Raw genomic sequence first — 56,425 nt, forward strand, 5'->3', positions numbered from 1 at the left:
TCCTTGGAATATATAATTTCTAAGAATATTTTCTTAAATAACCATTTGTAAAAATTAGTTATTCAACAACCTATATTAAAGAAAAATATTGTTATTCTTTAGTAGATTAGTGGCAATTTATATAAGAAAAGCTAACAATATGTATAAATAAGTATTAAATGTAATAGATTAATGTTATAATTAGTTAAGGAATAATGTCAAGTTAAGGAGATGAGGAATATGAATAGGACTTATGTTGGAAAATATTTAGATGAATGTTTAAATAATGCTTCAAAAGAATTAAATGTTGCAGAGGAAGACCTAAACTATAAAATAATTAATGACAATCATTCATTTATCAATAAAAAAGTTGAAATAGAAGTTATGGATGTTGATTTATATTCCTCAAGTTCTAATAATAATCTAAATTATACGGAAGATTTCACGAAAGATGTTGCTAAGAAAAGAGTTGTAACTAATGAGGATAATGTAATTAACAATGATGAAAATGGAGTTAAAGTAGAAAATGGTAATGTAGTAGTAATAGAAGGTTTAAGCAAAGTAGATAAAGAACAGATAACAATTAAACCTTGTGAAAAAATCAAACTTTTTATTAATGGAGAACTATGTAGTGAAAAAGGACCATATGAAATAACTCAATCTGATAAGATAGATTATATAGGGGAGAAAATAGAACAAGTAAAGAAAATATCAGTGAACATTTCAGTGGATAAAATGAAGGGATATATAAAGGTAGAATATAAACCAGCATACGTATATAAACTTAGGGATAAGCCAATAGCTAAAGATTTGATTCTTAAGGCGATGAAGGTAGAGAAAAATTATCCTGAAAAATATACATTAACAGAAATAAAGGAAATATTAAGGCAAAATAAGATAACTGAAGGAATAATATATAAAAATCTTATAGAAGCATGTGCATTAGGAAATGGAGAAGAGACGTTAATAGCTGAAGGTATTAGTGCTATTGATGACACTCCAAATGAAATTAAAGTGTTATTTGATATTGGAGAAAAGAGGATAGTAAATGAAAACTCAAATGAAAAGATAGATTATAGGAATGTATATTCTATATCCAGTATAACTGAAGGACAAGTTTTGGCAGAAATAATTCCAGGTAAGAGTGGGCAAGATGGTAAAAATATATGTGGTGAAGTATTAAAGAAAAAAACTGTGAAAAGCAGACCTATAAAAATAGGCGATGGATGTAAAGTTGAAGGAAATAGTATAATTGCCACTAAAACTGGCAGGCCATCATCTAAAAATGGAATTTTGAGTGTAAATAGTTTATATAATATTCAAGATGTAGATATAAAATCCGGGAATATATTTTTTGTTGGAGACGTTTATATTAAAGGTAATGTTAAAGAGGGAATGAAAGTTAAATCGGGAAATTCTTTAACTATCGAAAAAAATGTTGACATATCTACCATAGTGGCAGGAGGAGAAATTAATATCAAAGGAAGCGTGATTAAATCAACTGTTCTTACTGGACAAGTAGATATGGAAAAGAAAATATATTTGGAAAAGTTGAATGAATATAAAGATATCATATCAAAACTTATAAGTGGGGTTGAAAAGTTAAATGAGTCTAGCAATAACTCTAAAAAAATTTCTGAATTGGTTAAAATTCTTATAGAAAACAGGTATAAATCTATACCTAAATTGTCTTTAAATATAATAACTCATAGTATTTGTGAAGATAGTGATAATAATGATTTAGTAAGTTTTATAAGAAGTAAAATGATGGGATTAAACTTATCAAAAATAGAATCAATAGAGGATTTAAGAAATCTTGAAGAGTTAATAACCAATGAAATAGAACTGTTAGAAGATAATATGATAATTCCAGCAGACATATATATAGGCTATTGTCAGGATTCTTTAATAAAATCTACAGGAAATATTATTATAAAAGATAAAGGACAATATGTTTCGAATTTAACAGCACTAAATGATATTATTTTTTTACGTGATGATTCAGTAGCCAGAGGGGGCGTTATATCAGCAAGAGGAAATATTAAACTTGGAATAGTTGGGAGTCCTTCGGGGGTAACAACCAAATTGGAAGTGTTGCAAGGAGGAATTATAACTGCAAAAATTGCATATAGCAATACAGTTTTTTGCTTTGGAGAAAGATTAAAAACATTAGATGTCTCAAGTAAAGATATTAAGGCATATGTCAATAAAGAAGGAGAAATAATAATTGAGAAGTTTGTACTGTAAAGAATTATAGATTTTCTCATGTGTGTTGATAGGATTTCAAATTTTTACTTTGATTATTTAGGTGAACATTTATTCAATTAAAACATACTATAATATAAAATGAATTTTGTTCTCTAAAGTTTGGAGGAAAAATATGAGATATGAAAAAATTGAATTAACGTATTCGTATAATTCACTAGAACCATACATTGATGAAGAAACTGTAAAAATACACTATACTAAACATCTTCAAGGATATGTTGATAAACTAAATAATGTGCTTAAGGGATATGAGAAATTTACAGAGGGAAAAACCTTAGAGCAAATACTTTCAAATCCAAATAAAATACCTAAAAAAATTTATCGAGATGTTATAAATCAAGGTGGAGGTGTATTAAATCACAATTTATATTTTTCAATTCTTTTCCCTTATCCTAAAAAGGAACCTGAAGGGAAACTACTTAACGAAATAGTTAGTACTTTTGGTTCACTAGAAATGTTAAAGAAGCTTGTTAGCGAAACTGCAATAAATAAATTTGGATCAGGCTATGGCTGGCTAGTTAAAGATAAACGTGGTAAGCTGAAAGTTGCAAATAGTTCAAATCAGGATACACCTCTAAGTTTTGGATTTACTCCAATACTAACAATAGATGTTTGGGAGCACTCGTATTATCTGAAATATAAAAATTTACGTGGAGATTACGTTAAAAACATATGGAATTTAATTGACTGGGCGCGAGTTGAGGAATTGTATAAGAATGATAATTTGGTTTGATTTTAATTTCCGTCAATAAAGAGAGCTTTACTTTAGTTAAAGTTCTCTTTTATATATGTACTAAAATAAAATCAAGATGGTATATAGTAAATTATTATACACAATTCATAAAATAAGAATTATAATAAAGGAAAATTTAAAATTAATTTTGGGGTAAGGAGAATACATATGGCGGAATTAAAAAAAATATTAGGACCAAGATTAAAGAGTATATTAGAAGAAAATATAAACATTAAAGAGAAACTCATAAATGAAAAATATTTAACAAATACTTTAGTTAGGAATAGTTGTCTAGAATATATGAATGAAGAAAGGGTAGAGATTAGCGCATGCAAGTTCGAAAATGTTGTGTTTAGGGAGTGTTGTTTAAGAAATGTAGACTTAGTAGATATAATATTTGAAAATTGTGATTTATCAAATATTGATTTTTCAAATGGAAGTATACATAGAGTAGAATTTAATAATTGCAAGCTTTTAGGATCTGATTTTAGTGATAGTAGTATACAAGAGGTTCTTTTTAAAGATACAGTTAGCAGATACTCAAACTTTGGATATTCAAAGGTCAAGAATGTAAAATTTCAGGAATGTGATATGCAAAGTAGTATGTTTTTGGAATGTAGCTTTACGTATGTTGCATTTAATGGATGTGATTTAGCTAACTCTGAGTTTACTAATACTCCTCTTAAAAAAGTAGATTTTAGAGAAAATAATATATCGGACATATCGTTAACTGGAAAAGAGCTAAAAGATGCTATTGTATCTCCTATGCAGGCAGTTGAGCTAGCAAGATTTCTTGGTGTAATAGTTAAATAAGTATTATTTCCGTTAAAGTAAAATTGTCTATAGGTGATTTATTTTTCGACTTTAAAGATTAGATTTTTTAAAAGTTAGGGTATTAGTTTCGAAATGTTTTGGAAATATTGATAAACGTATAGAGAGTGATATAATGATTGTAATGTAAAATTAATTTAGGAGGAACAATAAGTGGAAAAGATAGCATTAATTACTGATAGTGCATCGGATATAAGCATCGAGTTATTAGAAGCAAACCAAATAAGGCTTTTGCCATTTAAAATTATATATGCAGATAAGGAATATGAGGATAGAATTGATATAACTCCCCAATTTATGTATGAAAGATTAAAAACAGAAATTCCTAAAACATCGTTACCGAGTATTGAAAAAATAACAAGCGTTCTGAAAGATGTTGTTAGTGAGGGTTTTACGCATGCAATAATAATAACTATTTCATCTGCATTTTCAGGAACATATAATGCAGTAAGACTAATTTGTGAGGAGTTCAAGGAGCTGAAAACTTTTGTTTTTGATTCTAGAACATTAACAATGGCAGAAGGTGCAATGGTTTTGGAAACTTCAAGGTTAATTAGAGAAGGTAAAACATTTAATGAAATAATTGAAATTCTACCTACATACAGAGAGAAGATAGATTTATTTTTTACAATAGATACTTTAGAATATCTTCAAAAAGGAGGAAGGATTGGCAAAGTGGCAGGAACAATAGGGGAGTTTTTGAATCTTAAGCCAATAATAACTGTAGCAGAAGATGGAACATATAGAACTGCAGCTAAAGTTAGAGGTTCAAAGCAAGCTGTATCTAAATTAACCAGTATATTTAAAATGTATTTAGAAAAAGGTAAATATAAAGCCTGGATTTTAGATGGAAATGGTTTTGATAAGGTACAAAACCTATACTGTTTGATAAAAGATTTACCCAATGTAGTTGAGTGTACAATAGCTGGAACAATTGGTCCAGCGCTTGGGGTAAATACAGGACCAGGACTTGTAGGACTCGCAATTGAGAGAATAGATGAATAAGAGGTATTATAAATAAACTTCTAGTAAGTTAAGTGAAATTAAATTTCTAACTTGCTAGAAGTTTAATTTTTTGCATATAAATATTTTTTAATATATAGGAAAAACTAATTTTTATAAAAATAAAGAAAAACAGGAGGAATTAAAATGAATTTTCCAACATCTTTTCCAAAACAAGAACAAAAAGAACAACCAGGACTGGAGTATGAAATGAATCCAGCTCCAATATATGATGATCCAAGTTATAATAAAAAAGGAGATATATTAAAGGACAAGATTGCAGTAATTACTGGAGGCGATAGTGGAATCGGAAAGGCTGTTGCTATAGCATATGCAAATCAAGGTGCTGACATAGTGATTGCTTATTATAATGAAAATAAAGATGCAGAAGAAACAAAAAAAATAATAGATAATATAGGCAGAAGATGTACCTTAATTAAAGGTGATATAAGTGATCCTAATTTTTGTAATAATGTTTTAGAAAAAACTATTAAAGAATATGGAAAAATAGATATATTAGTTAATAATGCAGCAGTTCAATATGAAAGTGCAGATTTCAAGCAAATAAGTGACGAGCAATTTGATAAGACATTTAAGACAAACGTATATGGAACATTTTATATGACAAGGGCAGCATTAAATCATTTGAAAGCAGGTGGATGCATAATAAATACTGCTTCAATAACTGCATATAAGGGAAATGAAACATTAATTGATTATTCAATGACTAAAGGTGCTATAGTTACATTAACAAGATCTTTATCTACTGCATTAGCAAAAGGAAAAACTAATATAAGAGTAAATGCTGTTGCACCTGGGCCAATCTGGACACCATTAATCCCAGCAAGCTTTGATGAAAAAAAGGTTGAGAAATTTGGATCGGATACACCATTGGGAAGAGCAGGACAGCCAGTAGAGTGTGCTGGAGCATACGTATTTTTAGCTTCACAATGTGCTTCATATATCACAGGGCAAGTAATCCATGTTAATGGTGGAGAAATAGTAAATGCGTAGATAAACAAATATTTGTATAATGTTTTTGAAGAACAATTTTACATAAATTATATTAAGAGATTTATATGGGAAGCTTACTTTTAAAGCTACGAAACTAGTAGTAAAATTTATTATATGATTTACATAGATTAAAATTATACTTTATAACATCATAAAATGTTGATTAGAAAATCTAGAGTCAGGAATAAAATCTTGGCTCTTTTGATTTAAGCGATATTTCTATAGAAAGTAAAATATATTAATGAGAAATGCTAAAAGAATAATACTAGCATTTATGTTTGCGGAAACCTTAGATTAAAATATACTATTTATCAACATAAGACAGTAGCTAGAGTTATGGCATCAAATAGATAGGTATATATGTGATTGCGGTTTAAAAGGCAAATTAAAATAAAAAATCTTGACTACACATAGATGAATATCTATACTATATACATAGATTAGTAAAATGGCTAATATTGAAAAAGGAGTTAAATGTGTGTAAGAAATATGATAAGAATGGAAGAATTTTAAAGGCACTTTCAGATCCTAATAGGCTAAAAATAATAGACTTATTATCTTGTGGAGAAAAATGTGCGTGTGAGATATTAGAGAGCTTTGAATTTACACAACCTACTTTATCGCATCATATGAAGGTATTAATAGATTGTGGGTTGGTTAAAGCAAGAAAAGATGGAATTTGGAACTTGTACAAGTTAAACACAAGTAATTGTAACAGATTAGTGCTGTTTTTACTTAATCTAATTACAGAAAATGAGGATTGCGTACAAATTGATAAGAAAAATGAAGATTCTAATTAAAAGTTAATATGAAAGTACGATTTTGTTAATCTTTATAATATACTAAATATAATGTACTTATTAAAAATAATAAAAATTTATAAAAACGGAGATGAAATGAGACAGATTGATTTAACTAAAGGAAAAACATTGAATGTTCTAACAACATTATCAGTACCAATAATGGGAAGTTCATTGCTACAATTTACATATAATCTGGTTGATATGCTGTGGGTTGGCGGACTTGGAAGTAATGCTGTAGCGAGTGTTGGATCAGCGAGTTTTTTCGTAGGCCTTGGATATTCTATAAACTCATTAGTAGTTATAGGAACAGGAATAAAAGTCGCACATTCTATAGGTAAAAAAGAAGAGAATGAGGTAAAAGAGTATATTAATGCGGGCCTTTTAATTAATGCAGTGATGTCGTTTATTTTTGGGTCTATACTTATTATATTAGGAAGAGCACTTGTGAATTTTTTAAATATAAATAATATTGCAGTTGAAAAAGATGCATATGAATTTTTAGTTTTCAGTGGACCTACAATAATTTTTGCATTTTTTAATCTTTTATATGCAAGGATATTGGGGAGCTTTGGAAATAATAAATTAGCATTTAACATAAATGTTGTAGGAGTAGTTGCAAATATAATATTAGACCCAATTTTTATTTATGCTGTAAAACTAGGAGTTGAAGGAGCAGCAATTGCAACAATGATTGCTAATATTATAATGTTTTTGTTATATTTATTTAGATCATCGGGAACACTTAGGTATAATTTTAGTGTAAAAATTGATTATAATAAGATAAAGGAAATAATAATTTTAGGATTTCCTATGGCTATACAAAGAATTCTATTTACTGTAATAAACATATTCCTTGCAAAAATAATAGCCATATTTGGATCAGATGCAATAGCTGCTCAAAAAATAGGACTTCAAATTGAATCTATTACATATATGGTTATTGGTGGTCTTCATGGTGCGATAGCTGCATTTACAGGTCAAAATTTTGGGGCTAAAAAATATAAAAGAATCAAAGAAGGGTATAACACTGCACTTAGGATAGGAATTGTATATTCTCTTCTTATGGCATTTATATTCATGTTTTTTAGTACACCATTTGTTAAATTATTTGTTAAAGATCAGCAAACAATTGCAATAGCTAATATGTACTTACAAGTAGTAGCATTTTCTCAATTATTTAGTACTACAGAAACTGTATCTAATGGATTATTTACAGGTATAGGAAAACCTAAAATATCTTCAATTATAAGCGTTGTATTTACAGCACTACGAATACCAATGGCCTTAGCTTTAATAAAACCATTTGGTTTAAATGGCATTTGGATAAGTATTTCTATATCGAGTATTCTAAAAGGAAGTGTAGCTTATATATTATATATAATTGAGGTGAAAAGAAAATATAAATAGGAATTAATAAAATATATAGATAAAATTTATATGGGGAGGCAGTCAATGTTAAATGAACTTAAAGAATTATTTACACCTTTTGAATTATTAAAAGGTAATTATGGTATAGAAAGAGAAAGTTTAAGAGTAAATAATAAAGGGGAGTTATCAGTTAAAAGGCATCCAGCAGTGTTTGGTGAGAAAGTGGAAAACAAATATATAACTACGGATTTTGCTGAAAGTCAAATAGAAGTTATAACACCACCATTTAAAAATATAGAAGAAACATATAATTTTTCTAGAGTGCTATATGATATTGCTGCAATGGAAATTGAGGATGAATATTTATGGCCACAGTCTATGCCGGGAATAGTACCTACCGATGATAAAATTAGAATTGCAGAATATGGTGATAATGAAAAAGGTAGAGAAGCTAGACGTTACAGAGAAAATTTAATAAAAAAATATGGAGGTAAAAAACAGCTTATATGCGGTATCCATTATAATTTTTCCTTTGATGATGATTTCTTGAGAAAGTTATACTGTTTATATGAAAGACAGAACACTCATAAGATTTTTAGCGGAATATTTAATGAAAATCAGAAATTGGGATACAAGGAGTTTAAAAATAACTTATACTTAAAGGTTACAAGAAATTACTTGAGGTATAGGTGGATTATTATATATCTTTTAGGAGCAAGTGGAGTTGTTGACAAAAGCTATATGGGACCTTGTATGAATTCATCTAAAGAAATTGCACATGATAGTTTTTCAAATGAAGGGGCTTTGTCTTATAGAAATAGTGAATGTGGGTATAAGAATAAAATAGATCTATATCCTAATTATAATTCTGTTGATGAGCATATTGAAAGTTTAAGGAGCTTTGTAAGCGATAAGCTTATAGGAAGTCATAAAGAATTATATAGCTGTGTAAGGCTTAAACCAAAAGATCCAAGTGATTTCTTTAATTCACTTAGTAAAGATGGAATCCAATATCTAGAATATAGAAGTATTGATATTAATCCTTTTGAAAAAGGAGGAATAAGCTTAGATGATCTTTATTTTCTTCAAATATTTAATTTGTTTTTACTAATTAATGAAGAAACTGACTATGATAGATGGCAGGAAGAGGGAACAGAAAACCAAAATATAATTTCAAAACTAGGACAAAAAGATGTTTTATTAAAGAAAGATGGAGAGCTTATTTCCAAGGAGCATTGGGGAGTAGAAATATTAAATAATATAAGAGATATTAATGATAAATTGAATCTTGGCAAAGAAAGAATTATTGACTTGATGATCGAAAAAATTAAGAATAATCAACTAACATATGCTTACAAAATTGAAAAAAAAGTAAAAGAAGAAGGATATATCAATGCTCATTTAGATATAGCACAGAAATATAAAGAAGATTCTTATAAAAACAGATTTAAATTGGAAGGATATGAAGAATTAGAGCTATCTACTCAAATATTAATGAAAGAAGCCATTAAAAGAGGAGTAGAAGTTGAAGTTTTGGATAAATCCGAAAATTTCATATCACTTAGAAAGAATAATAAAGTAGAATATATTAAGCAGGCAACTAAAACATCAAAAGATAGCTATATAACTGCTTTAATTATGGAAAATAAGAGCGTGACTAAAAGAGTTCTTTCTGATAGTGGTATTAAAGTTCCAAAAGGAATTGAGGTAAATTCAATAAATGAGTCTTTTAATATAATAAAAGAATTTACTAAAAAGCCAGTTGTTATTAAACCAAAATCAACAAATTTTGGGATAGGTATAAGTATATTTAAAGAAGGCGCTGATGAAGAGAGTATTAAAAAGGCTTTTGAACTCGCATTTAAATATGATAATACAGTTCTCATAGAAGAATTTGTTAAGGGAAAAGAATATCGTTTTTTAGTTATAGACGGTAAAGTTGCAGGAATACTTCATAGAGTTCCTGCTAATGTTAAAGGGGATGGAGTCAGTTCTATTAAGGAACTAGTGGAAATAAAGAATCAGGATCCGTTAAGAGGTCATCACTATGTAACACCACTTGAAAAGATAATTTTAGATGAAAGTGCAGAATTATTTTTAAAGCAACAAAATAAAGATTTTAATTATATCCCTGAAGAAGACGAAATTGTTTATCTAAGAGAGAATTCAAACATAAGTACTGGAGGAGATAGTATAGATTATACTGATAGTATTCCTGAAAAGTTTAAAATAATAGCTGTAAATGCAGCGGATGCTGTAAACGCAAGAATTTGTGGAGTTGACATGATGCTTGAAAATTTTAACGACGAAAATTCTAATTACTCAATAATCGAACTAAATTTTAATCCTGCAATTCATATTCATTGCTATCCTTATAAAGGTACGGAAAGAGAAATTGGTGTAGAAATATTAAGGGTATTAAACTTCGTTTAAAATATATAACTATAAAAATAAGGGAAGCTCTCAAAAGAGCTCCCTTTAATATAATTAGCTATAATTATAGAGATTCAACAGCTAAAGCTGATAATACTGCATTAGTTATAGTTAATCCAGCTGTTACAGAAATTAAGCTAGTTGGCTCAAGTTGTACTGTATAAGTTGTGTTATCATAAGCTGGATTGCAATCACAAAATTGAAAACTAAATGATTCAGATTCTAAGACACTAACTGTTTCTGCAAAAGTAAATGTTCCACCTATTGGTTGAGGAGATCCATCACCAACTGTTTTTATTAGTGTGAAATTTAAATTTACTAAAATATCTACAGGTAAAGAAATTATGCTAGTAAATGTTAAAAGCACTTTAGGATTACACATATTAGTAGTATCTAGAGAAACACTAGCTACAGGTATAGGTCTAGATAATGGTGTTGAAATTATAGGCAATGGTCCAACTCCACCAGAACCAACATTTAGTAAAGCTCTACCAGGCTCTGGAGCACGATTGTAGCATCTGCAACTAGGACGATTGTCAGAATAGCTAGGACGAGTGTCAGAATAATTGCAGCTAGGACGAGTATCGTAGCAATCATAATCATGTTCATTTTCACAAATAATATTCATAAATTACCTCCATACTATCATAAGTTTATCAAGTTTTTCTCCGTATAATTTAGTTGTAAGAGATTCTTTTTATATTATATTGTATGAGAAATGTATAAAAATGTGATGTATTAGAAAATCTAATATTTTATAAATTTTTATGAGTATAATAATTAAATGCAAAGGTATTTATATTTTAGGAATATACAAATTTAACTAATAATTTAAAAGATGAGGTGCGACTCAATGATAAAGAATGATTATATGAAAGAGATAGAGAATACTTTAACATTAACAAATGAAGAAGTAAGAAAGGATATAGTAAATGGTGATATAGGAGAAGCTAAAGAAAAAATAAACAAAAAACTTAAGGCTATCGTAGGAATCGATATAGGAACTATAGACATATTTTCTTTCAGCAGCATAGAAAGTTTTATAGGTAAAGAAACGCATTATAATGCAGAAAAATTTATAGCATTTGGAAGTCTTATGAAACTTCAAGGACTAATTGGTGATAAGGAAAATAATGAAAGTGCCAAAATTCAATATTATGAAAAATCATTAGAAGGTTTTTATAAGGCTTATACTGAAGATGATGAGATAAATGAGAAATATCTTTATGAAGCAGCAGAAGTAGCGGATGAATTAATTAATTATGAACTTTCCTTGGATTTAGACAAGAAAATTTTTAGAATATATGAATTGACCAATAGGTTTGATAGAGCAGAGGATACCTTATTTTATATTCTTAGAAAGACTGATAATGATGGTAGCATTATTTTAGAAGGAATTAAATTTTACAATAGACTTAAAGAAAAAGATTATGATGAATTAGCGGAAGGTAATCTTCCTATAGAGGAAGTTGAAGATGGAATCTTGGAGCTTGAAAGAAGACTTGGTTTGTAAACTTTTGTTAAATATAAATAGATAAATTCAGTAAGTATAAATTACTTGTTGTTTGTATTATAGGAACATTGCTAAAAATAAATAATATAATGATAAAAAGCAATTATAATCTAGAGGAAGCTATGGAATTTAAAGGATGGAATAATTTTGAGAATCTAGCGAGAGCATGTGGATATAGTAGTTTCGGTAAGAATGACAATGGAGATAACATAGAGGATGAGTTTGAAAATTCAGAATGTAGAGATATTCCAAACGGATTTCAAGATGTAGATCCACAGCTATTTATTCTAATAGGAGAGATATTGGGAAATATATTATCAGGAAGGCTTCCGTTCAATGTTCAAAATGCATTAGGAAATTGGCTGCAATTAGTTGGCCAAGTAATAGAGACATATAATGCTCAGCAGCAATACTTCCAAGGAGGACCAGGAAGATACTTTGATCCTAAAAATTATAATGTAAGTAATCCGTTTTGTAGCAGTTCGCAAAATACTAATTCAAGCAAAAACAAACCCAATAAACAAACAAACGATATTAAGAAAAAAAAATCAGAAGAGGACATGGATAGTAAGATAAACAATTTGGAATTATCCTTAAATGATTTAAGAGAAGAAATAAAAGAGATTAAAAAATTACTAGAAAAATAATCCAGTTAATTTATTTTTCTAGTAATTTTTCTTTAACTTTTTTTAAATTTGTTACCTGTTTTGTTATAGTAGATACAAATATTACCCCTAATGCTAATGTTCCAGCACTAGCTAATGTATTTAACCCTAATTCTACTGCACGGCTTATATTGCCACTTATTGTTTCGTACATTGTATAGTACATTCCAGAACCAGGAACTAGTGGAATAAGTGCACAAATTACCAAAGTTGTTACAGGTGTTTTTAAAAGCCTTGCACAAATTTCTGAATATATGCTAAATAGTATTGAGGATATAAACAATGATAAGATATCACCTATATAATTTTCTTTTAAATAAAGATAAGAAAACCAACTTATAGCACCACCTATAGATGCAAATATTAAATTCTTTCCTTTTATATTAAAAATTATTCCAAAGCCTAAGGATGCTAAAAATGAGACTGCAATTTGTGTTAGCATAAAACCTCCTAAATATTATAATAAAAATGAAATATATTCTATTAGCTTATTATTTGGATTAGAATTAACCTAAGTTATTTATAAATAGGCTTAAAACTGCACCAGTGCCAACAGCTATAGAAACCGCAACTAAAAATGCTTCAGAGGCTTTTGTTATACCAGATAAAAAGTCACCAGCTATAGTATCTCTAATTGCATTAGTAATTGTGAGTCCAGGAACAAGAAGCATAATAGAACCTATAATAGTTTTATCTAAATTATTAGATAAATTTAATTTTATGAATGCTATAGCTAAAAATGCACACAATCCTCCACTTAAGGAATTAGTGAAAAATTCGTTTATATTTAATTTTTGGCATATAACAACAATGATTTTTATTACTGCGCCAATTATGCTTGCAGAAATAAAGTCTTTAAGATTTCCACCAAACATAATACTAAAGCATCCTGCGCTAAGAGCAGACCACAATAAAGTGGTTAAGTTAGAGTACCTATGGCTATTCGATATGTTTGTAAGTTCTTTATTAAATTCATTTATATCAATAGTTTCTGTTTGTATTTTTCTAGAAAGATCATTGACTAAATCTACTTTATGTAAATCAACACCCCTAGAAATAATTCTTTGAACAAGGGTAGCAACCTCATCATAATAAGTGACTGTTACAATTATCCCTGTCGGTATTACAAAACTATCAACTGTATGAGCACCAAAGGCAGTACATATTCTACTAATGGTTTCTTCGACTCTATAAGTTTCGGCACCACTTTCTAGCATTATTTTTCCAGCCAATGTAGATACTTTGAGTAATTTATTTAAGTCCATAATTTTTTCTCCAATATATTTTTTATAACAAATGAATTATAGCACATAATAAATAATTCTTATAGGAGTAAGTTATATAATATTTAATAATGAAAGATTATATGTTATCAGAGGATAAAATCATTGGAAGTTAAGCATATTAATATAGTAGACTGAATCTATAAGATAATATAAAATATAACAAATTCTACTAAAGGCAATATAAAAATATAAAAAATAGTTGATAAATTTAGTAAGAAAACATATAATTTGAATATAAGTGAAACTCTTGTACATATTTTATATTATGTTAAAGTGGTTTCTCGTGCCCGTTAGGGAACAAAAATATATTGGGGTGATTTATTAAGATGAATTTTGAAAATATACAAAGAGAAGATAAAGAAATTTATGATTTAATTGAGAAAGAGCTAGTTAGACAACAAAAAGGAATAGAATTAATAGCTTCAGAAAATATTGTAAGTCCGGCTGTTATGGAAGCTATGGGCTCTTATTTAACTAATAAATATGCTGAGGGATATCCGAATAAAAGATATTATGGAGGATGTCACGTTGTAGATGAAATAGAACAAATTGCAATTGATAGAGCTAAGGAATTATTTGGAGCAGAGCATGCTAATGTTCAACCTCATTCAGGTTCACAAGCTAATATGGCTGTATATTTTGCAGTATTAGAACCAGGAGATACTGTGTTGGGTATGGATTTAAGCCATGGTGGGCATTTAACTCATGGTTCTCCAGTTAACTTTTCAGGAAAATTGTTTAACTTTGTGTCTTATGGAGTTGATAAGGAAACTGAGATGATTGACTATGAAAATGTAAGAAAGCTTGCTATTGAACATAAACCAAAGCTTATAGTTGCTGGTGCAAGCGCATATGCAAGAATTTTAGACTTTCCAAAGTTTAGAGAAATAGCTGATGAAGTTGGTGCATTACTAATGGTAGATATGGCTCATATCGCAGGACTTGTTGCTGCAGGTGTTCATCCATCACCAGTGCCATATTCTGATTTTGTAACAACAACAACTCATAAGACTTTAAGAGGTCCAAGAGGTGGGTTAATACTTTGTAAAGAGAAATATGCTCAAGTATTAAATAAAAACATATTTCCAGGAATACAAGGAGGTCCTTTAGAGCATATTATAGCTGCTAAGGCTGTTTGTTTTAAAGAAGCATTAGATCCAAGTTTTAAAACATATGGAGAAAATGTAGTTGAAAACTGTAAAGAACTTGCAGAACAATTAATAGCTAGAGGTTTTAAAATTGTATCAGGTGGAACAGATAACCATGTATTCTTAGTTGATTTAAATAACAAAGACATAACAGGAAAAGAAGCGGAGGCTTTATTAGATTCCGTTGGAATAACTGTTAATAAAAACACAGTACCTAATGAAACAAGAAGTCCATTTGTAACTTCAGGAATCAGAATTGGTACAGCAGCGATAACAACTAGAGGTTTTGTAAAGGATGATATGGCTGAAATTGCAGCGGTTATATCAGAGGCAATAGAGAATAGAGATGGAGATTTATCAGCTCTTAAAACTAGAATAGAAACTTTATGCGATAAACATCCACTATACAATTAAGTAATAAGGACATAGTGAGGCTTCATTTATATGAAGCCTCTTGTTATATTTATCTAGAATTCTAAAGAGTAAATAGAAATTATTATTTTTATTGTCTCTATTATTTATACTTAAATAAGTAATTAAATACTTAAGATAATAATAAAATAAAGTGAGGTTTAGAATTTACATAAGAGATTTTGAAAATATAATATGATTTATGTGGAAGATGAGGAGATAGATGAAAAAAGCACTTTTAATTATTGATGCTCAAGAAGATTTTATTGGTGAACAGCGTAATAAAGAGAGATTTAATTTTGAAGATGTAGATAATCTTATTAATAATATAAATAAGAAAATTATATTTTATCAGAGAAATAAAGATATAGTAATTTATATTGCTAGTGTACTTCCTAATAATTTTTTTTATAAGAAGTTTTTTGGATACGGTCTTGTAGGAACTAAAGGGGCCAAATTGGATAAGAGGATTAAGATAGTATCGCAAAATTATTTTGAAAAACAATTTGCAAGTGCTTTTAGAAATAGTAATTTAGTGAAATTCATGAAAAAGAATGAAGTGAGTAAAATAGAGTTGGTTGGAGTTGATAATAATGAATGTATTTTTAAGACTGCAAGAAGTGCTGTTAAGATTGGACTTAATGTTATCATACCCAGCAATAGCATAGGAATTATTAATAATGAAAAATATCGTAGAATAACGAACAAATTAAAGTCAATCGGAGTAGCTTATATATGAAAAAAACTAATAAAATTAAGATTAAGTTTTTATAAATATTTTATTTAAAAATTTCTCATGAACATTTAAAGTATTTCAGAATAATATATATTATGAAGAAAGAAGGTTTTATGGGAGGAAAAATTAATGAATCCTTATCAATTAATCATGAATGTTCAACAAAGAATGCAACAAGATCCTGACTTTGCTAATAAATTTAATAAAGCTGTATCTGAATTAAACAAGGTGCCAGGACTTCAGCAAAGAGTTATTCAAATAGCTCAAATTAGTGATGAAAGTCAAAGGGAACAAGCTATGGAAAGATTACCTAAAGATGCAAAGCATGCGGTAAAAAGAATCTTAGGATTATTAGATGAGTATAATGTTTATAAATGATTTAAATTAGAATTATATATTTTCAAGTACTTATTGAATAAAAGAAGTTTCTTATAGTTGTAAGGATTTAACTATATGAAACTTCTTCTATTTTAGATTAAAAAGCATAATAGATTTTTAGGGGAAATTTATTATTAATATGTTAATTTGGCTCGGAAATTAAAATCCTCTTTTTTCAGCTTCAATACCACTTTCATTTCTTCCAGGTTTTTTTATTGTTGTATTGTAACTACTTTTCGCATATTGATTTTGAGTTTTGTTACCATTTCTTAAAAAATTACTTTCTGAATAATCTTTATTATTATTATTGTCCACAAAATCATCTCCTTTAATTTATTATATATATAGTATGTCTACATTAAGAAAAATTAATTGTGGTAAATTTAGTATAGATATTATAAAAAATAATATTTTATTTTATAATCCTTTTGCAAGAAAATATTACAAAATAGAAATTAATACAAATAAAACACCCCAAAAAAACAAATGCATGGAGAATGTTATAAATGAGCAAATTAGAAGTCTCTGCCTTGTATTTAAAGATGGCTCTATACTTACTCTTATAAGAAAATAAAAACCTGCTAAAGTAAAAAGTGCAGAGCATATACTATTGTAAGAGAGTATAAAGATAAGTAAAATTAAGCCTAAAAATATAAAATTCCAGCCAGGCATGTATTTTACTTGGACATATTTTTCTCCTGAATCTAAGTATGTACCATTAATAGCAATATCGCAGTTATTATCTATACTTACCAGAATAGCGGTTTTATTTCCTAGTTTAAATGTAGTCTCGCGTGTAACTCCAAAAGTTTTAGAGCTTTGAAGTTTTACAGGAATGTTATTTACTAGTAGAGTCTTTCTTAAAAAATTTTTAGAATATTCTATAGTATAATTTATATTATCTACATTGGCAATCCATCTTTGAGTTCCCATAAAAACCTCCTTTATTAATGAACATTAAAGTTATTATTATATAAATTTATAATAAAATTAAGTTAGTATATTTAAATATATACATAAATATGTGTGAATAGAATTGAGTTTTTATTTTAAAACAAATAATTAGTTAAATAATTAACTAATTATTTAATAAAGGTTATGGTAGTATTAGTAGACTTGCTAGATATGATTTATATTTATATGATAATAGTACAGTGAAAAATGGTCATTAAGCATATATAATAGTAGGGGTAATTATAAATTCAAGTTAATTAGTAAAAAATAATGGTGGGTGTAAAGAATTAGTGATTTTAAAAATGACTAAGCTGAGAATAGTTGATTCAAAATAATAGGATTATCAAGAAAAACGTTGTATAATGGTAAAGTAATTAAAAATCATACTGATAATCATATACTAGAATAATTAAATAAACGATAAGACGTCTTAAAATTTGTAAAATAAATATGATTAATTTGAGAAATATATATTTTACTAAAATAAAATTAAGTATAGAAAATAAACAATTATAAGAAATAAATTTTTATTATTGAATTTTTTATCGACAAGGAGAAAAAATGAGTAAAACATTAGTATTAGCAGAAAAACCATCAGTGGGGAGAGATTTGGCAAAAGTTCTTAAGTGTAACCAAAATAAAGGTTCATATATAGAAGGTAGTAAATATATAGTGACTTGGGCAATGGGGCATTTAGTTGGGCTTATGGATCCTGAAGGATATGATAATAAATATAAAGAGTGGAAAATGGAAACACTCCCAATGCTTCCTAAACATATGAAACTTACGGTGTTAAAAAAAACAGGGAGACAATATAATGAAGTAAAAAAACAATTATTGAGAAATGATGTTAGCGATATTGTAATTGCTACAGATGCTGGAAGAGAAGGGGAATTAGTTGCTAGGTGGATTTTGGAGAAATCAGGGGTGAAAAAGCCGCTTAAAAGATTATGGATCTCATCTCAAACAGAAAAAGCAATCTTAGATGGATTTAGAAATTTAAAACCAGGTGCAGCTTATGAAAATCTTTATAAAGCAGCAGTATGTAGAGCAGAAGCTGATTGGCTTGTAGGACTTAATGTGACAAGAGCTTTGACATGTAAATATAATGCACAATTATCAGCAGGAAGAGTTCAATCTCCAACATTATCTATGATTGTGTTAAGAGAAGATGAAATAAGAAATTTTAAACCAAAAACTTATTATACTTTGGAAGGAAAAACTAGGGGATTTAACTTAGCATGGGTAAATAAGGACAATAATTCGAGAATATTTGATGAAGAATTTGCTAATAAGGTAGCTTCAAAACTAAAAAATTCAGAGGGGAAAATAGTAAATATAAATGAAGCCAATAAGAAAAAGTTTTCTCCAGCTCTTTATGATTTAACAGAACTTCAAAGAGATGCAAATAAAATATGGGGATATTCTGCAAAACAGACATTAAACATAATGCAGAGGCTTTATGAAAATTATAAAATATTAACTTATCCAAGAACAGATTCAAGATATATTACTACTGATATTGTGGCTACTATTCCTGATAGATTAAAAGCAATTTCTATTGGAGAATATAGAATTGTAGCAGAAGAACTACTTAAGGGAAAAATAATTGGCAATAAGAGTTTCGTAGATAATTCAAAAGTAAGTGATCACCATGCTATTATTCCAACAGAACAAAAGCCTAATTTAGCACTTTTATCATCTGAAGAAAGAAAAATTTATGATTTAGTGGTTAAAAGATTTTTAAGCGTTATGCTTCCACCCTTTGAATATATTCAAACTACAATAGAGGCAGAGGTTCAGGGGGAAAAGCTTGTAGCTAAAGGAAAAGTTATTAAAGCTAAAGGATGGAAAAAGCTTTATGATAGATTAGAAGAAGATAGTGATGAAGAAGAAATAAAAGAGCAAGTTCTTCCTACAGTGTCTATTGGGGACAGTATTAGAGTAAAGAGTGCTAATATAAAGAAAGGTGAAACAAAACCACCAGCTAGGTTTACAGAAGCTACCCTTTTATCAGCGATGGAAAGTCCTCATAAATATATTAATGTTTCCAAGGAAGCTGCTAAAACTTTAGGTGAAACAGGTGGGCTTGGTACAGTTGCTACAAGAGCAGATATTATTGAAAAATTATTTAATTCATTTGTTATAGAAAAAAAGGGCAAGGAAATAATTCCTACGTCAAAAGGAAAGCAATTAATGGAACTTGTGCCAAAGGATTTAAAATCACCACTTTTAACGGCTAAATGGGAAAGCCAATTAGATGAAATATCAAAAGGAAAAAGAGATGATCATTCATTTATAAAAGAAATGAAAAACTATTCAGTTGCTTTAGTGGAAGATGTTAAAGATACAAATAATAGGTTTGTTCATGATAATAAAACTGGAAAGAAGTGTCCTAATTGTGGCAAGTATCTATTAGAGGTTAAAGGTAAAAATGGAGTAATGAATGTCTGCCAAGATAGAGAATGTGGATATAGGGAAAGTGTAGCTAGAGTGACAAATGCTAGATGTCCAGAGTGCAAGAAGAAATTGGAACTAAGAGGAAATGGTGAGGGAGCAATATACGTATGCCCTGGCAGTAACTGCAATTTTAGAGAAAAAGCCTCTCAATTTAAGAAGAGATTTGAGAAAAATGGAAAGATTGATAAAAGAGAAGTGAATAATTATATGAAGAAAATGAAGAAAGAAGCAGAAGAATTTAACGATAATCCTTTTGCTGCATTATTAGGTGATATAAAATTTGATAAATAGTAAAAAACTTCTAGTAGCTTAAAGTTACTAGAAGTTTTTTATTAAATATATTTATACCCTTTATTTCGGTAGTTATGCATAAGTTAAAAATATTGTCATATTGTTAAGAAAAATAGAATTACTTGTTATATTATTTCTTCTTATGGTAACACTAATTTTGAAAGGAGGCAGTAACTATGAAAAATAATGCAAAAAGAATTATATCTTTTACTTTGATATTTATTTTTACTTTATTACTTTTACCAATTAACTTAGCCAAAGCTGTAGATACGGATGAAAAAGTAAAATCAGATGGAACTAATATTGAAGCAAGATCAGCTTTATTAATGGAACCAATGAGCGGTAAAATACTTTATGAAAAGAATGCAGATGAAAAATTTGCACCAGCATCTGTAACAAAAATTATGACTATGTTGATAACAATGGAGGGCGTAGATAGCGGAAAAATTAAATTAGATGATAAAGTAACTTGTAGTGAAAATGCTAAGAAAATGGGCGGAAGTACAATGCTTTTAGACACTGGAGAAATAAGAACTGTTGAAGAACTTTTGAAAGGTGTAGCGATAGCTTCTGGAAATGATGCAGCCGTTGCACTTGCAGAATATCTTGGAGGTACAGAGCAAGAATTTGTTAATATGATGAACAAAAGAGCGCAAGAACTTGGAATGGTTAATACGACATTCAAGAATTGCAATGGATTGCCAGCAGATGGACATATGTCTACTGCAAAAGATATAGCAATAATGTCAAAAGAGTTATTGAAACATCCAAAGGTTTTAAAATACACAGGAACTTATATGGATAATATATCAGAAGGAAGAAAATCTCCAATAGAACTAGTAAACCACAATAAATTAGTTAGATTTTTTGAAGGTTGTGATGGATTAAAAACTGGATTTACGGATGAAGCTAAATACTGCATTAGCGCTACAGCAACAAGAAATGGAGTAAGAATGCTATCTGTAATAATGGGAGCCCCAACTTATAAAATAAGAAATCGTGATGCGGGTGTTTTACTTAATTATGGATTTTCAAAGTATGAAGGGAAAAAGCTTGTATCTAAAGATGAAGAAATAGATAAAGTATATATGGATGAACAAACAGATAAGTTCTTTATGGCAATGGCTAAAGATGACTTAAATGTTATAATTCCTAAGGGTGACAATAAGGATTTAGAGAAAAAAATTGTTATAGATGAGCTAAGAAAAGAATACAAAGCAGGAGATATAGTTGGAAAATGTGAAGTTTATTTGGGTAGCGAAAAAGTAGGAGAGGTAGATATATATTGCGATAGAGATGTCAAGAAAGGCAATATAATTGACAATATAAAATATAATATTAAAAACTTATTCGAAAAAGGTGTATAGCCCGATAAAAAACATTATGAATTTTATATTTTTCTTGTAAAACTATAAATAAGAAATAATTCAAGCATAGCTAAACAATAAATTTAATTAAATTTATTTAGCTATGCTTGTTTTATATTTTTAATTAGCTCTTATATATTGTTCTTAAGTGAAACATTTAACTTAAGAAAATTTCAAATGTAAATTTGTTATTCAAAATATATATATTGCAAAAATAATTCTTCATTATAATTCTAAAAATATTGCAAGAATTTTAGCCGTAATTGTGAATTGCAATATATATATTAATGATTCTTGTTTTAGATGTTATAACTTGTTATTATATATTATAGTACTTATTATTTAGATTTAAAGTTATAATTTAAGTATAATTCATAATGGAGGTAAAAAAGATATATATGGAACTTCCAAAGATTAAAATTAATGATTTTGAAGGCCCGTTTGATCTTCTATTGCATTTAATAAGAAAGAATCAAATGAGTATATATAATGTAAAAATATATGAAATAACTAATCAGTATCTGAATTATATTAATGAAATGAAAAAGATGGATTTAGAAATAACTTCTGAGTTTATTGTAGTAGCGGCTACCTTAATAGAAATTAAATCTAAGAATTTGTTGCCGAAGCTTAAAAAACAAGAAGATGATGAAGAAGATGATGAGAAAAAGCTTTTAGAAAAACTTATTCTTTATAAGAAAATAAAAGGGGTTTCAGTATTTTTAAAAGACAGATATACTAGTGCTGGCGAGATATATGGAAAGAAACCAGAGGTAATAGAAGAAAAAAGAGATGATACTGATAAAAAAGATTTATTAAAAAATATAAGTCTTATAGAATTGTTTAATATATATAATAATTTACTTGAGATATATAATAATAAGCAAAATAGAAATAACATAATTCAGAAAAAAATATATGTGGATAAATATAAAATAGAAGATAAGTTAGAATATATTATGGACAAGTTAAAAACAGAGAAGGTAAGCAGCTTTCACAAGATTATCGAAAATTGTGAATGCAAATTAGAGTGTGTTGTGACATTTTTGGCATTGCTAGAGATGATTAAACAGAGGATGATCAAAGTATATCAAAGCGAAAATTTTAGCAATATATTGATTGAAAGGAGAACAGATGATGAGTAATGATAAAGGGATTCAAATTCCATTTATAGATGACAAGAAAAAAAATTCTTTAAAATCAGCAATAGAATCTTTACTATTTGCTAGTGGTGAACCATTAAGTTTGCAGGATTTGGTTAACCATCTTGAAGAAAAAAATAAACTTATTGAAATTATCATACATGAAATGATGGAAGAATATGAAAATGATAATAGAGGAATAAAAATAATATGTATTAAAGGAAGTTACCAGTTAGTTACGAAAGCTGAAAACTCTGATTATATACAGAAGCTTTTGAAGAAAAACAAAAGACAATCTTTATCACAAGCATCTATAGAGAGTTTAGCCATAATTGCTTATAAGCAGCCTATAACAAGAATTGATATTGATGAAATTAGAGGAGTTAAATCAGAGAGTGCTCTCCAAAGGCTTTTAGAAAAAGATCTTATAAAAGAGGTTGGCAGACTAGAAGTGCCTGGTAGACCAATCTTATATGGAACAACAGATGAATTTTTAAGACAATTTGAATTGAAAGATTTAAAAGAACTTCCTTCTCTAGATTTATTTGGGCAAGAAGATGCTCAGGAAGATCATGGACAGGAATAAAATTTAAGGATATATCATCGGAATTTATAAATATATTAATACTTGAAATTTTGAAAAACAATAAGATCTATTTTTAGATATTTTATATTTATTTTATTAAATTTAAGAGAGAAATAGTGTATTATTAAATAACTATTTCTCTCTTGAATTAAAAATTAGGAGCAATTTAAATATTATCGCTATCACTGCAATAACATTCTTCGGAATTATTATCAACAGTAGTAGTATTGACAGTAGCAGATTTTTTATTCTTTCCACATATATCTTTTACTAAACTTTTTGCAATATCTAAGATTTGAGGAACTGTATCCACAATTCTATCATATGTAGTATCTTGATCTACAGGTAGCATTCTAACACCATCTTGTTTAACAACTAGGAATGCTACAGGTTTAACAGAAACCCCTGCTCCGGAGCCGCCTCCAAAAGGAAATGTTGTGCTTGTGATATTTTGCTTTAAATTTAGACATTCACTTCCACCAGAAGCAAATCCAAAGCTTAATCTTGAAACAGGAACGATATAAGCTCCATCTTTTGTTTCTATGGCTTTCCCTATTACTGTGTTTACATCAATCATATCCTTAAGATTTTCCATGGTACTTTTCATTAAGTTTTCTACATGTTGTTCACTTGACATAATAAATCCCCTTTATTAAGGGGTCACCTCCCTTGTTTATCGTTATTTTTTAATAAATTAATTATTATATATATAATGTTTGCAAGTGATAAGAAAATTATACTTGAAGTTTCAATTTTTAGTAAAAAATTATCATCAAATACAGGAGTTATTTTAAAATTAAATTTCTTTATATTAAAAAGGTAATTAAGGAGAATGTAAGTTAATGATGTTGTATTATATATGACTCCATAGAAAATTGCAGTTCTCGCAGCATCGTTTAGTGAGTATTCCATAGATAAATTTATTTTTAACAGTGGCTTATATTTTAAATTATTTAAAGTAGAAATCAGATGCTTGAAATTTATTTTACTATTAATTTTTGAAAAAAATTTATGCTTACTTTTAATTAAAGGTGAATTTTTGAGTTTTTTTATACGTGTTATTCTTTTCTTATTTTTAGAGATAAGATTAAATCCATATAATTTTATATAATAATCTACGGTAGAATAGTAAATACTAAATTTAATGGGAATAGGAATAAAAAATATTAATAAGACCACTAAAAAGACATAAAATAATTTCATAAAATTCCTCCAAACTACATCTACTCCATAATTATTGACTAATAATAAAAAAATAAACCTAGAAAATTATCAAAATTAGGTTTAAAAATTAATTTTAAAGGTAAACTAGAACCAAATAGTAAGTTTAGAAGGTGATTAATTATGCGAAAAGGTACTAGTAAATGCACTTCATTGATAGCACTAATTCTTATATGTACTCAAATAATATGTATAGATGCAAATGCCAAAGGTAAAGGTAATAATTTAAGGGTAAATGCTAGATCTGCGATTGCATTGGATAAGGAAAGTCATGCAGTTTTATTTGAACAAAATGCTTATGAAATAGTTCCAATGGCAAGTACAACAAAGATACTTACTTCTTTAATAGCTATTGAACAAGGTAATCTAGATAAAAAAGTAGTAATAAGTAAAAAAGCAGCTAGTATAAGAGGGTCTACAGTTGGATATAAAGAAAACGAAGAAATTACTTTGAGGGAGTTAGTTTTTGGATTAATGTTTAAGTCGGGAAATGATGCAGCAATAGCTATTGCCGAGGAATTAGGGGGATCAATAGAAGGATTTGCGGAAATAATGAATCATTATGCTAGGGGCATAGGAATATTAGATTCACATTTTGAGTCTCCTCATGGATTGGATAGTAGTAAACACTATTCTTCAGCATATGATTTAGCGATACTTACTGCTAAGGGCATGGATTATGATCTATTTAGAGAAGTAGTAGGAAGTAAACAAATCTCAAAAGAAAAGTATAATTTTACAAGAGATTATAATAACATAAATAAAATATTGTGGAGAATTCCAGGAGCTAATGGTGTTAAAACAGGATATACAGGCCAAGCTGGTAAGTGTTTAGTTTCATCAATTAATAATAATGGCAAAGATGTGATAATTGTAGTTTTAAATTGTCCAGATAGATGGAATGTGACAGAAAAAATATATAATTATGTATTAGAGAAAGTAGCATTTGGGAATCATACAGTTAAAGAATTGGTTTAGTAAGCAATAGTAGATAGTTTTTTATTACTATCTACTTTTTTTATTAAATAAAATATTTAGAAAATCAAAAATAAATCATTAGAGTATAAGGTATAGATTAGAATATTGGAAAATAAATAATTTTAAACAATTATATTTGTGTCAAATTAGATATTTTAAAATAATTTATATTAGAAGCAATTTTATCTAAAGGAGAAAAAATGGTAAAAGAAGCTATTGATTGTATAGATGCAGGAACGGAGTATTGTCCATGTAAACTTGCAGAGTATGGGCAGTGTTTGACATGTTCCCAATGCCAAGGAGAAGTTTTTTGTGATTGTTTGAATTGGAAGGGGGTTTGTATATATCAAGAACTCCATAATAATGGAAATAAGGCAAAAGAAGGGCGTAAAACTTTTGAATGTAATGTGACAGAGGTACTAAATTATAATGATGAATTAGTGATAATTAAATTTAAAGCTCCTCATAAATTAGTTATAGATTTGGTGAAGCCTGGAAGTTATATATTTATAAGAACTGATGGAAATACTTATTTCGATGTTCCGATATCTATAATGAATTCAGATATAGAAAGTGACATTATCATGGTTGCTGTTGAAATTAGAGGGGTTAAAACTGCTAAATTATTAGATATTAAAACAGGCGGGAACATAGTAATACGTGGACCTTACTGGAATGGTGTTTTTGGAATTAAAAATATATTGACCCAAAAGAATAATAAAGCATTAGTACTTGCAAGAGGTATTGGATTAGCTCCTATGATACCTGTAGTAAAAAAGTTAATTTCACAAAATAATGATATACAAATAATAATCGATAAAGATCCATTTGAGGAAAATTTTTCTGAAGAAATTTTATCTGAATATAAAATAGAGGTATCAGAGTGTTCACTACTGGATAAGGGCAAGCTCTCAGATCATGCAAAAGTATTGATTAAGGATTCGCTTAAAAATGGAACTAATTATATTCATGTAGCAGGAGCCGATATCTTGACTTATGGTGTTATTAATTATTTAAGCGACATTAATAGAAATGATGTCTCACTTTCATGTTGTAATAATTTTAAGATGTGCTGCGGTGAAGGAATTTGTGGAGCATGTACATCAAGATTTTCAGGTCACAGAGTAAAAAGATTCTGCAAAGAACAGGCTGACCCGAGAAGTATTTTTGAAGGGAGAAGATTTATATGAAGGTTATTATTGTTGGCGGAGGTTGGTCTGGATGCGCGGCAGCAATTTCGAGTAAAAAAGCTGGAGCAGATGTTACTATAATCGAAAAGACAGATTTGTTACTTGGACTTGGTAATGTAGGTGGAATAATGCGTAATAATGGTAGATATACTGCTGCAGAAGAATTAATAGCTCTTGGCGGAGGAGATCTGATTAAGATCACAGATGAAATTTCAACTCATAAAAATATAGATTTTCCAGGACATAAACATGCTACACTTTATAATGTTAATTTAATAGAGGGAGTTGTTAGCAAATATTTGAAATCATTAGATATAAATCTAATGATGGAGAGCAGAGTTAATGACATAAATTTTGATGGACAAAAAATAAAAGGTGCTTATCTTAGCGATGGAACTTATATAGAAGGTGACGTATTTATAGAGACAACAGGAACTACCGGGCCTATGGGAAATTGCTTGCGTTATGGAAATGGCTGCTCAATGTGTGTTTTAAGATGTCCTGCTTTTGGGCCTAGAATTAGTATTAGTGAAAGATGTGGAGTTTCCGATATTCAAGGAGAAAGAGGAGATGATATCTTAGGGGCGTTCTCTGGTTCTTGTAAATTGGCTAAAGAAAGTTTGTCAGATGAAATAAGAAATGAGTTAGATTCTAAAGGTGTTGTAGTTTTAAAAGTTCCTAAGGAAGATATAAATTATGATAAATTAAGTACAAAAGTATGCCAACAATATGCGCTCAAAGAATTTGCTGAGAATATCATACTATTGGATACGGGACATGCAAAGCTAATGACAACTTACTATCCGTTATACAAACTAAGGAAAATAAAAGGATTAGAAAATGCTAAATATGTTGATCCATACGCAGGAAGTAAAGGAAACTCAATTAGGTATTTATCAGTTGCACCAAGAACTAATGACTTAAAGGTAATTGGCGTAGATAATTTGTTCTGTGCAGGTGAGAAAAGTGGATTATTTGTTGGTCATACGGAAGCAATGTGTACTGGTGCTTTAGCTGGACACAATGCGGTAAGATTGGCTATGGGAATGCCGCTTTTGATACTTCCTTCATCTATAGCAATCGGAGATATGATAACTTACGCGAATGAAAAGGCGAGTACTAGAGAAGGAAGAAAAGATAGATATACTTTCGCAGGTTCAGTATATTTTAATAGGATGAAAGAATTAGGTCTGTATACAATAGATGTAGATGAAATTACAAAAAGAATACAAAAAGTAAATTTAGATAATGTTTTTAGCCAAAAATTATTATAATAATTATTACAATTAAGAGGAAGTTATAAAGATTTAAAAGACATGGTATTTAAAATCATGTCTTTTATTTTTATAAAGAAACGTACATTAAGCATTAATTTAAATAAGTTAGGAAAATTTATTCTATAAGTTGACGTTAATTAAACTTTAGTTAATTAGAAAGATAGATGAAATAAGTTTGGCTTTTTAACACCAATCATATGATTGTACATAACATATAGTATATAAAAACTGAGGAGGAATTAGATATGAGCAACAATAATAATTGCGATATTGCTTATGGTCGTCATTATAGAGGAAACCAACTTGGTGATAATTATTATAGGTATAGGGATCATAATCATGAATTTCTATCAAGCACAAATTATGAAGAAGATGAGAATTGTGAAGAACACAATCATCGTATTGCTGGTACTACTGGCCCAGCAATAAGGGTTGGACTATCTCATGTTCATAGAATCGAAGAAGTCACAGACACATTTAATGATCATAATCATAGAGTTTGCATTACAACTGGTCCAGCGATTTATATTTCACGAAATAAGCATATTCATATAGTTCAAGGGCAAACATCATTCAATGATGGGCATGATCACGATTATTTTTTTACTACTCTAATTGACGATCCATCTAATGTACCAGATAGAAATTAACGATAAATTAAGATATTTTATTTGCATATATTATGGCATAAACAAATATGAGTCGTCATAGCTATTAACCACACTCTAGTATAAATAGAGTGTGGTTAATTAGTTTTTTTATTCTTTAAGAATTTATAATGTATTTAAATATTTAAATATTTAAATATAGCATAAAAGTACATCAAAATTGCAAATAATAAATAAAAATACTATTCATTCTATTTGAATATGTTAAGTATTTAAAATTAAGGAGTAACAAAAATGGCAGAAAATAATAAACAAAAGAAATTAACATTAATTACACTAATTCTGATGATCTTTACATCAGTTTTCGGATTTGCTAATATGCCAAGATCTTTTTATCTTATGGGTTATGGTGCAATTCCTTGGTTTATATTAGGAGGGATAACATATTTTATACCATTTGCATTCATGATGGCAGAATATGGATCTGCATTTAAAGATGAAAAAGGTGGTATATACTCATGGATGGAGAAGTCTGTGGGCCCTAAGTTTGCCTTTGTAGGAGTTTTCATGTGGTATTCTTCTTATGTAGTATGGATGATAAATATATGTTCTACTATTTGGATTCCATTATCAAATACAATATTTGGAATAGATACTACATCAAATTGGGCAATACTTGGATTGAATTCAACTCAGGTTTTAGGGGTACTTGGTGTTATATGGGTATCTGCAACATATCTTATATCAAAAAGAGGGATAAGCAAAATAACTAAGATTACATCAGTTGGAGGAATAGCGGTAGCACTTCTAAACATAGTTTTGATAATAGGGGCAATTATAATATCTATATTAAATAAGGGACAATTTAGAGAGGAAATTACATCTACAATTTCTTTTGTTAATTCACCAAATCCAGCTTATCAGAATGTTAGTTCAGTTTTATCATTCCTAGTCTTTGCTTTATTTGCATATGGTGGTATCGAAGCTGTGAGTGGACTTGTTGATCAAACTGAAAATCCAGAGAAGACATTTCCTAAGGGGATTTTAATGGCAGCAGCTATAATTTCTGTTGGTTATTCTCTTGGAATTTTCTTGATTGGAATATTTACAAACTGGGCAGGCACTCTTTCAGGTGAAAACATCAATATGGCAAACGTTGCATATGTTGTTATGAATAATTTAGGATATACTTTGGGCAGCTCAATGGGGTTAAGTAATTTGGTATCTATACAAGTTGGAAATTGGGTAGCTAGGTTTGTTGGATTATCAATGTTTTTGGCATTAACAGGAGCGTTTTTTACACTATCATATTCTCCGCTTAAACAGTTAATAGAAGGAACGCCAGCAAAGCTTTGGCCAGGAAAGATGGCTGTTATTGATGAAAACGAGATGCCAATAAATGCAATGTTTATTCAAACTATTATAGTAGCAGTTATGGTGCTATTTGTTTCTATGGGAGGAAGCAGTGCAAAATTATTTTTCACAATGTTAGTATTAATGACTAATGTCGCAATGACTATACCATATTTATTTTTATCAAGTGCGTATATATCATTTAGAAAAAAAGATAATATAGAGAAGCCTTTTATAATATTGAAAAGTAAATCATTTGCTATATTTATAGGAGTTATAGTTACGGCAGTGGTTGGATTCGCAAATTTCTTTACAATTATCGAGCCGGCAATCCATGGGGATTACAAATCGACATTTGCTATGATTGCGGGACCTGTAGTTTTTGCTGTAGCAGCATTATTAATCTATGCTAATGGAGAGAAGAAAAAAGATATTTAGAAAATTGTTTGTACATAGTAAAAATAACTAGGGGTTAAAATCTCTAGTTATTTTTATTATTAATATTTTCGGTTACATTATGTATATTAAGGAAAAATTAAGAAATGTTAAACAATTATTAATTGAAAAAGCAAGAAATGAGTTTTATAATTCAAGTGTACTATATGAGCTAGTACACTTAATACAATTAGGAGGGAAGTTTATGAAAAAATCAACGATAATTATTATGTTTGGAATTGTCATTATAGTTACTGCTTTTCTTGGGATGGATAATAATAAAATGTATCAGAAACAGAAGCATTTCGAAACTGTGAATGAGGTTCTAGATCAATTAAATGATAAACCGTTAAAAGCAATTGATGATACCGGAAAGTTAACTGAAACAAATGAATTTAAGGAATGTTTTTCAGAACGAAAAAGGTTAACTAATTTCGAGTTTAATTTTTCGAAGGTAAACATAGAAAAAGTATGTGATCTTAATGAAAAGGATAAAAGTGAGATGCTAAGTGAATATGATGGATTCCGAAATAATTTTTCTAAAAGACGTCCGATAACAAGAGAAGAACCAGTAAGCTTAATTGTTGATGCATATAATTACAGCTCTCTAAAAGAAAAAGATGATAGATCACAAAAGCTAAAAGTTAACTTAGTCCTCGTAGATGAGGGGGAAGGTTTAGTAATTGATTATATTATGTATCATTCTTATGTAGAAGGTAATGACAATGCTTAGAATCGATCCTAGGAGTAGTACTCCTATCTATGAACAAATAGAACTTGGGATAAAGGAACTTATTCTAAAAGGAGCTTTAAAGATGGGAGAGAAATTACCATCAGTTAGAGAGTTGGCATCAATACTTATGATAAACCCCAATACAATAAGCAAAGCCTATGGTGAACTTGAAAGAGAAGGTATAATTGAAACTTTAAGGGGAAAAGGAACTTTTATAACATCTAATTATGAAGGTAAGGGGGATCATAAAAAAATGGAGCACATTTCAAATGAATTAAAAAAAATTATACTTGAGGCAAGTTATGGGGGCGTTAGTAAGGAAGAATTTATAAGGTTGGCACTTCAAATATTTTCCGAGTTAGGGGTGGATGATAATGATAGAAGTAAATAATCTATCCTTTGAGATTGATGGAAAACAAATTTTGAAAAATATAGATATTAGAATAGATAAAAATAAAATATTTGGAATTATAGGACCAAATGGTGTGGGAAAAACTACACTTTTAAGATGCTTAACAGGAATTTATAAAGGGACATCAGGAAATGTATTTTATGATGGACAAGATGTTTATGATAATATAGACGTTAAAAATAAAATTGGCTATGTAGCGGATGAGAATATCATGCAAACAAATTTTAAAGTTAGCGAAATACTTAAGTATTATAAATATTCATATAAAAATTTTGATGAAAAGAAATTTAATGAATTAAATAAAATTTTTAAAATTCAAACTAATAAGTATATATTCCAATTGTCCAAAGGGATGAAAATGAGACTTTCCATAATGCTAGCTTTTTCTATTCATGCTGAATATTTAATATTGGATGAGCCAACATCAGGACTAGATACAATACTAAAGAATAAATTATTAAAGATATTTGCAGATGAAGTTTTTGAAAATGGTATAACTATAATAATAAGTTCTCATCATTTAAATGAACTTGAGAGAATTTGTGATGATGTGGCTATTTTAGATAAAGGCGTAGTTACATATGAAAATTCTGTGGAAAATATGAAGAATAAGATAAAAAAGATACAAGTGGCTTTTGATGAGCCTGTTTACGAAGAAGATTTAAAACTTAAGGGAATATTTAAAATTAGTAGAGTTGGCAGAGTCTTTACCATAATAACTGATGAATATGACGGGGAATTTATAAAAAGCTTAGAAAAATTTAAACCGTTATTTATTGAAGAAGTAGATTTAAGCTTAGAAGATATCTTTATCTATAAAGTTGATAAGGAGGATAATGATGAAAAAATATTTAAATAAAGGATTGCTATATGCATGGTTCAATTCTGCTAAGGCAGCCATCTCTATAGGATTATTAGTATGGGGAGCTGTAGCATATGAAATTATAAAGAGCAATTTAAGTAATGTTAGAAATCAACTTGCAAACAATTTTGATAACTACTACTATACAAATTCTTGGAACGAATATTTCATGCTAGCAATTATATTTGTGGCTATATATTTTATAGCAAAGGGAATTAATAAGAGAAATACTGAAATGTTCTTATGTAGTGGACCATATACAAAAAAGCAGATTAGATATAATGAATTTATATGTCTTTTAATTACATTAATACTTTTTGTAATGACTTATGTTTATATTGCAACAGTATCATATTTCGGTAATGTTGAATTTATATCCGTTGTTGAAGGATATTGGAATATAGTTATTATAGAAACTTCAAAAATAATTTTACTTGGAATTATTGGTATAATGTTTATGTTAATAATAGATTTAATGTTTTCTAATTCAGTAATAGGATTTATTAGCATGATTTCAATAATACCTATATCTATTTCGATAATAATAGCTAAATTTATTTCTATATTTGAATATTTTGGAGTTAATAAGGATTATAGTTTGTTAGATAAAATAAGAGGTGTAGATTATAAAAATAAATTAGGAAGAGGCTTTTTTGAGATTGTATTTGATAGAATTAGCGTTAAAGATATAATAATCAGAAATTTATGGAGTGAGACGGTAATTATTTTATTTGTTATTATAATTATGATTATTGTTTACAGTGTAGTTCAAAATAAGTATAAACTAGAGAACGCTAATAAGATATTTTCATCACAAAATAATGAAAAGATTTTAGAAATATTAGTATCAACAGCAGCTGGATCATTTGCATCATTGTTTTTAACTGAAAGTTTTATTCATAGTTTGCAGCGAAAGAATGGAAATTCTATGGTATTAATAGGATCAGACTTAATCAAGGGTCTTGGATTAGATATAATATGCATGCTTTTAATTGGATTTATAGCCTATAAAGTAATAAAAAGAATATTAAAAAATATAGTTTAGGTGCTAAAAATAATTTTTGATAAACAAAATATTTATAAATTTTAATTTAGTGAGAACCATATGCAGTAATGATACTTGTAGATGGTTCTCATATTTTATTTAAATCATAAAGAACAAAAAATATATGTATCGAATAGAATATATTAACAAAAGAATAGGAGATGATCAACATGTCTAAACATTCTAATGATTGTTGCTGCTGTAAATGTAATTCTTGTTGCTCTTGTAAACCTAGTTGCTGTAACGTTTGCGGATGCGGCGGCGGCTGCGGAGGATACGGTGGATACGGTGGTGGATTTGGAGGCTACGGCGGCGGCTTTGGAGGCGGCTTGGGTTGCGGAGGCGGCTTTGGTGGCTGCGGAAGCTGGCTTTGGATTTTATTAATTTTATTCCTTGGTGGCGGAGCAGGTTGCGGAGGATTTCTCTGGTAATTTGATTAATCATAAGGAGTACAATTTAAAAGTAGCCTTATAATTAGATAATAGAAACGCTGGTGACAGCGTTTCTATTACTTTACTATTCAAATAAAAATAATTAGAAAGTTGTATTATATAAGTGAAAAAGATATAATCTAAAATGTAAAAGTATAAATGTATTTATATGCTAAATGGAGTGATTTAAATTATGGAAGAAAGATTGCAGAAATATCTCGCAAATTGTGGAGTAGCTTCAAGAAGAAAATGTGAGGAATTAATAATTTCAGGAAAAGTTAAAGTAAATGGGGTTATAGTTAATGAAGTAGGAATAAAAGTAGATCCATTAAAAGATATGATAGAATATGATGGAAAGGAAATAAAAAAGAAAGAAGATAAAGTTTATATAATGCTCAATAAGCCTGAGGGATATATTAGCTCGGTTAAAGACGAAAAAGGCAGAGATACTATTTTGGATATAGTTAAGGTGAATGAGAGAATATATCCAATTGGCAGATTGGATTATGATAGCTCAGGATTATTGTTATTAACAAATGATGGGGAAATTTACAATAAAATAATCCATCCAAGGGTAGAAATAATAAAAAGGTATGTGGCGGTAGTTAAGGGAGAGATAACTGATAAAGATAAGATGAAGTTTGAAATAGGTATAGATATTGGAGGGTATATTACTGCTCCAGCTGAGCTTAAAGTTATTAGTTATGATAAAGGCGTTTCGACTATTGAGATTGGTATTCATGAGGGAAAGAACAGACAAATAAGAAAAATGTGTGCTGCTATACACCATGATGTATTATCTTTAAAAAGAATATCTATAGGGGAAATAAAACTAGGATATTTAAAAAGAGGGGAATATAGAAAGTTAAACAAAGAAGAACTAGATTATATTAATAGTTTATAGAAAATAACTAATCATAATGACAGATAAAGGAAATTTGATTGTACATCATTAATAAATTAAAGTAAGATATTGATTTTAAAATATAATACGTAATGAAAGTAGCTTGATAAAATATTGCAAAATTTTAATATGCTCTGTGAAAAACAAGTTATTTGTTGAATATTTAGAAATAAGATGATAGAATTAAGATAATATTATTCAATGTTGTAACAGGAAGGCAAAAGATGGATGAAGTAAATAATGAAAACAGTAAAGATTTAATGAGATTAATTCAGGGAAAATTTATAAGGCTAAGTAAAGGTCAGAAATTAATAGCTGAGTACATATTAAAAAATTATGATAAAGCAGCATTTATGACGGCAGCCAAACTAGGAATATCTGTTGGAGTTTCTGAATCAACAGTTGTAAGATTTGCGATTGAGCTTGGCTTTTCAGGATATCCTAAATTGCAAAAAGCATTACAAGAACTTATAAAGAATAAGCTAACAACTGTACAGAGATTAGAGCTTAGAAATGATTATTTTTCTGATGGAGATGCATTAAAAGGTGTACTAAAAGCTGATATGGAAAATATACGTGCAACTCTTGAAAAAATTAATCAAAACACGTTTGAAGACGTAGTAAAGGGGATTTTTGAGGCAAATAGAATATACATAATTGGTCTTAGAAGTTCTACTGCTCTTGCGGAGTTTTTAGGGTTTTATCTAAATATAATACTGCAAAATGTTAAAATTGTAAGTTATGGAATTTCAGATGTATTTGAACAAATGATAAATGTAGGAGATGGAGATTTAGTTATAGGAATTGGTTTTCCTCGATATGCTGCTAAAACTATTGATGCATTAGAATTTTCACAAGATAGAGGAGCCAAAGTGGTTGCTCTCACGGATAGTTTACTATCACCTCTTGCGTCTAAAGCTGATCACACATTAATTGCACAAAGTAATATGGCATCATTTGTAGATTCTTTAGTTGCACCTATGTCGGTAATAAATGCACTAATTATTGCAGTAGGAATGCGAGAGAAGGAAAACATATCTGATATTTTTGGTAATTTAGAACAAATATGGCAGACGTATAATGTTTATTCTTATAATAATAGAAATGTTGCAGATGATTAAAATTCTAGTAAATAGAGCTGTTCTCAGATGATTATGAGGGCAGCTTGTTTTTATTAGATAAAGATAAATTTATTTTGATAAGAATGATAAGTTTAGAGGTGAAATATTGAATAAAAATATAGAGATGCCTAAAAATGTTGCATTAATCATTGATAGGTTATTAGAAAATGGATATGAGGCTTATATGGTTGGAGGATGTGTTAGAGATTGTATTCTAGGAAAAGAACCTAAAGACTGGGATATAACAACTAATGCTAAGCCACTAGAAGTAGTGGAGTTATTTGATAAAGTTATATTAACTGGATTAAAGCATGGAACAGTTACAGTAATGTTAAATAAAGAGAGTTATGAAATTACAACCTATAGATCAGATGGTGAATATGAAGATAATAGACATCCCAAAGAGGTTAAGTTTGTGAGTTCTTTAAAGGAAGATTTGGCGAGAAGAGATTTTACCATTAATTCAATGGCATATAATAATATAAGTGGATTAGTAGATTATTTTAATGGGATAGAGGATTTGGATGAAAAGGTAATAAGAACTGTAGGTGAACCTAGAAAAAGATTTGGCGAGGATGCATTAAGAATGCTTAGGGCAATTAGGTTTTCTGCCCAACTAGATTTTACTATTGATAGGTTAACACTAAATTCAATAAAAGAACTTAAAGATAATATAAGAAATATATCAAAAGAGAGAATAAGAGAAGAATTTAATAAGATATTACTTAATGATCCAAGAAAAATAGAAATGTTGAGGGAATGTGGAATTTTAGAATACATAGTTCCAGGAATAAGCAAAATCTATAATTTTAATAAAAACAATTCTTGCCATTCACATGATTTATATAATCATGCAATTATAGCAACTGAAACTGTAGAATCCCAGATATATTTGAAATTGAGTATGCTATTTCATGATTTTGGAAAGGCTTGCACAATAAGAACTGATGAAAATGACAATTTGCATTGCAGTTCTTATTCAAAGGAATCCTCAAGAATAGCCAATGAAATATTAAAATATTTGAAATATGATAATAATACAATTAATAAAGTTACACTTCTTATACAGTATCATGACTATAGGATGGATAATAAAGTATCTATAAAAAAACTATTAAGAGAAATAGGTATAGATCTTTTTAAAGATCTAATTAAGATTAAGCGAGCGGATATACTTGCTCAGGAGTCCAAAAACTCTAAAAAACATTTAATAAATTTAGATGAGGTCGAAAATATTCTTAATAAAATAATTGATAAAGATGAATGTTTTACTTTAAAAAATTTGAAAATCAATGGTGGAGATCTATTGTCTTTAGGATTTAATAAAGGAAAAGAAATTGGTGAAATCTTAAATCATTTGTTGGATATTGTAATTGAAGATCCTAAATCAAATGAGAAACAGGAACTAATTAAATTAGTTATGAAACGATGGAGATAAAATTTATTAATATAGAATATGTTAATAATCAAAAGATATAAATTCAAATTAAGCGCTGCTCATTTTGAATTTATATCTTTTATTTTAAGTTTTTTAATTTGTATATATAAATATTTAAGTTTTTATTTAGTTAAATCTATACAATAAATTTAATTAATGAGAGAATAATTGTGTGATTGTATTTTGTAGAAAAATTGGATATAATTATAGTGAAAATTGAGAAAATTTTTACATTTAAGAAAAAATTAAGGGTGGGGATAAGATTATGAGAGAGTTAATGTTTTCAAACGTACAAGAAGCGTCAAATTTTATAAATAATAATTCTAATATAGGATTTGTTATATTTTCAAATGTAGAAAATGTTACAGAATTAGCAACATTAGTATCTTCAAATGTTATACTTTGTTCTACGTCTGGAGAGTATGGAAGAAATGGTTATGAAGATGGAGTTATTTCTGGATTTCAATATGATATTTGTGATGGTGAAGTTGTAGAGATATTTTATCCACCAATAAAAAGTGTGAATAATTTAAAAGGGGCTTATGAAAAAATTAAAACTAACAAGAATGCTTTTTCACTTTTATTATGCGATGGTCTAACTGGAATGGAAGAAAGTATTATAGGTACCCTCTATTTTGTAGATGATAATTTTAAAGTCATAGGTGGAAGTGCTGGAGATAATCTTAAGTTTAAAGAAACATTCATATTTATAGGTAAAAAGCGTGTTCATAGTGTAATGATTTTCTTTAATATAAAAAGAAGAACTACTATAATAAAAGAAAATATATATATACCAATGGGACAAAGACTATTAGTAACTGAAGCCGACCCTATAAGTAGGACGATAAAGACATTCAATAAAGTTCCAGCTAGCATTGAATATGCAAGAGTTTTAAATGTAAAAGAAAGTGATCTTCCTAATTATTTTATGAATAATCCTTTAGGAAAAATGTATGAAGATGAAATTTTTATATCTTCTCCTATGAAAGTAAACCCAGACAAATCAATCACATTTTATTGCCAGGTTATGTCGAATACCTTTGTTGAGGTTCTAAAACCAGTTGATCCAATAAGCCAAGTAAGAAATACAGTTGAGAAGATTGGATTTAAACCTAGCTTTATGTTGTCAATAAACTGTATATTAAGAAGTTTGAAGTTTCAAGAAGATAATATTTGGAAAGCAATAGATAAAGAACTACTTTCATTCTGCCCTAATACTGCTGGATTTGTAAGCTATGGAGAGCAATTTTATAAAAAACACGTAAATCAAACTATGGTAATATTAGCAGTTGAATAAAGGGGGATATTAATATGTTTAAATTTAAAAGCAAGGAAATAAGCACTATACAAAATCAAAATGAAGTTAACAGTAATGAGAAAGAAGAATGCTTCCTATATGTGAATGAAGTTATGGAGTTAACATCTATAATAGAAAATAATATAAAAACAGTTATTAATGAAGAAGGAAATATGACGTACGGGCTGGATAAACTTCTTGAAGGTACTGAATATACGACTAAGCAAACAGAAAATGTTAATGAATATTTACAGGTTTTATCTAAGAATAGTGATAAGACAGAAAATCTTGTACAGGATGTTTTTCTTAGTCTTGATAATTCTCAAAAAGAAATAGATAATGCAAGAAATGATTTTAATGAATTAATAAATCAGGTCGGCACAGTTTCTAAGGTTTTTGATGAATTTATCAATTTAATTTCAGAGATACAAAATCAGTATAACAGTATTCAAGGCTTTGCTAATATTATAAATGGAATTGCTCAGCAAACAAATTTATTATCATTGAATGCAGCTATTGAGGCAGCTAGAGTTGGTGAAGCTGGAAAAGGATTTACTGTTGTATCTAATGAAATAAAAAAACTTTCTGTTGATACTCAGAAAAATGCTAAAGATATTATGAATTCTTTAGATGATTTGACAAAATCAATGGAGCAATTATCTAGTAAATCTAACGAAGGAACTGAAGTTATAAATAAAACAACTAACATTATAGAAGGGTCTTCGTCTATACTAGATAAAATAATAGATGCTGAATCAGAAGTATATAAACATGTACAAGGAGTTCAGGACTCTCAAAAGAATAATTTACATGGAATAAAGGAGATATCAGTAAATTTAACTAATTTAGTTGAGAAATCAAGAACTGAAAATCAGCAATTACAAAACCTAGTATATAGCATACAGAAAAAGGGTGATTGTTACCTAGACATACTTAATTATATAAATCAAATTAAAATCCTTAAAAAGGAATAAATGCTGTATAAAATATTTTTACATAGTGAGTAAACTAACAAGCATAAAGCAATAAAAGATGAGTTTAGTAGAGCTCATCTTTTATTATTTTAAATACAGATAAATGATTTTATAAGGGTTAAAATATTCTAAGATTAGTGATATAATTGTTCTGTTAGAAAATTGTGGTACAATCTCATTGTCAGTGGTAAAGATTAGATAATGCTTAAGACTTTAATATTAAGGAGAAAACATAATGGAGAATGTTATTAATTATATGGAAATATGGGTTAAGGAGTATATGGAAATCTTGTTAGCCAAAACAGATGGATGTAAATGCGATAAATGTAAAAGGGACATCTTCACACTTTCTCTTAACAATTTAAAACCGTACTATGTGGCAACACCTTTAGGAAAGATAATGGCCAAAATAGAAAGTACTAAACAACAAGTTGAAACTGATATAATAGTACAAGTTACAACTGCGATAAATAAGGTTAGTAATAACCCTAATCATGATAGATAAACATCTCAGGAAAATATTACTACTGATATTAAGAAAACTATAAAATATCGTTTAGAAGAATACCTTTATTTTATGGTTTGGGTGGTTCTACCAGTTTCCACTAGAGCCACCACCACCAGAAGAGCCACCACCGAAGCCACCAAAGCCTCCTCCTGATGATCCACCTCTGGGACCACGGCCTCTAAAGATGCTACTCCAGAAAATAATCTGAAGTAGTGAAAAAGAAATTCTACCTTTATTAAAGATAATATCTAGCAATAGCAGACCTAGCACTATACTTCCAAACACCTTAGTTCCGGTATTAGATTTAATAGTATTTGTATTTTTTTCCGAGATATTTAATGATTTATCCAGAGTGATATTATACTCTTTTGCTATATAATCGCAAAAAGTACTATAAGAATTAAGTAGACCTTCACCATATTTTCCTTCTATAAAACTAGGCTTAGCAACTGATTCCATGATTCTGCTACTTAAAACGTCTGGAATAGCACCTTCAAGTCCACGGCCAACTTCAACTCTCCATGCCCTATCATTTAACGCCAAAAGAACCAATAAGCCGTTATCTTTACCTTTTTCTCCGATGCCCCATGATCTAAAAAGAGTATTAGCATAGTCTTCAATAGGTATATTATTAGTTGAGTTTATAATAACTACAACAGCTTGTGCGCCAGTTTTGTCTTCTAATTCCTTTCCTATAGAGAGTATGCCATTCACCTCAGTCTCGCTAGCTATATGTACATAATCATTTAAATATTTGTAAGATGTAGGAGAAGGAACTTTAATTTCAGCACTTGCTGAAATGAGGAAAATTGAAGAAACAACTAAAAGAAGAAAGCTTAATAATGAATTTAAAGATTTATGTATTAATTTTTCTATCATTTTGTAAAATCTACTGAAGGAACCTCTTTTGAGCCTTCGCTAGCTTTATAGAGTGGTTTCTCTTGGAAACCAAATAATGAAGATACTATATTACTTGGAAAACTTCTTCTTTTAGTATTATAATTTGTTACAGCAGTATTATAATCCTGCCGCGCTATTGCAATTCTATTTTCTGTTCCTTCTAACTGGACTGATAGATCTCTGAAATTCTGATTAGATTTTAATTCTGGATAATTTTCAACTATAGCCAATAGTCTTGAAAGGGAACCGGAAAGTTGATTATCAGCATCAGCTTGATCCTGTATATTTGTTGCACCAGATAATCTGCTTCTTGCATTAGCGATATCAGTAAATATGGATTTTTCTTGTGTAGCATAACCTTTAACTGTATTAACTAAATTAGGAATTAAATCCGATCTTCTTTGCAATTGAGTGTCAATATTTGAAGATGCAGAATTGGCAGTCTGTTCTAAAGAAACTAGATTATTATAACTACTTATAGGAATACCTACGACTATCAAGATTATTACCACAATTATTGCTATTTTTGTACTTTTTCGCATTAAAAAGCCTCCCTTCTAAATTAATTATATTATGTGCAGAAATATAAATTTTATATAGTAAACTAACCATATAACAAAATTTAAAATAATAATTCAAAAATTACAAGTAGCTTTAGATTAGTGATTTGGAATTAAATAAGGAGAATATTTATGATGTTAAAATTTAAGTATCATAACGATAAACGAATTTTAATTAACGAATCATCATGAAGTTTAAGGATATGATGAAATGATTATGATAATATGTTAAAATATAATAAATTTATACTTAGGAGATTAAAAATGGTCTATGTTTTAGAGAATGATATATTACAAAGTGATAAAATGGAAAGTATTACAACAAATAATAATAAATTATTTGTTGTTGTCATCAAATTTGATGAAATTAAATCAGTTTCGGATATCCTCAATATAAACGAAAAATTATTATATGATTGTATGAATGGAAGAACATCTAAATTTGAAAGTTATGAAGGTCTAGATTACATATCTTTAAAGATTCCTATAATTAATAATTTATTAAAACAATCAAAAAAAGTAAGTATGTTTCTTCAGAAAAACGTACTTGTATTTATAAGTGATGGAAATGACATTCTAGAACAGGTGGTTTCTAAGAGTAAAACGGGTGAGATTAAAGGATTGAATCTTAGCAAGATTTTATATGCATTTTTTGATAAACTTACATTTGAAGACACTTATCATATTGAAGAACTTGAATATGAAATTGCAGCACTTGAAGAAGGCTTAATGACTTCAAAGAATGATAACTACTTAAAGAAGATTATTATGTTGAGAAAAAAATTATTAAAATTGAAGAGGTATTATGAAAGATTATTAAATATTGCAGAATCTATAGAAGAAAATGATAATGGATTAATTGATAAAAAAATAATAAGGTACTTTAGAATGTTCACTAATCGTATTAATAGACTATATCAGAATGTGAATAATCTTAGAGATTATGTTACTCAAGTAAGGGAAGCATATCAAGCTCAAGTTGACATAAATCAAAATCAATTAATGAGGTTATTCACGGTGGTCACGACTATATTTTTGCCACTTACTCTTATAGTAGGGTGGTATGGAATGAATTTTAATATGCCGGAATACGGTTGGAGTTATGGATATCCCTTTGTGATTTCAATAAGTGTCAGCGTAGTTGTGTTATGTGGCGTGTGGTTTAAGAAAAATAAGTGGTTATAAAAATAATACCTCATAATTTATTACTTATAAGATTATGAGGTATTGTATTAAAATAGAATTAGATTATTTTTTGAATTTTACAAAATAAAGAATGATGCGGCAACTATTAAATAGACAGCAAGAAGTTGAACTCCTTCCAACCAATTGGATTCTCCATCGTTAGAAACTCTATTAGCTATTAATACAGCAACTATAAGGCCAATCAGTTCAAATTCATTGAAAACAATACTCATAGGAGTGAATAATAAACTTAAGAATATTAATACTGGTGCTACAAATAATATAATTTGCAAGCTTGAGCCAATAGCTATTTCCAAAGCAACGTCCATTTTATTCTTCATTGCCATTACAACAGAAGTACTATGTTCGGCAGCATTTCCTATAATAGGGATTAAAATAATACCAACGAAAAATTCACTAAGTCCTAAGCTTGAAGTTATAGATTCTATTCCACTTACCAAGAATTCACTTTCCATAGCCACTAGAACTGTAGCAATAACTAATATAGAGATTGCTTTCTTTAATGTCCATTTAGCACTACCTTCTTCTTGGTTAGAAACTGTATAAATATCTTTGTGAGTGAAGAATGAAAAAATAAGACTTAAAATATAAATAGAAAGCATTACTATTGCAACTATTATACTTAACCCTTCATATCTAGTATTCAAAAGAGTTGGATCCACAGTATGGGTAAATAAAGCAGGTACACATAAGCCAACAACAGCAAATAGTAACATACTTGAAGATACTTCAACAACTCTTTTGTTAAAAGTCTGAGTTTTATGTTTTAGCCCCCCAGCAAGCATACTAGCACCAAGTACTAACAATATATTGCCGATTACAGACCCAGCTATAGAAGATTTTACAACATCAAAAAGGCCTTCTTTAAGAGCAAAAAATGATATTATTAGTTCTGTTGCATTTCCGAAAGTGCCATTTAAAAAACCGCCAATCTTAGGGCCTGAGTAGAATGAAATTTCTTCAGTTGCTTCACCCATAAGCCCTGCTAGTGGTACTATAGATAATGCTGCAAGTATGAACATTATTGATGGAGATACATGCATAACAAATTCTGCTATAAAGCTTATTGGAATAAAAATAAGCATATATTTTAGTAATTTCATGAAATATTGCCTCCTTGATAATTATTATAAATTTGTAATTCTAATTAATTTTAATTGAAAATTCAAATAGTAATTGAATAATAATTAGTGTTTAATAAATACATCATAATATTATAAACTATAATTTGACATTATGCTATATTTTTCTAAGTAGGAAAATAATTAAAGGTAGTTTACCTTTATTTTAGGAATAGGAAACTATTTTATTATTTGCATTTTATGTGGTATATTAATATAAGAAATTAGTGTATATAAATGCAAAGTAATGTTGTATAGAGAAATATATACTATTAATGCAAATAAATTATAAAATTATTTAAATTAAGGAGGAACCGAAATGTCAGTAAAAATGTTGCATACTTGTATTAGAGTTAAAAATTTAGAGGAATCTTTAAAGTTTTATAGAGATGCACTAGGTCTTATAGAGACTAGAAGAAAAGATTTCCCAGAACATAAATTCACCCTTGTTTATTTGTCAAATGAGATGGGGGGATATGAAATTGAACTTACCTATAATTATGGTGTTGAAAAATACGATTTAGGAAATGGATTCAGCCATACTGCAATAGGTGTTGAAAACTTAGAAGAAATGAGAGAAAAACATATAGAACTAGGATACGAAGTTACGCCTTTGAAAGGATTACCAGGAGAAAAACCAGGATATTATTTTGTGACTGATCCAGATGGATATAAAGTAGAAGTTATACGAAGATAATACTTTTATGCTTGAAAAATAAGTGAATTATATAAATATATATTAGATTAAGAGAGATTGCGAAAATATAAAAGTAGTCTCTCTTTATATTTTAATAACGTGGAATTCGAGATGTAAAGATATACATTTATATGGTATAATTTACTGATAGATTTAAGATAGAGAAGGTTGGATTTTATGGATAAAAAGAAAAATATTTATATATTAATTGGCGCAGGAATAGTAGTAATCCCATTTATTATTAGTTTAGCTGCTTTCTTTTTTTACAATAAGACACACAAACCGGAAAATAAATTACTGGAGTACTTTAGCTTATTAAATTCAAAAGAATATGAAAAAATGTATGATTTGGCAGATGGTGAAATTATACAAAAGATGTCCAAAGATGATTTTATTACAAGAAACAAAAATATTTATGAAGGTATTGGTGCTAGTAATATTGAAATCCATGTAAAAAATGTAAAAAAAGATGGTGATAAAGCTACCGTAGATTATGAAACCAGCATGGATACTATATGTGGAAAATTAGAATTTTCAAATAGTGCAACTATGAGTAGGAAGATTGGAAAGGATTATGCTTTAATGTGGAATTCTCAAGCAATATTCCCGGACTTAGCTGATAGCGACAAAATAAGAGTTAAAATAATAAAATCTAAAAGAGGAGACGTATTAGATAGAAATGGAGTTAAACTGGCAACAGATTCTTTTTCATCTAACGTTGGAATTGTTCCAGGAAACTTAGGTGAAAACAAAGATAAATCAATTGATGAAATTTCAAAAGTATTAGGGATAACTGTTGATTATATAAACAGTCAACTAAATGCATCATATGTTAAACCAGATATGTTTATCCCAGTGAAGACAATACCATATGGAGATGAAAGAATTCCGAGCCTTCTTAAAATTCCAGGAGTTAAAATTAATGATAAAGATGCAAGAGTTTATTCTCTAGGAGAGCAGGCAGCACATCTAACTGGATATGTGCAAGCTATAAATGCTGATGAATTGGATAAACATAAAGATGAGGAGTATACTGAAAATTCTATAATTGGTAAATCAGGGCTTGAAAAAACATACGAAGATACATTAAGAGGAATTGATGGTGCTGAAATATATATTCAAAGTATTCAGGGCGAAAAGAAAAAATCAATTATAACAAAAGATGTTAAAAACGGTGCGGATTTAAAATTAACAATTGATAGCAATCTACAAAGCTTATTATATAGTCAGCTTGGTAGTGATAAAGGAACTTCAGTTGCTATGAATCCTAATACAGGAGAGGTTTTAGCTTTGGTTAGTACACCAGCATTTAATCCAAATGATTTTGTTTTGGGCATGTCAGGTGATGAGTGGAATAGTTTGAATAATGATCCTAAAAAACCTATGTATAATAGATTTCAGGCAACATTAGTGCCTGGATCTTCCTTTAAGCCAATTACTGCGGTTATTGGTTTAGATACAAAAAAGATAGATCCCAATGCAAATAAAAATATAACTGGCCTTAGCTGGAAGAAGGATAGCAGTTGGGGAAATTACTCAGTTACAAGAGTAAGCGATTATAAAGGACCGTCAAATCTATCGAATGCACTTGTTTATTCTGATAATATCTACTTTGCTCAGGCAGCGTTAGATATTGGAAAGGATATACTTAGAGATAAGTTAAATAGCTTTGGATTTGTTGATAAAATTCCATTTGAATATCCATTATATAATTCACAATATTCAAGTGATAAGGATTTTAAATCTGAGGTACAACTAGCAGACAGTGGGTATGGTCAAGGTGAAGTTTTGGTAAATCCTGTGCATCTAGCAGCGCTTTACACTATGTTTCAAAATGAAGGAAATATATTAACACCATATCTTGTGAAAAAGGATAATTCAGATAACAAAGTATGGAAAGCTAATGTTGTGTCAAAAGACTCAGCTAATACGGTACTTCAAGATTTGATACAAGTAGTAGAAAATTCAGGTGGGACAGGTCATGGAGCTTATACTAGTGGGTTAACTATAGCTGGAAAGACAGGAACAGCGGAGATAAAAGCATCTCAGGATGATAATAATGGTACAGAATTAGGATGGTTCGTTGGGATGACCACTAATAAATCTCCCAATAATCTATTGGTAGTAATGATGATTGAAGATGTTAAAGATAGAGGTAGTAGCCACTATGTAGTTCCTAAAGTAAAAAAGGCTCTGGAAACTGTAAATTAGTAAGATTAACAATTGCAATTCATATATGAAATGGCTGTAGATTTATACAGCCATTTTTTGGTAAAATATACTATAAATATTTATGTTAATTAGCATTCAGATGAAATTATGGATTAAGAAGTCAAAATAAAATTAGGTTAAAACTCACGTTCAAAAATACTTACTTTTTCATGATCATGAAAGTCATCTATTGAATTTATACCAAGTTTATTTAATACCTCATCAAGTACTTTACTATGAACTGGAACCTTTATAGGTGAATCATAAGCAAATTTATCGGCTGATTCTTTACCTTGTTCTGTAGGAATTATTGCTTTAGGACCACCAACACATCCGCCAACGCATCCCATTCCTTCTAAGAAGTTTGCATCAACATTTCTATTTAGAGCGTTTTCAAGAAGTTCTTTGCAATCTTTTACTCCAGAGGCTTTTGCAGCTTTAAAATACTTGTGCTTTTCAGGGAAAAGTTCTTCAACTGTTTCTGATACAGCAATTGAAACGCCACCACTGCGGGCGTATAATCTTCCGCCTCTAGAAGCGTACTCAACAGATGGTACACCATCCAAATCACCAGGCTTTATGTCTAAAGTTCTGAATACTTCGTCAAGCTCTTGAAATGTTAATACAAAATCTACTGCATCGTTTAAATCCTTATCTTTAGCTTCAGCTTTTTTTGCAATACATGGACCTATAAAAACTACTTTTGCATCGGAATCAAGACTTTTTATCATTCGTGCAGCAGCAACCATAGGTGAAACCGATGGGGATAAATCAGGAACAAGTTCCTTGTAAACTTTTCTAAGCATTCCTATCCAAATAGGGCAGCAGCATGAAGTAATCATCAAGTCTTTAGGCCCATTCACATGTTTATCAAATTCAACAGCTTCTTTTATTGTTAATACGTCTGCTGCAAAGGCAACTTCGATCATATCAGTAAAACCTATTTTTATAAGAGCAGCCCTGATTTGATCCATAGTGACCTCAGTACCAAATTGCCCGCTAATAGCAGGAGCAACTGCAGCAAAGACTTTTTTATTGTTCTGCATTAAATCTAAAACGGGAAGAAAATAAACTTTATCTAATATTAATCCATGCTTACATGAATCCACGCATACACCACAATTTAGACATTTATCGTTATCTATGTATGTTGATCTTTCTTCTTCATCATAAAGAATGGCATCAAAAGGACAAGCAACCTGACAGCTAAATTTACCGTCTTCATTTCTAGGACATGATTCATCACAGCCCTTAAGTTTTTCAATTAATCTTGTATTAACTGTATATTCTGTAATTGCTTTTTTTAGATTATATACATAATTATTATCGAACTCCATATCAACTCCACACAACGATCTAATAATCTCAAAAGTTTCTTGTGGAGACTTTTTGTGACACACCATAATACGTTTAAGAGTTTCATCAAAATTACCATTGTAATATGATTTAACTAACTCATCGAATAAATCATTATATTTATTATTCATTAAGACACCTCCAAATTGCAAAAATATCTATTATATATTATTATATATTTATTTGCATATATTAATACTAAAATTCAGCATAAGTTAAATTAAAATAGAAAAAAATAAGAAAATGGAAGGAAAAACAAATATAGATGTAGAAGTAATATTTAAAATACAGCTAATAAATTTTATATTAATCTTGAATTTTATTCAATGTAAACGTATAATTAAATTTGAGTTTTATTCTTATTGGGGAGATGTAAAAATGTTTATTTATATATTAAATATTTTAAAAGATGGGGCAAGGAAAAATAAAATTGAGGGGTTATCAAACATTGAAATTATTAATGATACAGGTTGCATTTCGAGGTTAGCAAATATCAAAAGAGGTTCTAATCTTAAAAGTTTTAATAGTGAAATAGGAGATATTGTAGGAATTTTGGATAAATATAAATTGAATAGAAATGATAGAATTGAGATTTTAAGTAAGTTTATAGTTGATAATGACTATAATAGGATACTTGAAAACACACATGACAATTTTTATATTAAAAAAAGAGAAAAAGTAATTATAGATTCAATATCAATACTAGAAAACATATTTATAAAGGCACTGTTTTAGATCCAGAGAGGAATTTGATTGAAATACTAATTTAAAATAAAAAGGAGCACTAAATATAGTGCTCCTTATATTCAATGAAATTAAGCTCTGTTTACTGAACCGAATAATTCCATTTTTTCTTTAACTGTAGCTTTGATAGCTTCGAATCCAGGATTTAATAACTTTCTTGGGTCAAATCCTTTTCCTTCTAAATCTTTTCCAGCTTCAATATATTTTCTAGTAGCTTCTTGGAATGATAATTGGCATTCAGTATTAACATTGATCTTAGCTACTCCAAGAGATATAGCTTTCTTTATCATATCTTCAGGAATTCCAGTACCACCATGTAATACTAATGGCATAGAAGTTCCAACAGCTTCTTCAATTTTAGCTAATGCTTCAAAATCTAATCCAGCCCAGTTTGCAGGGTATTTTCCATGAATGTTTCCAATACCAGCAGCTAACATAGTAACTCCTAATTCAGCTATTTGCTTACACTCATTTGCATCAGCAACTTCACCTTTACCTATAACTCCGTCTTCTTCTCCACCAATTGAACCAACTTCTGCTTCTAAAGAAAGTCCTTTTTCATTAGTTATAGCAACTAATTCTTTAGTCTTTTCTATATTTTCAGCTATTGGATAATGAGATCCATCAAACATGATTGATGAGAATCCAGCTTCGATACATTTTTTTGCACCTTCATAGCTGCCGTGATCTAAGTGTAAAGCAACTGGTACAGTAATGTTTAATTCTTCGATCATTGCTTTAACCATTGCAGATACAGTCTTATATCCTGTCATATATTTTCCAGCACCTTCAGATACACCTAAGATAACTGGTGAATTATTTTCTTGTGCAGTTAATAATACAGCTTTAGTCCATTCTAAGTTGTTGATGTTGAATTGACCAACTGCATATTTTCCTTGTCTAGCTTTGTTTAACATTTCTTTAGCTGATGTTAACATTTTACGACCTCCGTATACTTGTATATTTATTATAATAACTATAATAGCTTAGGAAAAATGATTTATGTACTTTACACATCAGTTTTTCCTTTTTCAAACTTATTATACTCTAAAATTAACTATATGAAAACAATAAATTGAAAAATCTGCTTCTTTTAATAAAACATATGTATCTTTATACGAAATTTACATAATATATATTTAGATAATAAAAATCTTATTTTATGAAAGAGTGGTAATATGTAGAATTTAATTAAAAAAGGACTTATGTAGAGAAATGATGGTACGGATAAAAAATGCTAAAAGTTAGATTTATATTTTGAAATAAGTACCATACTAGAAAGTAAAAACTTTTTATAACTACAATAGTCATAAGATGAGTAGGCATTTTAAAATGAACTTTTAGAGCGCTTAATTTTATATGTATTATCTAGATAATTACAATATTAAAATTTTATATAATTTAGTTTTATTAATTCTATTACATGTGAGGAGGTCATTTTTTGTTTAACATAGGAGATAAGGTTGTATACCCAAGTCAAGGAATAGGAATAATTGATGTTATTGAAGAAAAGGAACTCAAAGGTGAGAAAATAAAATGTTATATAATACACTTAATTAATAATACCATGAAATTAACTTTACCTATTAGTGCAGCAAATACATTCAATATAAGGTTAGTGAGCGATATTAAAACATTAGAGAATAGTTTAAAACATTTGGATAGATTTATGACAGAAGCAGAAAAATTTTCTAAAATTAATTATAAAGAAAGAAGGAATATAAGTAAAATAAAAATGAAATCAGGCACATTTGATGAATTTATTGAAGTTATCTTTGATTTAACACAATTGAAAAGATGGCATAGTTTAAATTCAAGTGAAAAACAAATGCTAAATCATATAAAGAAAATTGTAGTAGAAGAGATTGCTCAAGCAAAATGTTTAACAAGTGATGAGGCTTCTGAGTTATTGGATATCTCAATGAATTTAAAAAGTTAAGTTAAAAAGTTTGCTATTTTACTGAAGTATGTTATAATGAATATTGTAAATGAAATAAAAGGTTTTTTATAGATATGTAAATTTCTCCTTTAGAGAATTATATGAATCAATATATTAATCTTTAGTTAAAGGAGGAACTTTATATGACAGATAAGACTTTAGTATGCAGAGATTGTGGAGAAGAATTTGTTTTCACTGTAGGGGAACAAGAATTCTACCAAGAAAAGGGATTTACTAATGAACCTACAAGATGTATATCTTGCAGAAGAATTAAGAAGGAACAAAATAATAGAAGATAATATTATTTTATTAAGAGTTGTAAGATTTTCTTACAACTCTTTTTTATTCTTTAGAAATTTATATTCCAATAAAATTTATGGATAACTTAAAAAAGGTTGCCTAGATAGTTTTGGCGTTTTAAGTTGATAGATTAGAAACATTAATAAGAAATGCTATAGATATGGGAGTTAAGGTGGGAGCGTGTTCTATGAGCATGGAGTTAATGGGGATTAAAAAAGAAGAATTTATTGATGGGGTTGAAATTGGTGGAGTTGCTTCATATTTAGGATCAACAGAAGGTTCTGGACTAAACTTGTTTATTTAATTAATAATTGTTTGTAATATAAATATTTCATAGACTTGGTAATTAATAATTTCACCAAGTCTATTTTTTATTGTTTGTTTTTACAATGATTGGTGATAATATGAAATTATAGAAGACAAGTATTGGGATTAAAATATATAATTAGAATGGGATATATTTTAATTTGAAAATATTATCATGCAGGTAAAAAAAGTTAATAAACGTTTATATAAACATATTAATATGAAAGCGAGGGATTTTATGAGAGATTTAGAAAATGGCTCAAATTTAAAGACAAAAAAGAAAAATACAAGTATGATACTAGCTGCGTTCATGATTTTCATTTTGCCAATAATGCTGGTATTTATAGGAGCTTTTATAGGCGGAATAATAGGTGAAAATATGCAGGTGGCTTCTAATAGAACTTTTCAAATCGTAGGTGGAGTAATTGGCTTTTTGTTATCAGCCATAATAGTCAAAGTGTTTGATAAACATTCAAAAGCAGATGAAAAGTCAGAGAAGATTTATTGGGATGATTTATAAATAACTGATAGAAATAATAAGGAATTGCTAAATAAAAAATATTTGTTGACAATTGTTTAATATATAGTAACTAAGCATATATTTCCCACATAATTTATAAGTATAAGAACTTTTATAGGAGAAATATATGATTAACTTAGTATTAACACCGCTTCACTATATTTATCTTATTTTTATCATTATAATTATATTGGCTATGGTGAAGAAGAAAGATATCTCTCTTTTATGTATACTAGGCATTTTTATTCTGGGATTGGCAGGAACAGAATCAATTTATAAATCTGTAATGGGAGTATTTAATAGTTTTGTTTATGCAGCAAAGGAATTGATGCCAACAATTTTTATAATATCAATAATAACAGCAATGAGTAATACATTAATGGACTCTGGAATAAATGATGAGATGGTGTCTCCTTTTAGAAAAGTGATTAAAAATTATTGGATTGCTTATTGGGTAATTGGAATTTTTATGATGGTTTTATCGTGGTTTTTCTGGCCATCTCCAGCAGTTGCACTTATAGGGGCATTGTTTCTACCTATTGCTAAGAAAGCTGGACTTCCAGCTATGGGAGTAGCTATTTCAATGAATTTATTTGGACATGGTATAGCTTTGTCAAGCGATTATATAATTCAGGCAGCACCAAAACTTACTGCCGATGCAGCAAGTATACCGGTTTCTGAGGTTATATCTGCGAGTATTCCACTTGAACTAACAATGGGAATAGTTACAACTGTGGCTGCATTTTATTTCCTTAGAAAGGAGATTAAATCAGGAGAGCTGCCTAGTGAATATGAGGAAATAGAAAGTTCAACATCAATTTCAAGTTCTTCAATGCTTATTTCTTCAAAAAAAATAAGAAGGTTTTTAGCGTTATTAATTCTTGTACTATTTGCATTAGATATTTTTATAATGTATATTGCTAAATTACAAGGTGGTGATGCAACAGCGCTCATTGGAGGAACTGCCATATTTATCCTAAGTTTAATTTCAATACTAGCTTATAAAGAAAAATCCCTAGATAAAATTACTGATAATCTTGTTAAAGGGCTCCAGTTTGGTTTCAAAATATTTGGAGTTGTTATACCAATAGCTGCATTTTTTTATTTAGGTGACTCGGCGTTTACTGATATATTTGGAAAGATACTTCCCGAAGGCTCAAACGGAATAGTTAATGACTTGGGTGCTGCACTTGCAAATAATGTTCCGATAAACTCAACTATTTCCGCCGGTACACTTACAGTAGTTGGAGCAATTACAGGATTAGATGGATCAGGTTTTTCAGGAATATCTTTGGTAGGATCCATTTCAAAAATATTCTCAACTGCTTTGGGTGGTGGTGTAGCAACGTTAACAGCTTTAGGACAAATTGCAGGAATATGGGTAGGTGGAGGAACCGTAATCCCATGGGCACTAATACCAGTAGCAGCGATTTGCGGTGTAGATGCATTTGAATTAGCTAAAAAGAACCTCAAACCGGTTGTTATAGGATTAATCATTACAACAATAGTTGCAATATTTATTATTTAACAATTGAGAAGTAAGCTAAATTCAATAAATATATTGTAATTAAAATAAAGAATTCTGATTATAAGACTCCGCTAATTTATGATTTAGGGGAGCCTTTATTTTTCATATAATAAAAGATGCAATGTGAAATATAAATGAACCCATACAATTGCTAGAGAACTCTTGTAGTGTTATAATAATCACAACATTTTCCTATGAAGATAGAATAATACAATAAGGGGGACTATTATATGGAAAATAAGAATTCAAGAATTGTAAAAGTAATTCAGACAGGTGTCCTTGCGGCATTATGCTTTGTATCATTTACTTTTCTTTCGATAAAAATACCTGTTGGTGAGGATGCGGTTTCGCTTCACATTGGAAATGCATTTTGTGTACTAGCAGCATTACTTTTAGGAGGATGGTATGGCGGATTGTCAGGGGCTATAGGCATGACAATATCAGATCTACTAGATCCAACATATGCAATTGGAGCACCTAAAACTTTTATTTTAAAGTTATGTATTGGCTTGATAACTGGTTTAATTGCTCATAAATATGCAAAAATAGATGAAAGTAGCGATAAAAAGTATATAGCTAAATGGACTATTATTGCTGCAATTGGAGGATTAGCTTTTAATGTTGTTTTTGATCCAATAGCTGGATACTTTTATAAACAATATATTCTTGGGCAGCCACAGCAAATGGCAGCAGTTTTAGCAAAAATAAGTGTATTTGCAACCTTTGTTAATGCAGTAGTATCAGTAATATTAGTAAGTATTATTTATAATGCTATAAGACCTGTTTTATCAAAGTCTGGATTATTATTGCCAGTTGGAGAAAGAAAATCTATATTAAAATAATAACTTTATTTTTGTATGTAAGAAACCATTAAAATCACAATTTATGATTTTGGTGGTTTTTATCAATTTGAAATACAATAAATTTTAATTTTTATAAGGGAATACAATTATATAGATGAGAGCTTTATTCTTTGTGTTTACGTTAATGTTCGTGTTTGTAAGAAAAAAAAGAAGAAAAAAATAATTTGTTATTGATTTTTATTGATATATAAGCTAAAATTACCTAGTAATAAGAACTATTTTTGAAAAAAAGTTAATAATATTCACTTATATAAATCTGATAATAAGGGTCGGATGTTTCTACCAAGCTACCGTAAATTGCTATAGGACTATAAGTGTCTACTTAAAAATTATATTTAATGTCAAGGAGAGATAAGAATGAATTATGATGTAATAATAGTAGGTGCTGGTCCAGCAGGAATATTTACTGCATATGAACTAAAGAAACAAAAACCTCAATCCAAAATCCTTTTAGTTGAATCAGGAAAGAGTATTGACAAGAGACATTGTCCAAAAGATAAAACTAAAAAGTGTGTATCATGCAAACCTTATTGTCATATTACTACTGGATTTTCTGGCGCAGGAGCGTTTTCAGACGGAAAGCTATCTTTAAGCTATGAAGTAGGTGGAGATCTACCTGAACTTGCAGGAGCTGATTTGATACAAGAATACATAGATTATACAGATTCAATTTATTTGGACTTTGGAGCAGATACTAAAGTTGAAGGTGTAGGAAATAATGAAGCAGTTAAAGAAATAAGAAGAAAAGCAATACAAGGTGGATTAAAATTAGTAGATTGTCCAATAAGACACTTAGGAACTGAAAAAGCTCAAGAGATATATTTGAAGATTCAAAAACATCTATTAAATGCTGGCGTTGAAATTAAATTTGATACAACAGTTAAAAATCTTTTGATAAGAAACAATGAAGTATCTGGGGTATTAATAACAGATTCATTAACTAGAAGTAATGATGAAGAAATGTTTTCAGATAAAGTAGTTGTAGCAACAGGTAGAAAAGGTGCTGATTGGTTAAAAGACATGTGTATTGAGCACAAGATAAATCATAGTGCAGGACCAGTTGATATAGGTGTTAGAGTTGAGCTCAGAAATGAAGTAATGGAAAGTGTAAATAATGTACTTTACGAATCTAAACTTATAGGGCATCCAGCGCCATTTAAAGATAAAGTTAGGACTTTCTGCCAAAATCCAGGCGGTTTTGTAAGTCAAGAGAATTATGATAATAATTTAGCAATAGTTAATGGTCACTCTTATAAAGATAAGAAATCTGATAATACAAACTTAGCAATTTTAAGTTCACATAATTTTTCGGCTCCTTTCAATGAACCAATTGAATATGGGCAGAAGGTTGCAGAACTTGTTAATATGTTGGGGAATGGAAAAATATTAGTTCAAAGATATGGCGATATATTAGATGGTAAGAGAACTTGGGAAAAGGAATTGTATGAATCAAACGTTAGACATACATTACCAGATGCAGAAGCAGGAGACTTAACATCAGCTATGCCATATAGAACTATGACAAATATTCTAAACTTTATACAAGCTATGGATACAGTAGTCCCAGGATTTGCAAGTAGAGAAACATTATTATATGGTCCAGAAATAAAATTCTACAGTAATAGAATTGATTTAGATAAAAATTTCGAAACTAATATAAAAGGCTTACATTGTTTAGGTGACTCAAGTGGCTGGACTAGGGGACTTATGATGGCATCAGCCATGGGTGTGATAATGGGTAGAAAACTTTAAAAATATTGAAAATACTAAGTTGTATTAATATCAAGTATTCATAAATACAGGGGATGATAACATCCATTAAACAGTATTCTACATAATTTTTTATGAAAATTATGAGGGATGCTGTTTTTTATAAAAGATATATTAATTTAAATGATGTGTTATTAGTAATAACCTAAAGTTAAGATTATAAATTGTATAAAGAAATATAGATATCCAATTCAAGAATTAAACTTATGAATAGTAATTTCTAGCATAAACTAATGATTTAACCATGTT

55 protein-coding genes, 1 pseudogene and 1 riboswitch are annotated in these 56,425 nt (G+C 28.9%); of the genes and pseudogenes, 44 read left to right on the forward strand and 12 right to left on the reverse strand.

Annotation, left to right across the window (positions count from 1 at the left end; all coding sequences use genetic code 11):
- Nucleotides 1-219: 219 nt before the first annotated feature.
- From L1S46_RS21535 to gshAB, 8 genes are all read left to right on the forward strand, one after another.
- Nucleotides 220-2,226, forward strand: coding sequence for a FapA family protein (locus tag L1S46_RS21535; RefSeq protein ID WP_236894581.1), 2,007 nt, complete (start codon nt 220-222; stop codon nt 2,224-2,226).
- Between the two features lie 133 nt (nt 2,227-2,359).
- A complete protein-coding gene (locus L1S46_RS21540) occupies nt 2,360-2,980 on the forward strand; it encodes a superoxide dismutase (RefSeq protein ID WP_017209643.1) in 621 nt (206 codons plus the stop codon).
- Nucleotides 2,981-3,148: 168 nt separating this feature from the next.
- Nucleotides 3,149-3,793, forward strand: coding sequence for a pentapeptide repeat-containing protein (locus tag L1S46_RS21545; protein ID WP_077855291.1), 645 nt, complete (start codon nt 3,149-3,151; stop codon nt 3,791-3,793).
- A 171-nt stretch (nt 3,794-3,964) separates the two neighbouring features.
- Complete coding sequence (locus L1S46_RS21550) at nt 3,965-4,816, forward strand: DegV family protein (protein WP_011969181.1); 852 nt, start codon at nt 3,965-3,967, stop codon at nt 4,814-4,816.
- A gap of 144 nt (nt 4,817-4,960) precedes the next feature.
- Nucleotides 4,961-5,827: an SDR family oxidoreductase gene (locus tag L1S46_RS21555; RefSeq protein WP_011969182.1), complete on the forward strand. Its 867-nt coding sequence runs from the start codon at nt 4,961-4,963 to the stop codon at nt 5,825-5,827.
- A gap of 476 nt (nt 5,828-6,303) precedes the next feature.
- Complete coding sequence (locus L1S46_RS21560; protein WP_011969183.1) at nt 6,304-6,627, forward strand: metalloregulator ArsR/SmtB family transcription factor; 324 nt, start codon at nt 6,304-6,306, stop codon at nt 6,625-6,627.
- Nucleotides 6,628-6,723: 96 nt separating this feature from the next.
- Entirely contained in the window at nt 6,724-8,037 is a 1,314-nt protein-coding gene (locus L1S46_RS21565) for an MATE family efflux transporter (RefSeq protein WP_041895895.1), read from the forward strand.
- A 45-nt stretch (nt 8,038-8,082) separates the two neighbouring features.
- A complete protein-coding gene (gshAB, locus tag L1S46_RS21570) occupies nt 8,083-10,431 on the forward strand; it encodes a bifunctional glutamate--cysteine ligase GshA/glutathione synthetase GshB (protein WP_236894579.1) in 2,349 nt (782 codons plus the stop codon).
- Nucleotides 10,432-10,495: 64 nt separating this feature from the next.
- Here gshAB and L1S46_RS21575 read toward each other — a convergent pair whose 3' ends face one another.
- Entirely contained in the window at nt 10,496-11,059 is a 564-nt protein-coding gene (locus tag L1S46_RS21575) for a DUF4489 domain-containing protein (RefSeq protein WP_011969186.1), read from the reverse strand.
- A 225-nt stretch (nt 11,060-11,284) separates the two neighbouring features.
- On the opposite strand from L1S46_RS21575, the gene L1S46_RS21580 reads away from it, so the two are divergent.
- Entirely contained in the window at nt 11,285-11,944 is a 660-nt protein-coding gene (locus tag L1S46_RS21580) for a DUF6483 family protein (RefSeq protein ID WP_011969187.1), read from the forward strand.
- A gap of 89 nt (nt 11,945-12,033) precedes the next feature.
- Nucleotides 12,034-12,591, forward strand: coding sequence for a hypothetical protein (locus tag L1S46_RS21585; protein WP_238900919.1), 558 nt, complete (start codon nt 12,034-12,036; stop codon nt 12,589-12,591).
- A 10-nt stretch (nt 12,592-12,601) separates the two neighbouring features.
- Here L1S46_RS21585 and L1S46_RS21590 read toward each other — a convergent pair whose 3' ends face one another.
- Nucleotides 12,602-13,051 (reverse strand): threonine/serine exporter family protein, encoded by a 450-nt coding sequence (locus L1S46_RS21590; RefSeq protein WP_011969189.1) that lies wholly within the window; start codon nt 13,049-13,051, stop codon nt 12,602-12,604.
- A gap of 64 nt (nt 13,052-13,115) precedes the next feature.
- The gene (locus L1S46_RS21595; protein WP_017209635.1) at nt 13,116-13,874 is read right to left on the reverse strand and encodes a threonine/serine exporter family protein; all 759 of its coding nucleotides are present in this window, start codon (nt 13,872-13,874) and stop codon (nt 13,116-13,118) included.
- Between the two features lie 347 nt (nt 13,875-14,221).
- Between L1S46_RS21595 and glyA the strand changes: the two genes are divergently transcribed.
- From glyA to L1S46_RS21610, 3 genes are all read left to right on the forward strand, one after another.
- Entirely contained in the window at nt 14,222-15,457 is a 1,236-nt protein-coding gene (gene glyA / locus L1S46_RS21600; RefSeq protein WP_041895899.1) for a serine hydroxymethyltransferase, read from the forward strand.
- A 220-nt stretch (nt 15,458-15,677) separates the two neighbouring features.
- Nucleotides 15,678-16,193, forward strand: coding sequence for an isochorismatase family cysteine hydrolase (locus L1S46_RS21605; RefSeq protein WP_011969192.1), 516 nt, complete (start codon nt 15,678-15,680; stop codon nt 16,191-16,193).
- Between the two features lie 126 nt (nt 16,194-16,319).
- Nucleotides 16,320-16,568, forward strand: a complete 249-nt coding sequence (locus L1S46_RS21610) for a hypothetical protein (RefSeq protein WP_065417994.1) — start codon at nt 16,320-16,322, stop codon at nt 16,566-16,568.
- 159 nt (nt 16,569-16,727) lie between these two features.
- Here L1S46_RS21610 and L1S46_RS21615 read toward each other — a convergent pair whose 3' ends face one another.
- Nucleotides 16,728-16,883, reverse strand: a complete 156-nt coding sequence (locus L1S46_RS21615; RefSeq protein ID WP_011969194.1) for a hypothetical protein — start codon at nt 16,881-16,883, stop codon at nt 16,728-16,730.
- A gap of 126 nt (nt 16,884-17,009) precedes the next feature.
- On the reverse strand, nt 17,010-17,501 hold the full coding sequence (locus tag L1S46_RS21620) for a hypothetical protein (protein WP_238900920.1): 492 nt from the start codon (nt 17,499-17,501) through the stop codon (nt 17,010-17,012).
- A gap of 582 nt (nt 17,502-18,083) precedes the next feature.
- On the opposite strand from L1S46_RS21620, the gene L1S46_RS21625 reads away from it, so the two are divergent.
- The 4 genes from L1S46_RS21625 to scpB all read left to right on the forward strand — a co-directional run bounded on the left by L1S46_RS21625 (nt 18,084) and on the right by scpB (nt 23,368).
- Nucleotides 18,084-20,273 carry a DNA topoisomerase III gene (locus tag L1S46_RS21625; RefSeq protein ID WP_238900921.1) on the forward strand — a complete coding sequence of 730 codons (2,190 nt, stop codon included), beginning with the start codon at nt 18,084-18,086 and terminating at the stop codon, nt 20,271-20,273.
- A 176-nt stretch (nt 20,274-20,449) separates the two neighbouring features.
- Nucleotides 20,450-21,640, forward strand: coding sequence for a D-alanyl-D-alanine carboxypeptidase family protein (locus L1S46_RS21630; protein ID WP_017209630.1), 1,191 nt, complete (start codon nt 20,450-20,452; stop codon nt 21,638-21,640).
- Nucleotides 21,641-22,038: 398 nt separating this feature from the next.
- Nucleotides 22,039-22,785 carry a segregation/condensation protein A gene (locus tag L1S46_RS21635; protein WP_038457416.1) on the forward strand — a complete coding sequence of 249 codons (747 nt, stop codon included), beginning with the start codon at nt 22,039-22,041 and terminating at the stop codon, nt 22,783-22,785.
- Nucleotides 22,778-23,368: an SMC-Scp complex subunit ScpB gene (gene scpB / locus L1S46_RS21640; RefSeq protein WP_238900922.1), complete on the forward strand. Its 591-nt coding sequence runs from the start codon at nt 22,778-22,780 to the stop codon at nt 23,366-23,368. Before L1S46_RS21635 ends, scpB begins: the two co-directional genes overlap by 8 nt.
- A 166-nt stretch (nt 23,369-23,534) precedes the next feature.
- On the opposite strand, the gene ytfJ is transcribed toward scpB, so the two are convergent.
- Together ytfJ and L1S46_RS26570 are read right to left on the reverse strand one after the other, a co-directional pair.
- The gene (gene ytfJ, locus L1S46_RS21645; RefSeq protein ID WP_011969200.1) at nt 23,535-24,005 is read right to left on the reverse strand and encodes a GerW family sporulation protein; all 471 of its coding nucleotides are present in this window, start codon (nt 24,003-24,005) and stop codon (nt 23,535-23,537) included.
- 23 nt (nt 24,006-24,028) lie between these two features.
- Nucleotides 24,029-24,571, reverse strand: a complete 543-nt coding sequence (locus L1S46_RS26570) for a DUF2953 domain-containing protein (RefSeq protein ID WP_023975058.1) — start codon at nt 24,569-24,571, stop codon at nt 24,029-24,031.
- A gap of 141 nt (nt 24,572-24,712) precedes the next feature.
- Here L1S46_RS26570 and L1S46_RS21655 point away from each other — a divergent pair, with 141 nt between their 5' ends.
- The 16 genes from L1S46_RS21655 to L1S46_RS21730 all read left to right on the forward strand — a co-directional run bounded on the left by L1S46_RS21655 (nt 24,713) and on the right by L1S46_RS21730 (nt 40,152).
- Complete coding sequence (locus L1S46_RS21655) at nt 24,713-25,567, forward strand: D-alanyl-D-alanine carboxypeptidase family protein (protein WP_017209626.1); 855 nt, start codon at nt 24,713-24,715, stop codon at nt 25,565-25,567.
- 200 nt (nt 25,568-25,767) lie between these two features.
- A complete protein-coding gene (locus tag L1S46_RS21660; protein WP_238900923.1) occupies nt 25,768-26,757 on the forward strand; it encodes a sulfide/dihydroorotate dehydrogenase-like FAD/NAD-binding protein in 990 nt (329 codons plus the stop codon).
- A complete protein-coding gene (locus L1S46_RS21665; RefSeq protein WP_011969204.1) occupies nt 26,754-28,031 on the forward strand; it encodes an FAD-dependent oxidoreductase in 1,278 nt (425 codons plus the stop codon). Before L1S46_RS21660 ends, L1S46_RS21665 begins: the two co-directional genes overlap by 4 nt.
- A gap of 248 nt (nt 28,032-28,279) precedes the next feature.
- On the forward strand, nt 28,280-28,684 hold the full coding sequence (locus L1S46_RS21670) for a YmaF family protein (RefSeq protein ID WP_011969205.1): 405 nt from the start codon (nt 28,280-28,282) through the stop codon (nt 28,682-28,684).
- Between the two features lie 252 nt (nt 28,685-28,936).
- On the forward strand, nt 28,937-30,433 hold the full coding sequence (yjeM, locus tag L1S46_RS21675; RefSeq protein ID WP_238900924.1) for a glutamate/gamma-aminobutyrate family transporter YjeM: 1,497 nt from the start codon (nt 28,937-28,939) through the stop codon (nt 30,431-30,433).
- Between the two features lie 202 nt (nt 30,434-30,635).
- Nucleotides 30,636-31,163 carry a hypothetical protein gene (locus L1S46_RS21680; protein ID WP_039771849.1) on the forward strand — a complete coding sequence of 176 codons (528 nt, stop codon included), beginning with the start codon at nt 30,636-30,638 and terminating at the stop codon, nt 31,161-31,163.
- Nucleotides 31,156-31,554, forward strand: coding sequence for a GntR family transcriptional regulator (locus tag L1S46_RS21685; RefSeq protein ID WP_011969208.1), 399 nt, complete (start codon nt 31,156-31,158; stop codon nt 31,552-31,554). Before L1S46_RS21680 ends, L1S46_RS21685 begins: the two co-directional genes overlap by 8 nt.
- Complete coding sequence (locus L1S46_RS21690) at nt 31,538-32,434, forward strand: ABC transporter ATP-binding protein (RefSeq protein WP_238900925.1); 897 nt, start codon at nt 31,538-31,540, stop codon at nt 32,432-32,434. Before L1S46_RS21685 ends, L1S46_RS21690 begins: the two co-directional genes overlap by 17 nt.
- Nucleotides 32,415-33,482 (forward strand): hypothetical protein, encoded by a 1,068-nt coding sequence (locus tag L1S46_RS21695; RefSeq protein ID WP_238900926.1) that lies wholly within the window; start codon nt 32,415-32,417, stop codon nt 33,480-33,482. Before L1S46_RS21690 ends, L1S46_RS21695 begins: the two co-directional genes overlap by 20 nt.
- Before the next feature lie 170 nt (nt 33,483-33,652).
- Complete coding sequence (locus L1S46_RS21700; protein ID WP_077723653.1) at nt 33,653-33,913, forward strand: ground-like protein; 261 nt, start codon at nt 33,653-33,655, stop codon at nt 33,911-33,913.
- A gap of 193 nt (nt 33,914-34,106) precedes the next feature.
- Nucleotides 34,107-34,817: a pseudouridine synthase gene (locus L1S46_RS21705; RefSeq protein ID WP_012058121.1), complete on the forward strand. Its 711-nt coding sequence runs from the start codon at nt 34,107-34,109 to the stop codon at nt 34,815-34,817.
- A gap of 224 nt (nt 34,818-35,041) precedes the next feature.
- A complete protein-coding gene (locus L1S46_RS21710) occupies nt 35,042-35,938 on the forward strand; it encodes a MurR/RpiR family transcriptional regulator (protein WP_012058122.1) in 897 nt (298 codons plus the stop codon).
- A 106-nt stretch (nt 35,939-36,044) separates the two neighbouring features.
- Nucleotides 36,045-37,376, forward strand: a complete 1,332-nt coding sequence (locus tag L1S46_RS21715) for a polynucleotide adenylyltransferase (protein WP_238900927.1) — start codon at nt 36,045-36,047, stop codon at nt 37,374-37,376.
- Between the two features lie 265 nt (nt 37,377-37,641).
- A complete protein-coding gene (locus L1S46_RS21720) occupies nt 37,642-38,673 on the forward strand; it encodes an FIST N-terminal domain-containing protein (RefSeq protein ID WP_238900928.1) in 1,032 nt (343 codons plus the stop codon).
- Nucleotides 38,674-38,687: 14 nt separating this feature from the next.
- Nucleotides 38,688-39,647, forward strand: a complete 960-nt coding sequence (locus L1S46_RS21725) for a methyl-accepting chemotaxis protein (RefSeq protein ID WP_238900929.1) — start codon at nt 38,688-38,690, stop codon at nt 39,645-39,647.
- A gap of 235 nt (nt 39,648-39,882) precedes the next feature.
- Nucleotides 39,883-40,152 (forward strand): late competence development ComFB family protein, encoded by a 270-nt coding sequence (locus L1S46_RS21730; RefSeq protein WP_012058126.1) that lies wholly within the window; start codon nt 39,883-39,885, stop codon nt 40,150-40,152.
- Nucleotides 40,153-40,239: 87 nt separating this feature from the next.
- Here L1S46_RS21730 and L1S46_RS21735 read toward each other — a convergent pair whose 3' ends face one another.
- Nucleotides 40,240-41,034, reverse strand: coding sequence for a TPM domain-containing protein (locus L1S46_RS21735; RefSeq protein ID WP_077829532.1), 795 nt, complete (start codon nt 41,032-41,034; stop codon nt 40,240-40,242).
- Nucleotides 41,031-41,597, reverse strand: a complete 567-nt coding sequence (locus L1S46_RS21740) for a LemA family protein (protein WP_012058128.1) — start codon at nt 41,595-41,597, stop codon at nt 41,031-41,033. The genes L1S46_RS21735 and L1S46_RS21740 overlap by 4 nt, the downstream gene beginning before the upstream one ends.
- 282 nt (nt 41,598-41,879) lie before the next feature.
- Between L1S46_RS21740 and L1S46_RS21745 the strand changes: the two genes are divergently transcribed.
- Nucleotides 41,880-42,800 carry a CorA family divalent cation transporter gene (locus L1S46_RS21745; RefSeq protein WP_238900930.1) on the forward strand — a complete coding sequence of 307 codons (921 nt, stop codon included), beginning with the start codon at nt 41,880-41,882 and terminating at the stop codon, nt 42,798-42,800.
- Between the two features lie 77 nt (nt 42,801-42,877).
- On the opposite strand, the gene cax is transcribed toward L1S46_RS21745, so the two are convergent.
- Nucleotides 42,878-43,924 carry a calcium/proton exchanger gene (cax, locus tag L1S46_RS21750; protein ID WP_077855061.1) on the reverse strand — a complete coding sequence of 349 codons (1,047 nt, stop codon included), beginning with the start codon at nt 43,922-43,924 and terminating at the stop codon, nt 42,878-42,880.
- Between the two features lie 337 nt (nt 43,925-44,261).
- Between cax and L1S46_RS21755 the strand changes: the two genes are divergently transcribed.
- Nucleotides 44,262-44,639 (forward strand): VOC family protein, encoded by a 378-nt coding sequence (locus L1S46_RS21755; RefSeq protein WP_012058131.1) that lies wholly within the window; start codon nt 44,262-44,264, stop codon nt 44,637-44,639.
- 177 nt (nt 44,640-44,816) lie between these two features.
- The gene (locus tag L1S46_RS21760) at nt 44,817-46,850 is read left to right on the forward strand and encodes a penicillin-binding transpeptidase domain-containing protein (RefSeq protein ID WP_238900931.1); all 2,034 of its coding nucleotides are present in this window, start codon (nt 44,817-44,819) and stop codon (nt 46,848-46,850) included.
- Nucleotides 46,851-46,987: 137 nt separating this feature from the next.
- Here the strand turns inward: L1S46_RS21760 and L1S46_RS21765 are convergent, their stop codons facing one another.
- Nucleotides 46,988-48,337 carry a [Fe-Fe] hydrogenase large subunit C-terminal domain-containing protein gene (locus tag L1S46_RS21765; RefSeq protein WP_012058133.1) on the reverse strand — a complete coding sequence of 450 codons (1,350 nt, stop codon included), beginning with the start codon at nt 48,335-48,337 and terminating at the stop codon, nt 46,988-46,990.
- 247 nt (nt 48,338-48,584) lie between these two features.
- Here L1S46_RS21765 and L1S46_RS21770 point away from each other — a divergent pair, with 247 nt between their 5' ends.
- Nucleotides 48,585-48,941, forward strand: a complete 357-nt coding sequence (locus L1S46_RS21770) for a hypothetical protein (protein WP_065418015.1) — start codon at nt 48,585-48,587, stop codon at nt 48,939-48,941.
- A gap of 80 nt (nt 48,942-49,021) precedes the next feature.
- On the opposite strand, the gene fba is transcribed toward L1S46_RS21770, so the two are convergent.
- Entirely contained in the window at nt 49,022-49,888 is an 867-nt protein-coding gene (gene fba / locus L1S46_RS21775) for a class II fructose-1,6-bisphosphate aldolase (RefSeq protein WP_012058135.1), read from the reverse strand.
- A gap of 503 nt (nt 49,889-50,391) precedes the next feature.
- Here fba and L1S46_RS21780 point away from each other — a divergent pair.
- The 7 genes and pseudogenes from L1S46_RS21780 (at nt 50,392) to L1S46_RS21810 (ending at nt 56,158) form a co-directional block, all read left to right on the forward strand.
- Nucleotides 50,392-50,889, forward strand: a complete 498-nt coding sequence (locus tag L1S46_RS21780; RefSeq protein ID WP_012058136.1) for a CarD family transcriptional regulator — start codon at nt 50,392-50,394, stop codon at nt 50,887-50,889.
- A gap of 143 nt (nt 50,890-51,032) precedes the next feature.
- Complete coding sequence (locus tag L1S46_RS21785) at nt 51,033-51,188, forward strand: zinc-ribbon domain-containing protein (protein WP_012058137.1); 156 nt, start codon at nt 51,033-51,035, stop codon at nt 51,186-51,188.
- A gap of 122 nt (nt 51,189-51,310) precedes the next feature.
- A pseudogene (locus tag L1S46_RS21790) lies at nt 51,311-51,493 on the forward strand (DsrE/DsrF/DrsH-like family protein); the annotation flags it as partial.
- Between the two features lie 240 nt (nt 51,494-51,733).
- On the forward strand, nt 51,734-52,015 hold the full coding sequence (locus L1S46_RS21795) for a SoxR reducing system RseC family protein (protein ID WP_012058138.1): 282 nt from the start codon (nt 51,734-51,736) through the stop codon (nt 52,013-52,015).
- A 127-nt stretch (nt 52,016-52,142) separates the two neighbouring features.
- Nucleotides 52,143-53,543 carry a hypothetical protein gene (locus L1S46_RS21800; protein WP_238900932.1) on the forward strand — a complete coding sequence of 467 codons (1,401 nt, stop codon included), beginning with the start codon at nt 52,143-52,145 and terminating at the stop codon, nt 53,541-53,543.
- A gap of 230 nt (nt 53,544-53,773) precedes the next feature.
- The gene (locus L1S46_RS21805; RefSeq protein ID WP_238900933.1) at nt 53,774-54,385 is read left to right on the forward strand and encodes an ECF transporter S component; all 612 of its coding nucleotides are present in this window, start codon (nt 53,774-53,776) and stop codon (nt 54,383-54,385) included.
- A 247-nt stretch (nt 54,386-54,632) separates the two neighbouring features.
- Nucleotides 54,633-54,737, forward strand: a riboswitch (purine riboswitch).
- 26 nt (nt 54,738-54,763) lie between these two features.
- Nucleotides 54,764-56,158, forward strand: a complete 1,395-nt coding sequence (locus tag L1S46_RS21810; RefSeq protein ID WP_026887433.1) for an FAD-dependent protein — start codon at nt 54,764-54,766, stop codon at nt 56,156-56,158.
- The last annotated feature ends 267 nt before the right edge of the window (nt 56,159-56,425 follow it).

The sequence above is a fragment of the Clostridium sp. YIM B02500 genome, assembly GCF_022324665.1.
GTDB lineage: Bacteria > Bacillota > Clostridia > Clostridiales > Clostridiaceae > Clostridium > Clostridium beijerinckii.

What these genes read in the sequence shown, in the direction of transcription:
- L1S46_RS21785 (WP_012058137.1), top strand. Translation starts at nt 51,033, where the DNA reads ATGACAGATAAGACTTTAGTATGCAGAGATTGTGGAGAAGAATTTGTT.
- L1S46_RS21810 (WP_026887433.1), top strand. Translation starts at nt 54,764, where the DNA reads ATGAATTATGATGTAATAATAGTAGGTGCTGGTCCAGCAGGAATATTT.
- L1S46_RS21725 (WP_238900929.1), top strand. Translation starts at nt 38,688, where the DNA reads ATGTTTAAATTTAAAAGCAAGGAAATAAGCACTATACAAAATCAAAAT.
- yjeM (WP_238900924.1), top strand. Translation starts at nt 28,937, where the DNA reads ATGGCAGAAAATAATAAACAAAAGAAATTAACATTAATTACACTAATT.
- L1S46_RS21760 (WP_238900931.1), top strand. Translation starts at nt 44,817, where the DNA reads ATGGATAAAAAGAAAAATATTTATATATTAATTGGCGCAGGAATAGTA.
- L1S46_RS21695 (WP_238900926.1), top strand. Translation starts at nt 32,415, where the DNA reads ATGAAAAAATATTTAAATAAAGGATTGCTATATGCATGGTTCAATTCT.
- L1S46_RS21605 (WP_011969192.1), top strand. Translation starts at nt 15,678, where the DNA reads ATGAAAAAAGCACTTTTAATTATTGATGCTCAAGAAGATTTTATTGGT.
- L1S46_RS21655 (WP_017209626.1), top strand. Translation starts at nt 24,713, where the DNA reads ATGCGAAAAGGTACTAGTAAATGCACTTCATTGATAGCACTAATTCTT.
- L1S46_RS21630 (WP_017209630.1), top strand. Translation starts at nt 20,450, where the DNA reads ATGAAAAATAATGCAAAAAGAATTATATCTTTTACTTTGATATTTATT.
- L1S46_RS21585 (WP_238900919.1), top strand. Translation starts at nt 12,034, where the DNA reads ATGATAAAAAGCAATTATAATCTAGAGGAAGCTATGGAATTTAAAGGA.
- L1S46_RS21590 (WP_011969189.1), bottom strand. Translation starts at nt 13,051, where the DNA reads ATGCTAACACAAATTGCAGTCTCATTTTTAGCATCCTTAGGCTTTGGA.
- L1S46_RS21740 (WP_012058128.1), bottom strand. Translation starts at nt 41,597, where the DNA reads ATGCGAAAAAGTACAAAAATAGCAATAATTGTGGTAATAATCTTGATA.
- L1S46_RS21625 (WP_238900921.1), top strand. Translation starts at nt 18,084, where the DNA reads ATGAGTAAAACATTAGTATTAGCAGAAAAACCATCAGTGGGGAGAGAT.
- L1S46_RS21690 (WP_238900925.1), top strand. Translation starts at nt 31,538, where the DNA reads ATGATAGAAGTAAATAATCTATCCTTTGAGATTGATGGAAAACAAATT.
- cax (WP_077855061.1), bottom strand. Translation starts at nt 43,924, where the DNA reads ATGAAATTACTAAAATATATGCTTATTTTTATTCCAATAAGCTTTATA.
- L1S46_RS21580 (WP_011969187.1), top strand. Translation starts at nt 11,285, where the DNA reads ATGATAAAGAATGATTATATGAAAGAGATAGAGAATACTTTAACATTA.
- L1S46_RS21705 (WP_012058121.1), top strand. Translation starts at nt 34,107, where the DNA reads ATGGAAGAAAGATTGCAGAAATATCTCGCAAATTGTGGAGTAGCTTCA.
- L1S46_RS21680 (WP_039771849.1), top strand. Translation starts at nt 30,636, where the DNA reads ATGAAAAAATCAACGATAATTATTATGTTTGGAATTGTCATTATAGTT.
- L1S46_RS21540 (WP_017209643.1), top strand. Translation starts at nt 2,360, where the DNA reads ATGAGATATGAAAAAATTGAATTAACGTATTCGTATAATTCACTAGAA.
- L1S46_RS21635 (WP_038457416.1), top strand. Translation starts at nt 22,039, where the DNA reads ATGGAACTTCCAAAGATTAAAATTAATGATTTTGAAGGCCCGTTTGAT.
- L1S46_RS21745 (WP_238900930.1), top strand. Translation starts at nt 41,880, where the DNA reads ATGGTCTATGTTTTAGAGAATGATATATTACAAAGTGATAAAATGGAA.
- L1S46_RS21685 (WP_011969208.1), top strand. Translation starts at nt 31,156, where the DNA reads ATGCTTAGAATCGATCCTAGGAGTAGTACTCCTATCTATGAACAAATA.
- L1S46_RS21700 (WP_077723653.1), top strand. Translation starts at nt 33,653, where the DNA reads ATGTCTAAACATTCTAATGATTGTTGCTGCTGTAAATGTAATTCTTGT.
- L1S46_RS21575 (WP_011969186.1), bottom strand. Translation starts at nt 11,059, where the DNA reads ATGAATATTATTTGTGAAAATGAACATGATTATGATTGCTACGATACT.
- L1S46_RS21805 (WP_238900933.1), top strand. Translation starts at nt 53,774, where the DNA reads ATGGAAAATAAGAATTCAAGAATTGTAAAAGTAATTCAGACAGGTGTC.
- L1S46_RS21710 (WP_012058122.1), top strand. Translation starts at nt 35,042, where the DNA reads ATGGATGAAGTAAATAATGAAAACAGTAAAGATTTAATGAGATTAATT.
- L1S46_RS21610 (WP_065417994.1), top strand. Translation starts at nt 16,320, where the DNA reads ATGAATCCTTATCAATTAATCATGAATGTTCAACAAAGAATGCAACAA.
- L1S46_RS21765 (WP_012058133.1), bottom strand. Translation starts at nt 48,337, where the DNA reads ATGAATAATAAATATAATGATTTATTCGATGAGTTAGTTAAATCATAT.
- L1S46_RS21545 (WP_077855291.1), top strand. Translation starts at nt 3,149, where the DNA reads ATGGCGGAATTAAAAAAAATATTAGGACCAAGATTAAAGAGTATATTA.
- L1S46_RS21795 (WP_012058138.1), top strand. Translation starts at nt 51,734, where the DNA reads ATGAGAGATTTAGAAAATGGCTCAAATTTAAAGACAAAAAAGAAAAAT.
- L1S46_RS21800 (WP_238900932.1), top strand. Translation starts at nt 52,143, where the DNA reads ATGATTAACTTAGTATTAACACCGCTTCACTATATTTATCTTATTTTT.
- L1S46_RS21595 (WP_017209635.1), bottom strand. Translation starts at nt 13,874, where the DNA reads ATGGACTTAAATAAATTACTCAAAGTATCTACATTGGCTGGAAAAATA.
- L1S46_RS21755 (WP_012058131.1), top strand. Translation starts at nt 44,262, where the DNA reads ATGTCAGTAAAAATGTTGCATACTTGTATTAGAGTTAAAAATTTAGAG.
- gshAB (WP_236894579.1), top strand. Translation starts at nt 8,083, where the DNA reads ATGTTAAATGAACTTAAAGAATTATTTACACCTTTTGAATTATTAAAA.
- L1S46_RS21555 (WP_011969182.1), top strand. Translation starts at nt 4,961, where the DNA reads ATGAATTTTCCAACATCTTTTCCAAAACAAGAACAAAAAGAACAACCA.
- L1S46_RS21735 (WP_077829532.1), bottom strand. Translation starts at nt 41,034, where the DNA reads ATGATAGAAAAATTAATACATAAATCTTTAAATTCATTATTAAGCTTT.
- L1S46_RS21620 (WP_238900920.1), bottom strand. Translation starts at nt 17,501, where the DNA reads ATGGGAACTCAAAGATGGATTGCCAATGTAGATAATATAAATTATACT.
- L1S46_RS21565 (WP_041895895.1), top strand. Translation starts at nt 6,724, where the DNA reads ATGAGACAGATTGATTTAACTAAAGGAAAAACATTGAATGTTCTAACA.
- L1S46_RS21720 (WP_238900928.1), top strand. Translation starts at nt 37,642, where the DNA reads ATGAGAGAGTTAATGTTTTCAAACGTACAAGAAGCGTCAAATTTTATA.
- L1S46_RS26570 (WP_023975058.1), bottom strand. Translation starts at nt 24,571, where the DNA reads ATGAAATTATTTTATGTCTTTTTAGTGGTCTTATTAATATTTTTTATT.
- L1S46_RS21665 (WP_011969204.1), top strand. Translation starts at nt 26,754, where the DNA reads ATGAAGGTTATTATTGTTGGCGGAGGTTGGTCTGGATGCGCGGCAGCA.
- scpB (WP_238900922.1), top strand. Translation starts at nt 22,778, where the DNA reads ATGAGTAATGATAAAGGGATTCAAATTCCATTTATAGATGACAAGAAA.
- L1S46_RS21660 (WP_238900923.1), top strand. Translation starts at nt 25,768, where the DNA reads ATGGTAAAAGAAGCTATTGATTGTATAGATGCAGGAACGGAGTATTGT.
- fba (WP_012058135.1), bottom strand. Translation starts at nt 49,888, where the DNA reads ATGTTAACATCAGCTAAAGAAATGTTAAACAAAGCTAGACAAGGAAAA.
- L1S46_RS21730 (WP_012058126.1), top strand. Translation starts at nt 39,883, where the DNA reads ATGGAGAATGTTATTAATTATATGGAAATATGGGTTAAGGAGTATATG.
- ytfJ (WP_011969200.1), bottom strand. Translation starts at nt 24,005, where the DNA reads ATGTCAAGTGAACAACATGTAGAAAACTTAATGAAAAGTACCATGGAA.
- L1S46_RS21535 (WP_236894581.1), top strand. Translation starts at nt 220, where the DNA reads ATGAATAGGACTTATGTTGGAAAATATTTAGATGAATGTTTAAATAAT.
- glyA (WP_041895899.1), top strand. Translation starts at nt 14,222, where the DNA reads ATGAATTTTGAAAATATACAAAGAGAAGATAAAGAAATTTATGATTTA.
- L1S46_RS21770 (WP_065418015.1), top strand. Translation starts at nt 48,585, where the DNA reads ATGTTTATTTATATATTAAATATTTTAAAAGATGGGGCAAGGAAAAAT.
- L1S46_RS21670 (WP_011969205.1), top strand. Translation starts at nt 28,280, where the DNA reads ATGAGCAACAATAATAATTGCGATATTGCTTATGGTCGTCATTATAGA.